Genomic DNA, 57671 nt, shown 5'->3' on the forward strand with positions numbered 1-57671 from the left:
CAACAGGTATTTTTTAGCGATTTCTATTTTCTCTTCAATCGTATATCCGTTTACTTCGATAATCTCCATACGATCTAACAAAGCAGGTTGTATAGTGCTTAAAGAGTTAGCAGTTGCTATAAACAGGATGTTGGATAAATCGTAATCCATTTCTACATAATGATCGTAGAAGGCACTGTTTTGTTCAGGGTCTAATACTTCAAGCAAAGCTGATGACGGATCGCCACGGTGATCGGTTCCTACTTTATCTATCTCATCCAAAACAAAAACCGGATTATCTGCCCCTGCTTTTTTAATAGATGAAATAATACGGCCTGGCATTGCGCCTATGTATGTTTTACGGTGGCCGCGGATTTCTGCTTCATCGCGGATACCGCCTAAAGCCATACGTACATACTTACGGCCTAGCGCTTTCGCAATAGATTTTCCTAAAGATGTTTTACCCACTCCCGGAGGACCAACCAAACATAAAATAGGCGCTTTCATATTGCGCTTTAATTTTAAAACCGCTAAGTATTCGATAATACGTTGTTTCACTTTTTCTAAACCGAAGTGATCTTTATCCAAGATGCGTTGTGCTCTTTTTAGGTCGAAATTATCTTTAGTAAACTCGCTCCAGGGTAAATCTAAAAGAAGCTCTAAATAATTTAACTGAACAGAGTAATCTGGTGCAGCAGGGTTCATTCTACCCAATTTATCCAGCTCTTTATCAAAATGTTCGGCAACTGCTTTAGCCCACTTTTTCTTTTTAGCTTTTTCTTGTAAAGCATCAAATTCTAAATCGGCAGAGCTGCCTCCCAATTCTTCCTGAATGGTTTTTAGCTGTTGATTTAAAAAATAATCACGTTGTTGCTTATCTAAATCGGTACGGACTTTTGATTGGATCTGATTTCTCAGCTCCAGCATCTGTAATTCGACCATTAAAAGCTCCATTACCTTTTGTGCTCTTTCCTGCAATTTATCCATTTCAAGGATTTTTTGCTTATCGGCCATTTCGGCATTCATGTTTGATGAAATGAAATTGATCAAAAATGAATTGCTCTCGATGTTTTTAAGTGCAATACTCGCTTCACTTGGGATATTTGGTGAAAGCTGGATGATCTGAGCAGACATTTCGCGGATAGAAGCGATTAATGTTTTAAACTCTTTATCTGCTTTGTGCTTTTGTTCTTCGAATTTTTTAACAACTGCTTTAATGTAAGGTTCGTTCTGTACCTCTTCAATTAAGCTGAAACGTTGTTTACCCTGGATAATTACGGTGGTATTTCCATCAGGCATCTGCAACAGCTTAATGATGTTTGCAACCGTACCAACTGTATTAAGTTGCTCAAACGTAGGGTCTTCAATGGAAACGTCTTTTTGAGAAACAACCCCAATAATCTTATTTCCTTTGTAAGCTTCCTTAATTAATTTAATCGATTTATCTCTTCCAACTGTAATAGGAATAACTACTCCTGGAAATAAAACTGTGTTTCGCAAAGGCAATATGGCCAACGTTTCGGGCGTTTCCTCATTGTTCATTTCCTCTTCGTCTTGTTGAGACATTAAGGGGAAAAATTCGGTATCCTCATTTATAATTGGCATTGCTGTATGGAAATCAAATATATCTTGTTTACTCATTATCACATTTTCCGCTAACGACAAACTGGCAGTTCAATCGTATTCACTTTGTTTAATTTTGGTATTAAGTTAATAAATTCAACTCTTGTGCCAAAGTGAAAATAATATTAATCTTATGTTAAAAAGGCAGAGTAATATAAATATTTTCGCCAATATCATATAAACCATATTTTAGCGTTTAAGCTAATGTTTAGGGCATTTGGTTTTGAATGAAAGAAAATTAAAAACTTTTAAATTATCAGAATAGGATTATATTGCAAAAAATTTCTCCTATAAATTTGGTTAGGCGTTAGATTTGTTAAACTTATTACTCATACATGAACTATTTTAAAAAGGCGATTTTAGGATTAATTATTTTTACATCAACTAGTAGTTTCGCACAAAGCAATTACGAAAGAAGCATGCAGGCGATGATGAAAGGTGATTATAAAACCGCCGCTATACAATTAGAAAAAGCTGATGCCAAAACTAAAGATAACGCAAACGTGCTCCAGATGCTCGGATATTCTTATTTCCAAAATCGTGAATATGAGAAATGTATTGCCACGTATAGCCGGTTATTAACCATTAAACCTACTGAGGTTACGGCTTATTATTACCGGGGGATAGCAAGATTAAAAATCGCTAACGACCCTAAAGAATCGTTAAATTCCATGCGCGAGAACTTTTATTTGGCATCTCTCAAAGATTTTACAAAAGCCATTGAAATTAATGGTGATGAAGATGCCCAAATGTTTCAGAACCGTGGCTTAGCTTATAAGGATTATGCAATTTTCAGATCTTTTAAAGCGAAGAAAAAAGAAGAAAAAGCGGCTTGTGTAGCTTTGTTCAATAATTCTATTGCTGATTTTCAGAAGGTATTAACCTTGCAGCCGTTAAGAAAAGATATTATTGATTGGGTAACATACGATAAGGCTCAGATTGCTAGCCTAAAGTAAAATATAGTCTTTAAAGAAAAATGGGACTTGAATATTTTCGAGCCCCATTTTTTTATTTCAGCTTTCCGATAACTGAATACTTCTTTCCCTTTAACAACCTAATTTTCTGTTGCTTTTGGATTGCATAAAGGCTATCCGGGCAGTAGGTTAAAGTATCCTCAGATTGGTATAAGATATTTTTATTATCGATGATGATCTCTATTTTACCTGCTTTCTGACCGCTCCAGCTTATAGAAACCTTCTTAATAGGGATTTTTTTATTGTCGGAAGTATAAATATCAACGCCATCTTGTTCTTTTATTTTAAAACTCCCTTTCCACGAGGTTTTATTAATATCGGCATTAACGAAGATCGCTAATTCTTTTGCCCAGTCGGCAATTTTAGCTGTTTTGCTTTCGGTTGCCCCATTTACACTAACGGTTTTATTTACTATGGGGTTTAGTTTTTGTAAGCGAGAAATTTCCTTTCCAAAATATCCTTTTATATCAAAATACAATAAATCGGTATTTGCTTCAGCTTCTTTTCGCTGATTACAGGAAAATAATGCCAAAGCAAATACCAGGATATGAAGTTTCTTAACCATTATACTAAAACATTTCCTGTCATTTCTGCTGGAATAGCCACGCCTAATATTTTTAGAATGGTAGGGGCAATGTCGCCCAACTTACCGTCTGCAATGGTTTTATAATCCTTATCAATTAAAATACAGGGTACCAGGTTGGTAGTATGCGCAGTATTGGCAGATCCATCGCCATTAACCATAAATTCGGAGTTTCCATGGTCGGCCAAAAGAATAAACGAATAACCATGCTCCAAACCTTTATTTACCACCGTTTCTGCACATTTGTCTGCGGTTTCTACTGCTTTTACCACAGCCTCAAAAACACCTGTATGGCCAACCATATCCGGATTGGCAAAGTTTAAGCAAATAAAATCGGCCCATCCGGTTTCCATTTCTTTGGTAATGGCATCGGTAATTCCTGCGGCACTCATCTCTGGTTGAAGATCGTAGGTAGCTACTTTCGGTGAAGGAATTAAAAGGCGTTTTTCGTTTTTAAATTCAGCTTCCCTTCCGCCAGAGAAGAAGAAAGTTACGTGTGGGTATTTCTCAGTTTCTGCAATACGGATCTGATTTTTATTGTTGTTGGCCAGTACTTCGCCAATGGTTTGAGTTAAATCATCTTTGGTGAAAATTACATTTACCTTTTCAAAACTCTCATCGTAGGTGGTCATGGTAACATAATACAATGGCAGTTTATGCATCTGCTGTTCCGGGAAATCTTTTTGCGTTAATGCGGTAGTGATTTCACGACCTCTATCGGTACGGAAATTAAAACAGATTACTACATCATCATTTTGAATCGTAGCAACTGGTGCGCCATTATCCTGCGTTAAAACGATTGGTTTTAAAAATTCATCAGTTACGCCATCAGCGTATGATTTTTTGATCGCGGCCAGCGCATCCTGGGTTTTTTCGCCAATACCGTTTACCATCACATCGTAAGCTTGTTTAACGCGCTCCCAGCGGTTATCGCGGTCCATTGCATAATAACGGCCAACCATGGTAGCCAATTTAGCATTTGTGTTTTGGATGTGGTTTTCCAGATCAGTAATAAAGCCCAGACCAGAGTTTGGATCAGTATCACGGCCATCTAAAAAAGCGTGAACAAAAGTGTTTGGTACGTTTGCTTCATTTGCGGCATCGCATAAAGCTTTTAAGTGTTCGATATGTGCATGCACACCGCCGTTTGAAACGAGACCGATGAAATGGACTGCTTTGTTATTTTGCTTAGCATAATCGAATGCACTTACCAAAACCGGGTTACTGTGCAATTCTCTGTCGGTAATCGATTTGTTGATTCTTCCAAGCTCCTGGTAAACTACCCTGCCTGCACCTAAGTTCATGTGCCCAACTTCCGAGTTTCCCATCTGCCCGGCTGGTAAACCTACTGCTTCACCTGATGCTTCAAGCTTAGAATTTGGGTATTTCTGTAATAAAGAATCGAAAAAAGGAGTGTTGGCAGCATATGCAGCATCAGAATTATCTTGTTTTCCGTAGCCCCAACCATCTAGAATTATAAGCGCGAGTTTTTTATCGTTTACCATTTTTATTGTAAAATTTATTGATCCACATTAAAACATTTTCATGTATAACATGTTTTAGTGTTTTGTTTATATGGCAAATATAACTTTATTGAGGCTTATACAAATGAAGAAATCCTTTTTTTGATACGCTAATGGCATAATTTTAGCTATAGGGTTCTGTATAAAATACAGAAATGATCCGGAGCTTATTTTTACTCATTATTAGTTTGTCGTCATTATATCACCCTACAGCTCTTCAGGCAGATATTATTGATGATTTATCCTCGTATTTTAAAGCTGGCAACTCAAAAGAAATTGCTAAAAGTTTCGCCTCAACTATTGAACTTATTATAGTTGATGAAGAAGATGTATACTCAAAAGCACAGGGTGAACAGATTTTAAGAGATTTTTTTGTTAAACATCCGCCAATAAAAACAAGTATTTTTCATAAAATTAATACGAATCCAAATTATCGTTTTGGTGTAATTATTCTAAGTACCGCCAAAGAAACCTTCAGGGTTTCCATCACCATGAAAAAATTCAACACCAGCTTTTCAATTACTGAATTAAGGATCGAACCGGCAAAGGATTAATTGGCTGGGCAGGACTTACAAAGTTTTGCCACTGCTAGGCTTTGCCAGCTTTGTAAGTTGCGGAGGCTAGAAACTTCTGAAGTTAACAAATCACTTTAACGCTTCAGTAAATTGTCTGCTAACAAATATTTCTTATTTTTGCGGCATAAAATCTACATTTTGGATACTCAACTTATACATCAATTCATAAAAAATGCCCTTGCCGAAGATGTTGGTAATGGTGATCATACTTCACTTTCAACAATTCCGCCCGGAACACAGGGAAAAGCAAAACTGATTATCAAAGAAGATGGTGTTTTGGCTGGAATTGAACTGGCTCTTGAGATTTTTAAGGAGGTAGATGATACTTTAAAGGTTGATGTGTTATTAAAGGATGGTGTAGCGGTAAAAGTAGGCGATATTGCCTTAACCGTTTCTGGAAGTACACATGCTATTTTAATTGCAGAGCGTTTGGTTTTAAACTGTATGCAACGCATGAGTGGCATTGCTACTAAAACCCATCGGATTGTTTCTTTATTGAAAACAACCAAAACCAAAATTTTAGATACCCGCAAAACCACTCCAGGACTTCGCTATTTAGAAAAATGGGCAGTAAGGATCGGGGGAGGTGTAAATCACCGCATTGGTTTATATGATATGATCTTAATTAAGGATAATCATGTAGATTATGCAGGAGGAATTTCAAACGCCATTACAGCCGCTAAAAAATATCTAATAGATCAAAATAAATCACTTCAGATTGAAATCGAGGTGCGGAACCTTGAAGAGTTAGCTCAAGTTTTGTCTACTGGTGGTGTAGACCGCATTATGCTTGATAATTTCAGTTTCGAAAACTTAAGGGCTGCGGTTAAATTAATCGATGGTAAATTCATTACAGAGGCTTCGGGAGGGATTACTGAAGAGAATGTTGCTGAATATGCTGCTTGCGGCGTAGATTTTATTTCGATGGGCGCGCTTACACACTCTGTGAAAAGCCTGGATATGAGTTTAAAAGCATACTAAAGTGATTTGCTATAAAATTAAAAGCTTATTTTTTGTATCATTGTAGGCTATGGTTACGGTTTATTCTCTCAGCGCGTTATTGATTGCCTACCTTTTTGGATCTATACCAACAGCTGTATGGCTTGGTCAGGCCTTTTATGGGGTTGATGTAAGGGAGTATGGAAGTGGCAACGCTGGCGCAACCAATACTTTTAGGGTATTAGGCAAAAAAGCCGGAATTGCTGTAATGATTATCGATATCGCAAAAGGTTATACCGCAACTAATCTGGCCTATTTAATCGGCATGTCGGTAACTGGGCCACAAAACTCAGTTGTTTTTGTCAATTATCAGCTCGCACTCGGTGTAACCGCAGTAATGGGACATTTATTTCCAGTTTTTGCCGGTTTTAGAGGCGGAAAAGGTGTTGCTACACTTTTTGGAATGATTTTGGCAGTTAACTTCGAAGCATCTATGCTTTGTGTTCTGGTTTTTGTGGTTGTGCTGTTGTTAACTAAATACGTTTCATTAAGCTCCATTTGTGCAGGATTTACTTTTCCGCTCAGTGTGGTGTTCTTGTTTCAGGTTTCCATCAAATCGGAGGTGCTTTATGGCATGGTGGTTTGTATTTTAATCTTAGTTACACACCAGAAAAACCTCGAAAGATTGCTAAAAGGCAAAGAATCTAAAGTGTATTTGTTTAGGAAGAAAACTAATTAATTAACAAAACACATTTCATTAAAACTTATTTATAGGCTTACTGTTTAATCTACGGTTTTGCTTATCAGTATTTACTAATCATTTAAAATCGCATTATGAAAAAGTTATTTTTAACAGCAAGTGTTGCTGGGGTATTATTATTTAACTCCTGTTCTACCGTTCCTTTAACAGGCCGTAGTCGATTTGATTTAGTGAGTAACGACCAGGTTTTGCCAATGGCTTTCCAGGCTTATAGCACCTTTTTAACGGAGAATAAAACTACAGTTTTACCAGCCTCGAATGCGCAGGCTTTGAAAGTTAAAACCGTTGGTAGCAGATTAATTACGGCTGTAAAATCGTATATGAACAGCAATAATTATGGCAACCTAATTGCAGATTACCAGTGGGAGGTTAATGTGGTACAGAACAACGAGAAAAATGCCTGGTGTATGCCAGGAGGGAAGATTGTAGTTTATACAGGTATTTTGCCCATAACACAAGACGATGCAGGTTTGGCCACCGTAATGGGCCACGAGATTGCTCACGCTATTGCAGGTCACTCTGCAGAACGGATGTCGCAAGAAATGGTTGCTCAAGGTATTGGTGCTGCAGCAGGTGTTGCATTATCTAAAAACCCAAAAACTCAATCTATTTTTAATACCCTTTATGGTGTAGGCACGCCAGTGGCGATGTTAAAATTCAGTCGTAATCAAGAATTGGAAGCCGATCGTTTAGGCTTAATTTTTATGGCCATGGCCGGATACAACCCTCAAAATGCGACCAGTTTCTGGAACAGAATGTCTGCTGCATCTGCAGGTGCTCAAAAACCAGCCGAGTTTTTAAGTACCCACCCAAGCGATGCTACACGTATTGCACAGATCCAAAAATATTTACCTGAAGCACAGCAGTATTATAAGAAATAGGTTTAGGGCTTAAGGTTTAAGGTGGAAGGTTTTGCATGATGCAGAAAATTCCACCTTTTTTGTTTAGGGCCATTTTAAAGTACCGTCATTTCGAGCGGAGTGCAGCGCAGTCGAGAAATCTAACAAGCGGGATATACTGGATAGATCTCTCCATTCCACTGCATTCCAGTCGAGATGACGACGATTTATATAGTCGGATCGCTTATCTGGTCTTAGCGTCTCGCTAAGACCTTTTTTATTTAAATTAAGGTTTAAGATATTGTTTAAGTCTTAGCGAGACGCTACGACTACAGGTAGTCTTGCTAAGACCTTTTTATTTCAGCGTATTGATTAAGTCTTAGCGAGATGCTAAGACTAGAAAGTGTCGAGAAATCTGGGTAGATAGATATCTCCATTCCACTGCGTTCCAGTCAAGATGACGGATTGCTAAGGACAAATGAACTAATGACTAGTGAACCAATTAACTCCCCAAAACCTTCAAAATGGCACTGGCTTTCAGTAAACACTCTTCGTATTCTAAAACAGCATTGCTTTGGTAGGTAATGGCTCCTCCAACCTGAAACGATAAATAGCTAGATTCAGCATTGTATAAAATACTCCTGATCACTACATTAAAATCGAAATCACCATTTGGACTGATGCAACCAAATGAACCGGAATAAATCCCTCTTTTGCTCACTTCGTATTCTTCGATCAATTTCATAGCCCTAACCTTTGGCGCACCAGTCATAGAGCCCATTGGAAATGCATTTTTAATGGCGTCGACAAAATGAATCTCTGGGCTTAATTCACAGCTAATGGTAGAAATCATTTGATGGACCTGAGGGAAGCTGTAGATGCCGAATAACTCGTCGACTGTAACAGAACCCTTAACGGCCGATTTAGTGAGGTCGTGGCGTACCAGATCAACAATCATTACGTTTTCGGCCTGTTCTTTAATATCGTTCCTGAGTCGCGATTTTATAGCTTCATCTTCCGAATGATTTAAACTTCTTTTCGAGGTGCCCTTTATAGGTTGCGAGGTAAGTTTCGACCCACGTTTACATAAAAAACGTTCTGGAGTAGCAGATAAAATATATTTACCCTGAACTTTAAAATAACCAGCAAATGGAGTTGGAGAAACCTGATTTAGCGCCTCGAAAGTTTGAACAGGATCTATTTCTGCATTTTCGGCAAAAAACTCCTGGCAGAAATTAACTTCATAGATATCACCACGAATAATATGGTCTCTTAAGGCTTCTACTTTTTGAACATATTGATCTTTAGACAATCGTTGTGTTATCGTTACTTTTTTAGATTCAACTTCTATTTGATGTTCAAAAGAATCTATTTCAGCTAAAATTGATTCTGGACCAATCAGAACCTCGGCATTGCCATTTTTGAAGGCAATCAGGTATCTTGGAACAAAAAAGTATAAATCTGGAAAATTTAAATGATCCGAATTATTAGAGTGAAGGTCTTCTATTTCGTTTTTTAAATCGTAGCTGAAAAAGCCAAAAACCCACTGTTTATGTGCAGCATAAAAGTTTTTTAGTTGATCAAACGCATTGCCTGCCAGGCATTTTAATTCATGATGTGCATCAGCAGCGATAATGAAATCGTAAGCTGAATAGGCATCTTTATAGCTATTTGAATCTAAAAAACAACAAACGTCGAACTGGTTGGCCCAATGCAAAGCTTTTTGTTTAAAATGGGATATATTTTGTTGGGTTTTCAAGCTGCGGCAAAGGTAACTAAACCCTGCATAAGTGGAAAGGTACTTAGAATATTATCTTTAAATCGTTTGAAACGATTTGAAATTATACGCTTGTTAAAAATGAGCGTAAGTCAAATTAATGTTTTTTAGGATTCATTTTGGTGTGTCTAATCCTTAAAACCCTAATAATTTGCTTTTCGTTCCGGTAAGAAATTCTAAAATGATGTTTTTCAAAAGCACGATAGGTTCCATCATTATCTTTTTTATATTGATCAATTTTATGTTTTTCTGGATGCTCAACTATATTTTCAACAGCGTGTGTTAGGTCGTTGATGACATTTATGGCATTTTGAACAGACTCCTCGCTGATATATTTGTATATTTCCTTTAATTGGTTTTGGGCTGGTTTGGTCCAGACAATTTTGAAATTATTTTTTACCAACTTTTAATCTCATTTAATAGTTGATCGTGGGTTATATAATTGCCGTTTTTAAATTCTATTTCTGCAGCCAATAGTTCACTATTGTATTGTTCTATGCTAACGTTTGCACTCTTTCTTTTACCTTTTATAAATGCTTTAAGCATATTCACTACTGAACTTTTTTCGGCATCGTCTAGCTGTGTAAAATAATTAAGCATTTCGCTTTCTAATATAGTTGCCATAGTAAAATGTTTATACTCAAAAATAATTAAATCGATGATAATAAGCAAATTGTTAGATCGATTTGCTTTAATACAAAAAAGCAACCCAATTATGGATTGCTTTTTCTCAGTCGTTATGCTGAATTGTATATTTTAACGTAATTCCAAAGTTTGCGCTCTATCTGGTCCTACTGAAAGGAATTTGATCGGCACTTCTAATTCTTTTTCTAAAAACGCAATGTAATCAGTTAATTTGGCTGGGATTTCATCTACGGAAGTAATTTTAGTTACATCAGTAGCCCAACCGTCAATTGCTTTCAATACTGGTTTTGGTTCGATTGAAATGATGTCATACGGCATGTAATCAATTGTTTCGCCATTGTATTCGTAGTGGGTACAAGCATAAATGGTGTCGAAAGTATCCAGAACATCTGCTTTCATCATAATTAACTCGGTTACGCCGTTTAACATGATGGCATATTTTAATGCAGGAAGATCGATCCAGCCACAACGACGTGCGCGACCTGTAGTTGCGCCAAACTCGTGACCTAAAGCGCGTAAATTTTCGCCAACTTCATTATCTAATTCGGTAGGGAAAGGGCCACCACCAACACGGGTACAATATGCTTTGAAGATACCATAAACGGCTCCTACTTTATTAGGCGCAATACCTAAACCAGTGCAGGCACCTGCTGTTGTAGTGTTACTAGAAGTTACAAAAGGGTATGAACCAAAATCTACATCCAATAACGTTCCCTGGGCACCTTCTGCTAAAACCGCTTTTCCTTCTTTTAAGAAACCATTCACATAATGTTCGCTATCTACATGAGGAATCGTTTTTAAGAATTCGATTGCTTCGAAGAATGATGCTTCTTTCTCTGCTAATTCATATTCGAAACCTTCGTAATGCGAAAGGATTTCTGTGTGTTTTTCTACCAATTTAGCATAACGCTCTTTGAAATCAGGTAGGGTAGTATCGCCAACACGTAAACCATTACGGCCAGTTTTATCCATATAAGTTGGACCAATACCTTTTAAGGTTGATCCAATTTTATTTTTACCCATGCGTGCCTCGTTAGCAGCATCCAATAATTGGTGGGTTGGTAAAATTAAGTGTGCTTTACGGGCAATCACCAATTTGCCATCGGCAACAGGATCATGACCAGCTTTTTTTAAATTATCTAACTCTCTTTTTAGGATAATAGGGTCGATTACTACACCATTACCGATAAGATTCATGGTTTTTTCGTTAAAAATTCCTGAAGGGATTGTGTTTAAAACGAATTTTTTGCCATCGAACTCTAAAGTATGTCCGGCGTTTGGGCCACCCTGAAAACGGGCAATAAGATCATATTTTGGACTTAGTACATCAACGATTTTTCCCTTTCCTTCATCACCCCATTGCAGGCCGAGAAGTACATCTACTTGCGTCATTATTTAATAAATTAAGCTGGTTTTATTTGTATTTTGATTTAATTTTCGACAATTTTTGCAGCTGTTACTGCACTTTCGTTTACTTTTCTGGCCATACTACAATCAGAGCAGAAGCCATAAAGATTTAACGAGTGGTGTTTCACATCAAATTTTAAAAGATCACCAACCATGGTTTGGATCTGGTGGATTCGTGGATCGCAGAATTCTACTACTTTACCACATTCGATGCAGATGACGTGATCGTGCTGGCGGTAACCATAAGATTTTTCGAATTGTGCCATGTTTTTACCAAACTGGTGCTTGGTAACTAAATCGCATGAAACCAATAACTCCAATGTGTTGTAAACCGTAGCACGACTTACGCGGTACTTTTGGTTTTTCATGTGGATATAAAGGGTTTCTACATCAAAGTGGTCGTTTCTTGAATATATTTCTTCCAATATAGCGAAACGCTCTGGTGTTTTACGTAGATTTTTGTTTTCTAAATAAGCCTCAAAAATCTTGCGAACGAGCTCATTTGTTTTTTGTTCAGACATAGTTTTTAAACTCCATTCAAAGGTAGGTAAATTGTTTTGAAAAATGATTACACCGATTAAATGATTACACAGATTTGTAATTAGTCGGAGGTTTGGGGGCGGGAGTCAGAAGTTTAAATTGCAAATAACTTGCAACTTAGGCCTCAAAATCCTGACTTCCGACATCTGACTCCAGACTTTCCGACTCATTTATGCATCAAACCTCGTTACTCCGGTAACACCTCTAACTTTTAATAAATTTTTAATCAGGTTTTCCAGGTGTTCGGTATCGTTTACAAAAATCATAATCGAACCATCAAAAATCCCTTCATTGGTATCAACAGTAATCGAACGCATATTTACTTTAAAGTCTGTAGAAATTACCCTGGTGATGTTATTGATTAAGCCTACATCATCAATACCTACAATGCGTAAGCCGGTTAAGAAAGTTAATTCCTGCTGTTTGTTCCATTTGGCTTTCACCACGCGATAACCATAATTGGCCATTAGCTGTGCAGCGTTAGGGCAGTTGGTACGGTGTATTTTAATCCCTTCGCTCACGGTAATAAAACCAAAAACATCATCGCCGGGAATTGGGTTACAACAGGCAGCCAGGGTATAATCAATGCGCTGCATATCTTCGCCAATGAGTAAAATGTCAGATTCTCCACCTTTAATTTTACTCTTGATTCCATCAACAGAAAGATTTTCAGGGCGTTCCGGACCGCGGCTTTCAACTTCTTTCTCGCTCGATAGGTATTCTTTGATATCTTTCAGCTCGATTTTTCCAAGGGCAACATTAACAAAAAGCTCTTGTGTAGAAGGTAGTTTAAAGAAATAACTTAGCTTTTGAAGATTATCAGTATTGTAGGTGATTTTTAACGACTTCAGCTTCCTTTCTAAGATTTCTTTACCATTTTCGGCAATTTTCCGCTTTTCTTCTTTTAAAGATGACTTAATTTTAGATTTGGCTTTGGCTGTAACCACCACGTTTAACCAGTCTTCTTTAGGCGTTTGTTTGCTCGAGGTGATAATCTCTACCTGATCGCCATTTTGAAGTTTATACGAAATAGGGACCAGCTTGTGATTCACTTTAGCACCTATACAGGTTGCACCTACATCGGTATGGATCTCGAAAGCAAAATCTAATGCGGTAGCACCCAGTGGCAACTGGATCAAGGCCCCTTTTGGCGTGAAAATAAAAATCTCATCCGAGAAAAGGTTCATCTTGAAATCGTCCAGGAAATCTAAAGCGTTGGCTTCCGGATTGCTCAGCATTTCGCGTACTTTCTGGATCCACTGATCAAGACCATTATCGTTACTCGATTCTTTGTATTTCCAGTGCGCAGCAAAACCTTTCTCTGCAATTTCGTTCATGCGTTGTGTACGGATCTGTACCTCAACCCATTGTCCGCGTGGACCCATCACCGTAGTATGCAAACTTTCGTATCCATTTCCTTTTGGTGAGGAAACCCAATCGCGTAATCGATCCGGATTTGGACGGTATAAATCGGTAACAATTGAATAGGCTTTCCAGCAATCGGCCTTTTCATTTTCAGGGGCCGAGTCCAAAATAATCCGGATGGCAAAAAGATCGTAAACCTCTTCGAAGGGAATATTTTTCTTTTTCATCTTGTTCCAGATGGAGTGGATTGATTTCGGTCTGCCGTAAACATCGGCCACTAAACCTTGTTCATGAACTATTTCATCAATAGGTTCGACGAATTTTTTAATGAAAAGTGCACGTTCAGCTTTTTTCTCATTTAATTTTTTTGCAATGAATTTGTAAGTATCAGGGTCGAGATATTTCATCGAAAGATCTTCCAGCTCTGATTTTATAGCATATAAACCCAATCTATGGGCTAATGGTGCATATAAATAAATGGTTTCTGAAGCGATTTTAAGCTGCTTGTGGCGGGGCATAAAATCCATTGTACGCATGTTATGCAAACGATCGGCAAGTTTGATCAGGATTACCCTCACATCATCTGCCAGGGTAAGCAGCATTTTGCGGAAATTTTCGGCCTGTAAAGAGCTATTGGTATCGAAAACGCCAGATATTTTGGTTAAACCGTCGATAATTTTAGCGGTTTTCTTGCCAAATTCGCGTTCAATATCTTCTAAAGTGATATCGGTGTCTTCTACCACATCGTGCAATAAGGCACATACAATAGAGGTGGTTCCTAAGCCAATTTCTTCGGCAGCTATCTGCGCTACAGCAATAGGGTGATAGATGTAAGGTTCACCAGACTTTCGGCGCATATCTTTATGGCTCTCCAGCGCCATATCGAAAGCTTTTCTGATTTCTTTTTTATCGCCCTTTTGTAAAGTAGATTTGCTTGCCCGTAGTAATGCCCTATATCTTTTTAGAATCTCTTGCTTTTCCGCCTCTAAATCAATCACTAACTCTGTTTTCATTTGTATTTTTTGCGTAAAAATTGCGTCTTATTTATGAATAAAACTTATATTAGTTTTGTGAAACAACTAATATATGAAATAACACCTAACTTTGTAAAAGTATAAATTTATGAAAATTAAAGGGCTCTTTTTTCTTTGTATTGTAATGATTTGTAGCATTTCGCTATGGGCTCAGGATCCTGCTGCGCCAATATTCCCTAAATTGGGTAAAAGCGATACAATAAGAGTAGCCTCAACAAACGATAATGGTGTAATGATTCCGTGGATGCAGCTTAACGATGTATCTATTTATGCCGCAAGGATATGGAAATCGCCGGCAGAACAGGCCGCCTATAACCGATTAAGGTATAACGTATTAAAAGTAATGCCATACGCACTGTTTGCGAAACGTAGGTATGAGCAATTAGAGCAGGATATTGCCCGTACGCCGGAGAAAAAAGAACAGAAACAGCTGGTTAAACAATGTGATAAAGAAATTAAAGACATGTTTAACCGCGAAATAAAAGAATTAACGATTACTCAAGGTCAGATTTTAACGAAACTGATCGACCGCGAAGTGGGCAGAACAACTTATGATATTGTTAAGCAGACCAAGGGTGGTTTCGCTGCATTTTCTTATCAGATTGTAGCCCGCGTAGTAGGACATAATTTAAAAAGCACTTACGATCCGAATGAAGACAGGGATATAGAATCTATTATCCGTACTTCAGGATTTTATCAATAACATATAATGCAGGAACGCATTCCGAATATTTATTCGTTTAAGGTTAAAAAAATTAATGGCGAAGAACAGCCGTTATCAGCCTACCGCAATAAAGTTGTTTTAATTGTAAATACTGCATCAGAATGTGGTTTTACCCCACAATTAAAGGAATTACAGCAGCTAAAAGACGAGATTAATAGTCCTGATTTTGAAATTTTGGGCTTTCCTACCAACGATTTTGGAAAACAGGAACCGCTTAATGGATCTGATATTGCATCTTTCTGTGAGATTAACCATGGCGTAAAATTTCCCGTTTTTGATAAAATTATGGTTCGTGGGGCACATGCCCATCCACTTTATCAATTCTTGAGCGAGAAGAAACAAAACACAAAATTAAGTTCGAAACCCCGTTGGAACTTCCATAAGTACCTCCTGAACAAAAATGGCGAGCTGGAAGATTATTTTTTACCATTCACTAAGCCACTGAGTTCGAAAATTAAAAAGAAAATTCAGCAACTGCTGAACCAAAATGCCCAATAAATAATGAAATTAGATATTTTAGTGATAGCCGTGCATCCTGACGATGCAGAACTTTGTTGCTCAGGAACTATTTTAAAACATATTGCCCTTGGTAAAAAAGTTGGAATTGTAGATTTAACCAGAGGTGAGCTGGGTACGCGTGGTACCGCAGAAACAAGAGATGAAGAAGCTGCAGATTCTGCGAAAATTTTGGGTTTGCATGTTCGCGAAAATTTGAGAATGAGGGATGGCTTTTTTCAGAATGATGAATTTCATCGTTTAGAAGTCATTAAAGCCATCAGGAAATACCAGCCAGAAATTATTTTAAGCAATGCGCTGGAAGACCGTCACCCCGATCATGGGCGTGCAGGCGATCTGGTGCACGATTCGGTTTTTTTATCAGGTTTACCAAAAATAGAAACATTGATAGATGGTATTAAACAAGAGGCGCACCGGCCGAGGTTATTGTTGCAATTTATTCAGGACAGATATTTAAAACCTGATATCATTGTGGATATATCTAACCACATGGATAAGAAAATTGAATCGATCAAAGCCTTTAAAACCCAGTTTTATAATCCTGATGTGGATGGCTTACAAACTTATATTTCTTCTCCAGAGTTTTTCGAAACCGTAATTGGCCGCGCAAGAGAATTTGGTAAAAGCATTGGCGCTACTTTTGGCGAGGGCTTTACTTCGCGGAAGTTGCTGGGTGTTGATAGTTTGTTTGATTTAAGGTAGAAAAGTTACCTCCTTAGTTTTGACATTTTTATACGATCGTCACCCTGAACCTAGCCTTAGCGAGCTCACCGAAGGTAATTTAGTTCAGGGTCTTTCTTGTGATAAATTTTCTTTTTAAGACCCTGAACTAAATTCAGGGTGACGACTGGTGGTAAGAAAAACCTACCGCCAACAAAACCGCTCTTCGTTTGTTATTCTTAAAACGAATAATAATGGCGAATATATTCTCTTCTCTCAAAAACGCATACAATCTTTTCAAACATGTAGATTTTGATAAATTAGAAGCTTTATCAAAAAAAGTCGATTTACCCAAAATGGTCGAAACGATATCCAACCTTGATGATAAACAAATTCAGGGGATGATGAAAATGATGGGTGGGTCGGGTAAAAAACGAGAATTACCCCCAATTGAAGGTGATTTTTATCATTTGGGCGACGAAGCACTCAACGATGAGGATCGCGAACTCCAGCTAAAAGTGCGTGCTTTTTTAGAAAAAGAAGTAAAACCCATTGTAAACCATTACTGGAACAAAGCCGAATTTCCTTTCGAAATTATCCCAAAACTTGCTGAACTTAATATCTGTGGTTTAACCTACAAAGGTTATGGCTGCCCTGGAAAATCAAATTTGATGGAAGGGATTTTAGCGATGGAAATGGCGCGGATAGATACCTCAATTTCTACTTTTTTTGGTGTACAGAGCGGCTTGGCCATGGGGTCGATCTATTTATGTGGATCGGAGGAGCAAAAACAACAGTGGTTACCATTGATGCAGCAATTTAAAATTATCGGTGCATTTGGACTAACTGAACCCGAAGTGGGCTCTGCGGCTGCTGGAGGACTCACTACAACCTGCAAAAAAATAGATGGCAAATGGATTTTAAATGGTCAGAAAAAATGGATCGGTAATGCCACTTTCGCCGATATCTTAATTATTTGGGCCCGTGATGAGGAAAGTGGTGAGGTTAAAGGTTTTATCGTAAAAAAAGATAATCCAGGTTTTGCGGTGGAAAAAATGCAGGATAAAATGGCCCTCAGGATTGTACAGAATGGAATTATCACTTTAAGCAATTGTGAAGTAGAAGAGGCCGATCGCTTACAAAATGCAAACTCATTTAAAGACACCGCAAAGGTATTGCAAATGACAAGGGCAGGAGTAGCCTGGCAGGCTGTTGGTTGTGCACGTGGCGCTTACGAAAATGCATTGGATTATACCCGAACCAGAAAACAGTTTGGTAAACCCATTGCATCTTTTCAATTGATTCAAAACCATTTAGTTGAGATGTTGTCGAATTTAACGGCCATGCAAACATTATGTTTTAGGTTGTCACAATTGCAAGATCAGGGTCTGTTGAAAGACGAACACGCTTCGTTGGCAAAGGTATTCTGTTCGTTACGTACGCGTGATGTGGTGAGCAAGGCCCGTGAGGTAATGGGTGGAAACGGTATTTTACTCGAATATAATGTAGCACGTTTTGTGGCCGATGCCGAAGCTATATATTCATATGAGGGTACAAAAGAAATTAATACGCTGATTGTCGGTAGGGCCATAACAGGTTTCTCCGCATTTGTTTAGGGAAAACTCACGAAGTTTGAAGGGTAAGAGCAGTTTGGGAACTTCGTTAGCTTTGAGCTGGGTAATTAATTGCTTGCCAGTCTGAGCGTAGTCGAAGGCTGATGTAGTATGATAAATAGCAGGATTTTTAGGGTTAGGAAATGAATGTCAGCATTTCATAGGTGCTACGGTCCTGCCATTCGTTACAATCTTTTTGCGGGTTTTGAAGTGCCGAGGTGAGGAGCCTCTGTTCCATGGCTTGCAGATGCTTCGTGCCTCAGCATGATAGCATGTTAAAGGTGCTGCAAGCAAAAGGATTTTCGCTGCTGTCAGGTTTATTTAACAATGGCATATTGATTGGACTGGTAGTGTATATTTTGTGTATTCCGTTCTGTGAGGACACAGACCGGAGCAGATTAGAGGAGTTTGTTCTCCGTGGCACAAAACATTGTTCATAAACCCGATTGGAACGGATGCCAATTTCCTTCAAATTGGCAGGAGGGAAAGCGGGACTGAAAATGCCAAATGCACAAAACCCTTCATTTCCAAATCATAAGGATTAACGCAGTTGGCAAATTACTCCTAGAATTTTACATATTAGAATGCTGAGTATTTCATTCTGTTTAATTAAATCGCTTTTAATACCCAGGTTTCTCGGATTCTCCCAATTTTATTCGCCTGTTCTTTCATTTTTTTTAATAATTCAATATCAATATATTTTAGCGAGGAAAGTTGATGCCAAACTGAAGTTGCTTTAGTTACTAATTTGAAACCTTGTTTAAGAAAGAAGTGTTCAGCCTGTTCAAAGCTATCAAACTTATTATCTTCTACATGATGTGCTTCCAGAAACTGAGAAAAATGATCATTGGTTTCATTTTTAGGTGCCGGCCGTTTAACATATACATCAGCAGTGATCCAATAACCACCTCTTTGTTTTAATGATTTATGGATGGTTTTACATAGTGATATCTTTTCTTCATTATTTAAATACACCAATAAACCTTCATTTATAATACTAATCGGGCCGAGAGGTAGTTGATTTATAGCATTTGAAAAAGCGTCTCCATCCAAAGCATTTAAAGCTTCGGTTTTGAGTTTGCCCTTTAGTTGTAATTTCTCATCAACAATTAGCCGATCAACCAAATCTTTTTTGATATCGATTACGCCTTGTAAATCAGTGTCCAAATAATAAATAGTCGGATGCCTTAAAACCAGATCCAAGCCCCTAAAAGAATAACCAGAAGAAATTTCTATAATATTTAAAGAGCCCGATGCAAAAAGTAAGCTATCCAGAGATAAATATCTACTCTCAAAATGCACTAACCGTTTCAAAAATACCTCATCAAAATCTTTATGATATAATTTTTCAAGGGCATCGTTACCGTAAATTAACTTAACAGCATCAGCAACAAAGGGAATATTCGTTAAACTTTTGGCAAGTAAAAGCGATTTTGCTGATGGACTTATCGAACTATAATCACGATTCATTTGTAATTATAAAAAAAACTGCGTTTAAAACGGATACTTATTGAATGCCGATTGGCTCATTGCACTTTTTTCAAATAAGGCAATACAGGCTTTATTAAAAGATGGATCGAAGTTTATTGCACCAGGTTGTAATGTATTTGGAATCTTTCCGTTTTGCATAAAGAAATAAACTTTTGTATTACCGTATTTGGTATGGGGCATTAGATTGCCATAATCTTCCATTTCTTTCCATATAGAATCTTTAACTGAAACGATATAAATCCGTTGTACCGGGCCAGTATTGTTTGCATTTCTGTACTTGGCAACTTCTTTAAAACCGGCTTTCATATCCTCAATCCCAGGCTGGTCAAAAACAGCCTTAACCATGAAAAAGACCAATACTAAAATACCTGCAACTAAGAAATAAACTAACGATTTTCTATTCATGCCTACAATAAAGGCAATATTTTTTCCATAACCGTCAAGCCTTCGTCAATATGTTTTTGCTCAATACAAAGTGCCGGACGAAAGCGTATCGTTTTTTCACCACAGCCCAAAAACATCACATTGTTTTCCAATCCTTTGCCAATAAATGCATTGCGCATCTCTTTTGTCGGGAAATCAAAAGAACACAACAGACCTCTTCCACGAACATTTGTCATTTGATCAAATTTATGCGATAAATTTTCTAGTTGATCTCTTAAGTAAGTGCCCACTTTTTCAGCATTCTCACAAAGTTGATCTTCTTCTACAATTTGTAAGATCTGTGTTGAACGGACCATATCAACCAAATTGCCTCCCCATGTTGAGTTAATACGGCTTGGCACTTTAAATACATTGGTTTCAATTTCGTCTACCTTATTACCGACAAGAATACCGCAAACCTGCATTTTTTTTCCAAAAGCGATGATGTCTGGTCGAGCTTTTTCACTGAAATGTTGGTGGCACCAGAATTTACCTGTTAACCCAACACCGGTTTGTACTTCATCATAAATCAAGAAGGCATCATTTTCATCTGCCAAAGCCTTAAGTTGGATCAAAAATTCTTCACGCAGGTGGTTATCTCCTCCTTCAGATTGGATTGGCTCTACAATTATAGCACAGATATCGTCTTTATGATCTGCAAAGGCATTTTTGATCTGCGCTAAAGAGGTTTCTTCGGTTTGAATGGCATGACTTAAATTATTTCCCGAAATTGGGAATTTAACTTCAGGAACAGCCACTCTTGGCCAATCGAATTTAGCAAACCACTTGGTTTTATCGGGTAGGGTATTGGTTAGGCTTAAAGTATAACCCGTTCTGCCATGAAATGCCCTTTCGAAGTGCAAAATCTTAAAGCCTTTTTCTTCAGTATATCCCTTTGTAAAGTTTTTCTGAACTTTCCAGTCCATGGCTACCTTAATTGCATTTTCTACTGCTAAGCCTCCACCAGCAATAAAAAAAGCATGTGGCAGGTAAGCCGGAATACCAACTTTGGAAAATGTTTCAACAAACTGCGCATACTGCTGGGTGTAAACATCGGAGTTCGATGGATTGGCTAATGCAGCGAGGAGAAGGTTTTTTTTAAACGCTTCATCATTAATCATTTTAGGATGGTTATAACCTAAAGGAACGGAAGCAAAACAAGTGAAAAAATCGAGTAAAGTTCTGTTGTATTTAGCATCGTAAATGTAAGCGCCATGACTTTTTTCCATGTCATAAGTCAGGTCGAAACCATCGGCCAAAATGTGCTTACTTAACGATTCGTTAACGCGATCTGCAGGTACTGTTAATTGATACATAAACTTGGTTTTGGTATAATCCAAATTTAGTTAAATGTGCCTAAAATCAAAATTTAAGCACTTTTTGTATACTTTACATAAAAAATAGGTTTAAACAGTTTAAAGTATGATTATAGACAAAATTGGATTTTGGACTTCACAGGTGTGGAAAACTTTTTAGCTAAAAGCAGGTGAAATAATTTTAGCTTACCGATTTTTATTGGTCTTTGTAGGTTCGGTTGCCATTCTAATAACGTGTAATAGGACTTTTACTCCTTATTATTAATTTGATCCTTGTATAGTGCCTGGATTTATTTGTTGTTTGGGCTATTTGATAAGAAGTTTCTAAAGAATTAATGCTGGCAAAGAATGAGTCTGGGTATTGAGCATTAATACTCAGACTCATTCAATTTTACTGATCAAAAATTACCTTCAGTTTCTGACTTAAATCCTCACCAGTTAAATTTCTGGCAATTATCTTTCCTTCTGGTGAAAGCAAGAAATTATTTGGAATAGCCTTAACAGCATAAAGTCGAGCTACTTCATTATACCAGCCTTTCAGATCGGATAGCTGTGGCCATTTTTCGAGGTTATCCTGATGTATAGCTTTTAGCCAATATTTATAGTTAAGCTGAATAAGGCAATATGGTTTCCTAAAGCAAGTTGCGATAGTAATGCTTATCAGACATTTTATTCTCATTATTGAACTTGTTAGGCATTTTTTTATATAATCATTTACTCAGAAAATATACGGCAGCTCTTAGTATTTCAGATGAGCGGTTTCTGTAGGCTATTTTTGTATAGCAAAGTTATCACAGAAGGCCTTTATGGAACATCTGGGCTAACCAGGAAAGTTTGTTCTCATAATTGGGGAAGCGGCCAAAAATTAAGATTTCCTGCTCAAAACTTTTAAAGGCTGCATGGAGGGTTTCGGATAAAAACTGGCTGTCTTCATCCGGAAGCTCTGCGATATCCTTATTTAGGATCCCCCAGGTAATGATTTTTTTGACCACCACAATTTCCTCCTCGGCAAATGCCCGGAGTTTGATCAAAAAAGAAGCAGGGTCCTGTCTCAGATCATCTATGGCCAGCTTGTATTCCTTTACCATGGCCAGTAAATGTTTCAGCTTCGCTGCATTGAAAGACTCTATGTTGGCAGAAAAAGACTTCCGCTTGCTAATCGCTTCCTCACTTGCGCGAAGACAATCGGAAAATAACCTGAAGCAGACGGCATCCAGTACCTCTTCCTTATTCTTAAAGTAATGGTACAAGGTGCTGCGGCCTTTTTTGCATTCGTTTGATATGTCCTGCATGGATACCCTGGTGTATCCATAACGTTGGAATACCGCCTGTGATGCTTTGATAATCTCTTCCTTAACCGAATCGTTCTCCAACTTTCTCATATTCGACAAAAATACAATTATTGTTTATTAATAAGTGCATCAGTATTGTCATTTATTGATTATGTACGGTTTAACTGTTTTATGACAAATAAATTAGTGTTGCTATGAAAACAAAAAATGTATATTTGTCGAACATTGCTGTGCTGAAACAATTTTAGTAAAATTGGTAGAATAGCTCTATAAATGCTTTTTGCATTCGGACAGTAGTGAATATAAATCGACAAAAAAACAATAAATGTTTAAATTCTGATGAAGACAACAATCACCCTTTCCGGATTAGCTGTAATGATGCTCTGCTTATTCGGTTGCTCTAATCAAGCAAAGCATAACCCAGGCCTGGATACATTATCTGTTAATGTAATCAATCTGAAAAGCGGATCCGCTGGTAACAACGACCAGATCCTTTACGATGGAACCCTGGAAGCAGATAAGACTATTGAGCTGAGTTTTCAGGTTTCAGGAACCATCTTAAGCTTTCCGGCTCGCACTGGAGATTATATCAGTAAGGGACAGTTGGTTGGCACGATAGACGAAACGATTTACCGCAACCAGTATAATGCCCAGCTTGCACAGGTTAAACTGGCCAAAGAGAACTTCAGCCGGATCAACGAAGTTTTCAAAAAAGGAAGTGTAGCTGAAATCAAGATGCTGGAGGCGAAATCCAATTATGAACAGCTCAATTCTGCGGCAAACGCCACCTATCAAAACATCGCCCACGCCAGGCTGTATTCTCCTTCTAGCGGTTATGTTGGGGAAAAGAAAGCGGAGGCTGGGGCCGTAGCAATTCCAGGCCAGCCTGTATTGCAGCTTCTGGATACCAGAACGCTCAAAGTATTGGTTGCAGTACCCGAAAATGAAGTGAACCACTATAAGGTGGGATCGCCCGCAGATGTGCAAATCGAAGCATTGGGTAGTCAAACCGTATCTGGCAAGGTAACTGAAATTGGTGTATTGGCACTAAATGGAAGCGCTAATTACAATATCACCATCACCATTGCCAATACCGAAAAGAAACTCAAACCGGGGATGCTCTGTAAAGTGCGTTTTGAAAAATCTGGACGTAATGAAGTCTCCGCCACCGATTCACTTCAGGTTATCGTTCCAGTGCAGTCTGTTCAGGTAGATGAAAAGGGAAATAAATTTGTTTATATCCTCGGCAATCAGAATAAGGCTATACGAAAAACTGTAAAGGTGGGCCAGCTTTACGCCAATGGAATTTCCATCAGTTCGGGCCTTATCGGTGATGAACGCATTATTACATCCGGTTATCAGAAACTCGCAGATCAAAGCCCTGTCACTGTAAGCAACTAAGCGTAGATATGAAAAAGAAATCAAATTTGATAGAATGGGCTATGGAACACCATGTGCTCCCGCTTTCACTATCCGCCATCCTAGTTATTCTCGGAATTGTTGCGCTTTTCAACATGCCCAGAAACGAATTTCCTGACTTTACCATCAGGCAGGGGCTTATTGCAGGTCAGTATCCGGGTGCCTCTTCAAAGCAGGTTGAAGAGCAGCTGACCAAGAAAGTTGAAGAATACCTGTTTAGTAATAACGAAGTTAATAAGAAGAAAACCTATTCTTTTTCAAGGGACGGGCAGATGTTCATCTTCGTTGAGGTAGCCGATAATCTGAACGCCATCCAGACTAAAGCTTTCTGGAATAAGATCAAAAATGGGATGCTCGTGCTTCAAAGCCAGTTGCCCAAAGAAGTTAAGGGGTTCTACATCGATAGCGACTTTGGCAATACCTCGGCGTTACTGATGTCGGTAGAGTCAAAGACACGTCCTTATAAGGAACTTTTAAAGAATGTAGAGGATATTGAGGCAGAATTGAGGCAGGTGCAGGATGTGGCCAAAATTTCTCATACAGGGAATCTCAATGAACAGATTACTGTTTATGTAGATAATAATAAACTCTTGCAGAAGGGGGTAACAGCTGGCAATATTATGCAGGTATTGCAGAATGAAGGTGCGATAAATGCAACAGGTAAGCAGGAAGGTGCCGTGGTTGATCAACCCATTCATATTAATACCTATTATAAATCTGAGGCTGAGCTTTCTGAACAGATTACCAGGCATGATGCAAATGGAAACACGATACGCCTGCGTGATGTGGCCACGCTGAAACGGGAGTATGATGAACCTGAGAGTTATGTTACCTCAAACGGAACCAAATCCATTATCATTTCGCTTGAAATGATAACTGGAAAGAATATTGTAAGTTTTGGAAAGGAACTCGAGTCGCATATCGAAAAAGTGCAGCGTCATTTGCCTGCTGATGTTAAGCTGGTTAAACTCGCAGACCAACCCGAAGTTGTTGATGATTCTATTAGTCACTTCATGAAGGAGTTTGCCTTTGCGCTCATTGGGGTTATAGCTGTAGCCGTATTGTTACTGCCTCTTAGGGTAGCAGCAGTTGCCGCCGCAACTATTCCCATTACCATAGCAGCCACGCTTGCCATTATGTACATGTTCGGAATTGAGCTCGATACGGTTACCCTTGCAGCCTTGATAGTTGTACTGGGAATTGTAGTGGATGACCCGATCGTGGTCATTGATAATCATTTAGAGAAACTCGATCAAGGTTTCTCGGTGTGGGATGCGGCCAGGGAAAGTGCAAAGGAATTATTTCCTTCGGTGTTCACTGCAACGCTGGCCATATCCGCAACATTTATTCCGCTTGCTTTCTTTATGGTTGGTGTCTCGAAAGATTTTATCCAGCTTTTTCCGGTAACTATTGTGATCGCATTGACGCTTTCTCTATTAATATCGATGTTACTAGTGCCTTTTTTTAATACGCTATTTATCAAAAAAGGGCTTTTGCATAATAAAATCAAGTCAAAAAGGTCGTTTTTGGATAGATTGCAGGATTTTTTCAATAACCATATTGGAAATTCCATGAAGCACTACAAAATCACTGTTTTTTTGGGAGCTCTTGCTATAGTAGCAGGTATCGCCATTATGGGTGTCCTGCCTCAGCAATTGTTTCCAAAGGTAGAAAGGAACCAGTTTGCTATGGAAATATACCTGCCTTCCGGCTATAGCCTTGGCCAGACCGATAGCGTAGTGAAAGGGATGGAAAAAATATTGAAAAAGGATAAGCGCATCATCAATTACACTAGCTTTATAGGTAGTAGCTCACCACGTTTCCATTCTGTATATGCACCGAATCTCCCAGCTAAAAACTATGCACAGATTTTGATCAAAACAGAATCTGAAGACGCAACACAGGAAGTGATTGTAGAATATCAGCGCAAGTACGGCAACCTGTTCCCATCAGCTTTCGTGCGAATGAAACAATTGAACATGATCAATGCACTTGCGCCAATTGAGGTTCGTATTAGCGGGAATAATATTGCCGATTTAAAGAAGGTTGCACAACAGGTCACCGCTATTGGGAAAAGACACCCATTGGTAAACTGGGTGAGAACAGATTTTAATGAGCCCCAGCCAACCCTTGCTCTGGATATAAAGACTGCTGATGCGGCAAGGTTAGGTCTGAGCAAAAATGATATTGCAAACACAGTTCTCATGCATGCTGAAGGTATAAGGGCAACCCAAATTTGGGAGGGTAATTATGCTGTAGATGTGAAGATTAGATCGCCTAAGACTTCAAGAAGCGATCTTGCTGATCTGAGGAATCTGAATGTGGTGTCTCCCCAAACACAGTCCGTTATTCCCCTAAGGCAAGTAGCTAATGTAAATTTTGACTGGAACGATGGTCAGATTGCCCGCCGAAACAGCATGAGGACGTTAACTGTAAGAATGGACGTTACCCAGGATGCGGTAGCCAACGCAGTGCTGATGGACTTCATGCCTGAAATTGAAAAAATCAACTTGCCAAAAGAGGTAGTCATTGCTTACGGAGGGGAACTTGAACTGCAGGGTGAAAATCAGGGTCCTATGGGGGTAGCCCTGGGAGTAAGTATCATCCTTATTTTCTTAATCTTACTTTGGCATTTCAAACACCTTAAACATGCCATCTTGAGTATCACAACAATGCCTTTGAGTATATTGGGTGCTTCGTTTGGATTACTGGTAGCCGGATATCCTTTTGGTTTTACCTCATTCCTTGGGCTGCTGGCTCTATGTGGTATTGTGGTAAGGAATGGAATTATACTGATTGATCATGCTGAAGAATTAAGACTGCATGAAGGTAAATCAGTATTTGAGGCAGCCAAGCTTTCCGCCGAGCGGCGGATGCGTCCGATCTTTTTGACTTCTTCTGCAGCAGCAGTGGGTGTGATCCCAATGGTGATCAGCAGATCATCACTTTGGGGGCCTTTAGGAACAGTTATTTGCTTCGGACTGATTGTTTCCATGCTTTTAACATTATTTATTCTACCAACACTCTATTGGCTATTCTTCCGTAAAGAAGATCAAAACCAGCCAGAAAATGAAATGTCTGAACCAGTACATGTTTAAAGATAACACCATGAAATTTCTATTATATTATATAACATTTGTCGGATTTCTGGGCGCTAATGCCCAGATCCACACGATTTCACTCGAACAGAGTAAGCAGGCTGCAATAGCTTATAGTTATTCACTCAAAAACAGTGAACTGAGAATAAATTCTTCGAAATCAGACCTTGCAGCAGCAAAGTCTGATTACCTTCCTGCTGTTAGCGGCACAGGTGTAGGTTTATATGGCTTTAAGGATTTAGTAGCGGCCTTACCACCGCTATTGAATGAAGGGATTAACAACCTATACCTGGTTGGGGTAACTGGGACGGAAACGTTGTATGCGGGAGGAAAGATAAAAACAGGAAACGAACTTGCCGCTTTGCAGCTTGAAGTTAGTCAGATCAGGAAAAAACAATCACTCGATTCTGTAATCCTCTTGACCGAGCAAAAATACTGGAACCTGGTCAATATTCAGGAACAACAAAAAACACTTTCAGTCAACGAAACCTTACTAATGGCTGTGCTAAAGGTGCAGAAAGATATGCTCGCATCTGGTCTAATCGCCCGCAATGACTTGCTTAAGGTTAAAGTACAGTTGAGTGAGTTATTGGTCAATAAGAGCAAACTGAAAAATGGCCGAAGGGTTGCCCTGCTAGATTTTTCCATGTATACCGGTCTTGCATTTGACTCATTACTCGTTATGCAGGATACCTTAGATAAGAAAACCATGCCAACCCTATTGGCACTTCGTCCGGATACCAATATCTCTGAAAATCCCAATTATATTCTACTTGATAAGCGGGTAAAGGGTGAAGTGTTGCAAACCCGTCTTGCCAGGGGGGATAACCGGCCTACTTTAGCGCTTGGAGTAAGTGCCTCACAAGTTGGTTCCATAAATAGTGGCATTGGTGGTAGCTTTGCTCCCGCAGGATTGATTACCCTTAGTTTGCCAATATCTAGCGGGCTCTGGGGGAGGGGAAAGCAAAAAGTCGCACAGCGTAAAATCAGTGAGCAGATTGCAAAGAACGATTTTCTTGATGGTCAAAATCAGATAAAAGTTGGAATTACACGCTATTGGTATGATTTGAAGGATCAGCTTGTTCAAATTTCTTTTGCTAAAGATAACCTTGAACTTGCTACGGAAAACCTAAAGGTAAATCAGGATAATTATAAATCTGGGCTGGCCACAGTTTCTGATGTGCTAGATGCGCAGGCGGCCTATCAGCAGGCATCCAGTACTGTAGCTACTGCCTTTTCTGACTTCTATGTCAAAGCAGCTATTTACAACTACGTTACTTCAAAAGTGGCTCCCTGATCGAAAGCGATATCATCAATATTGTTGTGTTTGATTAAAGATCGGAAACTTTACAGACTGAAAGCACAAACCGTAAAAATTAAAACTGATTCCGGAAAAATAGCGTAACAGACAAATGCTGAAAGATAAAAGGCAAGCAATAGTTAACGCAGCAATCAGGCGCTTTATCTACTATGGGATTTCAAAGACGACAATGGATGATATTGCGAAAGATTTAGCCCTTACCAAACCATCATTATATTATTATTTTACTAATAAGAGCCATTTGGTAAGGGCAGTTTTTGACCATGTTTTAGATGAGTATCTTTATCTTTTAGAAAAGGTAAACTTAGATCAGTCATTAGAACAGATCTTGGATGACGTAATAAAAATGCATAGAACATTATTTAAGCAGTACGCCCTGCTTGGTTGCTCAAAAGACCATTTTTTAAATCCTAAAGATAAAATTCTGCATCATAAATTCATCAAGGCTAAGCTTATTTATACAAACTTCTTAAGAAATGTGTTTCATGCTGCGAGTAGAAAGATGGAAGTCCGATCGGAAAATATTGACAAAACAGTACATCTCTATTTTAATTGTATGCAGGGAATGTTTATGAATCATTTTGTTGATAAGCAAACCAAAATTCATGTCCATCATCGTCATCATCTTCTTGTTTATAAAAATGCAAGGGAATTCTCATCTGTATTTATAAAAGGGCTCAGATTTTAGTGTAATTATAGGTTGATTTAAATGCCGATTTTTATCAAATCATATTTAAGCTAAATATTAGTGGTATATGCAATAAAAGGTGCTTATAAGGGATACAAGGCTTGATGGAAACCAATTTATTTTTATGTTTGGTGCTACCCTAAATATTTTCGAAATCCACCCATGGTACGATAAGCATGATAGCTAAAAAACTAGAAGAAAGTATGCAGTTTTCATTGAACATGGGAAGAAGTTCTAGTTTTGAGCAGGTTTACATGACTTATTACCACCCCTCTAAGGTTTTTTATCAGTCGCACTATCGCCCAGGATGATGCTGAAGATATCCTGGAGGATCTCTTTGCGAGATTATGGAACAATAAAGCCAATTTTGAAAATGAAATTCACTTGAAGGGCTTTCTTTATCGGTCGGCAGATAATGCAAGAAAGGATTGGGCATCATGGTGCCATCCCTGTCGTGAAGAAAATCCCAGGGTGCTGAAAGCTTATAGTAAGTCTTCAGGATTTTTATTGCCATGAGCCTTTGGTTCGTGGCAATAATTGTTTTGATCTGTATGACCAAAATGAGCAGATACTCTAAGGAAAATTACTTTAATGCTAATCTTGATTTTCATTCGCCGGTTGCAAGGGAAAAGATTACGCCCATCAATCAGTCAGGTAAGCGTAAATTAAGTATAGATAGCCTGATTTATAGAGAAAATATTTTCTAATAATAAACCTTTTGGTATATTTGCTTATCGAAATTTATCACTATGTTATCGAAAGCAGAGAAAACAAAACAATTTATTTTGGAAACAGCCATGCCGCTATATAATGAAAAGGGAGTTGCAGGTGTGACCATTGATGAGATTCTCGCTGCTACCAGATTGACCAAAGGTGCGCTTTATGGGCATTTTGATGGAAAAGATGATCTCTCATCTCAGGTAATAGATTACGCTTTGGATAAGCTTTCCCAGCGTCTTAGATCTGCTATTTCAACAAAAAAAAGTGTTAAAGCTAAGGTTTGGGCATTTATTGATTTTTATAAGGATCCGATCAATACGCCGATTCCAGGCGGTTGTCCCATATTTAATACCGCTGTTGAAACTGACGATAACTATCCATTGCTAAAGAAAAAAGTCGCAAAGGTTCTTCGTGTGGGCCAGGAGGAGCTTACAGCCCTTCTTCAAAGTGGAATCGATAATGGAGAGTTTACTCCGGAGCTAGATCCGGCTGGTTTTGCTTTTAAGCTGATGGCATCTGTTGAAGGGGCTACAGTGATGTGCAGGGCTATGGAAGTTACCAAGCCAATGCTTGTCTTGGTAAAAAGCCTCAAAGCCGAATTGGCTCAGTATGAGAAATGATATTTTTTTTGTTTTAAAATATACTAAAAAGTATAAAATATAGATTTGAAATTATGAATATTACAAAATTGTTTGATCCGTTTGCCATCGGAAAAACGCAACTTAAAAATCGCATGGTTCTGGCACCTATGACGCGTTCAAGATCCGATAATGATCTGCATGCAGCTACCGCTTTAACGGCTGAATATTATGTCCAGCGGGCAAGTGCAGGGCTGATTATTTCCGAAGGTACGGTGATAAGCCCTGAGGCAGTGGGTGTAGTAAATGTTCCGGGAATATATAGTCAGGAGCAGATAGAAGGATGGAAAATGACTACATCAGCCGTTCACGAAAAAGAGGGTAAAATCTTTGCGCAATTGTGGCACACAGGTGCCTATTCTCACCCGGATTTCCATCATGGTGAAGCTCCTCTTGCACCATCCAGTTATAATCCAAACCTGCAAATATTTACACCGACAGGCTTTAAAAACAGCGAGATGTCTAGGGCAATGACTTTGGGCAATATTAAACAAACTGTATCCGATTTCAAACAGGCCGCCCTTAATGCTATTGAAGCTGGTTTTGATGGGGTAGAACTACATGGGGCAAATGGCTACCTGCTCCAGCAGTTTTTTAGTAAAAATACTAATCAACGCCAGGATGAATATGGCGGCTCAATAGAAAACCGTGCCCGTATCCTATTTGATATTCTGGATGCCCTGAAAGAGGTAGTGGATAGCGATCGTGTTGGCCTACGTCTAAACCCATCATTAAACGGGATTATGGGAATATTGGTTGATGATGAAACGATCGGATTATATGAGTATATTGTAGGTAGATTGAATGATTACGGTTTGGCATATCTTCATCTTATTGAGCCATTTACCGATGTTACAGGTAATCCACAAGCCATACAGGAGGTTGCTAAACATTTCCGTAAGATTTACAATGGTACTATCATTATCAACAGGGCATTCAATAAAGAGACAGCAACAAAAGTACTAAACGATGGAGATGCAGACCTGGTTTCATTTGGCGTTCCGTTTATCGCTAATCCGGATTTGGTGGAGCGTTATAAAACCGATGCCCCATTGAATACTCCTGATCCGGCAACGTTCTATACACCAGGAGAAAAAGGTTATACCGATTATGCTTTTTTATCACAATCTGAAATTAAATAAAATGAAAACGACAGGAAATACCATATTTATAAGCGGTGGAAGTGCAGGCATTGGTTTGGCTATTGCTAAAAAGCTCGATGCAGCTGGAAATAAAATTATCATTAACGGACGTAGTGAAGAACGCCTTAAAAATGCTTTGAAGGAGCTAGGTAGTTCTGCAGTTGGCATATCAGGAGACCTTTCAATAGAAGCAGATAGATTTCGAATTGCCGAAGAGCTTAAAACAAATTATCCAAACGTGAATATCATTGTGAATAATGCCGGTGCCTCATTTATGAATGATTTAAGTGATGGTAATAATAACGCTGCAGAAAAAGCATATCAGGAAATTAATACCAATTACATCAGCGTTATTCATTTTACCTCATTGTTATTGCCTCAGCTCTTGATACAAGAGGATGCGGCTGTTATTAATATTTCTTCCATTACAGTATTCAGATCAAATAAATACCTGCCAACATACGCTGCCAGCAAAGCTGCGCTCCACAGCTACACACAAGGCCTGAGGGACACCTTTGCAGGCAATGAGAAATTGAATGTTTATGAAGTATATCCGCCGTTGGTTAACACTGAATTTTCAGCAGAAATTGGCGGTGCAAACGGCATTCCACCTTCGGAGGTAGCAGACGAGCTTTTCACTGCTTTAGAGAAAAATCAATTTGAAGTTCCGGTTGGCGACACGATAAAAATTCACGCATTGATAAATCCAGTCACAGAGCAAGTGGCTCATTAATTCTTTTTTAAGATAAAACTCAAAAGATATGGACTTAAAAGGAAAGACAATCCTGATCACAGGCGGCGCTTCAGGGATAGGGCTTGAGGCTGCAAAACAATTTTTAAAAATTGGTGCGAAAGTTATTATTACAGGTAGAAACCAGGCAAAACTGGATGCAGCTAAACAAGCGTATCCAGCACTAACGGCTTTACAGAGTGATGTGGCCATAGAAGCAGATGCTAAAGCTCTTTTTAAAACAGTAAAAGAATTGGGGGGTATTGATATCCTGTATAATAATGCCGGCGTTTTAGCTGCTCCTTCAAATCTGGGTATTGCTAATGATAAACATCTTGAGGATGCCGCCTACGAAATGGAAGTTAATTATTTCGGTGTAATCAGGCTTAATAATCTTTTCCTGGATATGCTTAAATCAAGAAGTGAAGCGGCAATCATTAATACTACATCCATATTGAGTATGTCTCCTTCGTTAATTGAGGCTACCTATTCTTCATCTAAAACTGCATTGGCATTTTACACCATATCTCTTCGGGAGCATTTAAAAATCATTGGAAGTAAGCTGAAAATATTTGAGCTGGTTCCACCGCTTGTGGCCACTGAAATGACTGCAGAAAGAAATGATAAAAAAATAACTTCAGAAGAGATGATTAAAGGATTGGTAAATGGTTTATTAAAAGACCATTACACCATCCGTGTGGGCGATGCAAAAATATTTAGTGTGATTAACAGGCTTTTCCCAAAAACTGCGTTTAACATAATCAATCCAAAGACAACCCATCAACTTTTACAAAAATAAACATGAAAGCATACGTCATAAACAAATATACCAAAGATGGTCTTCAGCTAGCAGATGTTTCGATACCAAAAGTTGCGGATAGCGAAGTTCTGGTAGAGATTCATTCAGCTAGCTTAAACATTTTGGATTCAAAAATCAAAAAAGGGGAATTCAAATTATTATTGCCCTACAAGTTTCCTTTAATTTTAGGCCATGATGTTGCAGGGATCATTACTCAGGTTGGAAAGAAAGTAAAGAAGTTTAAAGCTGGCGATGAGATTTATTCACGCCCCTCAGATTTTCATATCGGCACATTTGCGCAGTACATTGCCATAAACGAAAATGATGTGGCCTTGAAGCCCAGTAATTTAACAATGGAGGAAGCTGCCTCAATTCCGCTGGTTGCACTCACAGCCTGGCAGGCTTTGGTTGAAAGTGCCCGGTTAAAAAAAGGAGATAAAGTGTTTATTCAAGCGGGGTCTGGAGGTGTAGGTACGATAGCCATCCAGTTGGCCAAACATTTGGGCGCAACCGTTGCAACCACAGCTGGTACAAGAAGTTTCGCATTGGTGAAAGCGCTGGGAGCAGACATCTCGATTGACTACAAAACGCAGGATTTTGAAACGCTGCTTAAAGATTACGATGTAGTTCTCAATAGCCAGGACAATAAAACCCTGGAAAAATCACTTAATATCTTAAAACCTGAGGGCAAGGTCATTTCCATTTCAGGCCCCCCAACACCAGAGCTTGCTAAAGAAATAGGACTTCCGTGGTATTTAAAGGCTATACTGTCACTGATTAGTTTTAGCATCCGGAGCAAAGCAAAAAAGCGTCATGTCGATTATAAGTTTCTATTAATGAAAGCCAGCGGAAGCCAGCTTGATCAGATCACAAAGTTAATTGAAGCTGATATCATTAAGCCTGTAGTGGATAAGATATATGCTTTCGAGCAGACAAATGAGGCCTTAGAATATGTGGAGAGCGGACGCGCAAAAGGTAAAGTGGTGATTAAAATAAAATAGGTTAGTAAGCATTTCACAAGTATTTTGGATTGTCCTGCTTCAATCACCGCCTTAATGAAGAAATTCTCTTTTGCCCGAAGATGAAAACCCAAGGGTTAACCACCAGGCTGGTAAGGGCTTTTACAGTACTTTTCGTTCAAAACCTTTGAAAACGCAGTTATTAAAAATATCAAAAAATAAGTGATGAGAAAAATCTATTTGGCATTAATGCTATCAGTTTTGGCAATTTATAACATTGCAGCTCAAAATATGCCTTCAGACAAAATATTGGGGGTTTGGATGAGTCAGGAAAAGGATGGGAAGATTGAAATCTACAAAACCGGAAATAAATATTTTGGCAAACTGATCTGGGGCAAAACCATGTATGAATCAGATGGATCTACTTCTAAAAAGGATGTAAAAAACAAAGATGAAAAATTGAGGGGACGCAATCTTAAAGATCTTTTAATGCTTAAAAATTTTATTTACAATGATGAGGTTTGGGAGGGGGGCGAAATTTATGATCCTTATAGCGGCAAAACCTACAGTTGCACCATGAAAATATCAGATGGGAAGCTGAATATCAGAGGATATATCGGTATTTCCCTACTTGGAAGAACTGCTATATGGGAAAGGATCAAATAATGGATCGCGCGTAAAATTCATAGATGAAAGCGATTAATCCAAGGAGTATAATAAACCAAATTGCTTTAGAAAGCCTAAGTAAAGTAAATATCTATAAACAGATGAATAAGATATTTACTAAAGCTGAGGATTGTAAAAGTACAAACCTCGCCTCTTCATTTGATTGCATGATCAAATTACTCATCGCTGATTGCAGAATATAAACAAAGAGTAATTATTTCTGCATCAGGATCAAAAGGATTCCTGAATATTTAAGGCAGTGCCTCAGGTGTTTTAATGCAGCAGTGAGCTGGTTCTCAACGGTCCGTTTTGAGATGTTAAGTTTTAATGAAATTTCAGTGATACTGAGGTTTTCCTTACGGCTCAAGAGGTAGATCTCACGGCATCTTTTTGGGAGTTCAGCGAGCATTTGCATAACCTTTGTATCAAATTCTTCTGCTGTGATCTTTTCTTCTCCAGTGTTGGTAGCTGAAAACTCATTCTGTAAAAAGGAATGCCCGCCCTGACTGTAATCCTCTACATAGTTTATTGGTACTGCATTCAGCTGCTGTTTCCTTCTGATCCCCCGATAACTTGCGCTGGTGAGTACATAATTCTTAAAAGAGCCTATGTTCAACTGGTGCCGTTTGTTCCAGATGTTCAGGAATATATCGTGGGTGATTTCAAGCGCAGCTTCCTCATCTTTAACATACCTATAGCATACGGCATAAACTTTAGACCAATGGCGGTCAAACAGGGAGTTGAACGCTTTTTCATCATCTAAAAGTATAAGCTGTAATAATTCGGGATCGGTATAATTGCTCGCTGGCATAGTTTGTTTGAAATAAAGCTATGATTTAAAAATCGAAATAAAAAATGCATACACCTGGTATCTATCAATGTATAGGAACTGTTTTTTGAAAGTTTATTTTTTTTTTAAATTTTTTATGTGTGTGCGGATTAAAATCCGTGTCTATATAATAAAGGACCAAATTTAAACCCAAGTCGCCCTGTAATGACCGAAAATGAATATCTTTCTCTCTGCGAGAAATACCTTAGGGGAGCGTGTACGCTCCAGGAAGAACATATGCTTTTCGCTTATCAGGATGCCCAAGGGCTGCCGGGCCTTTCACTGTCAGAAGAAGATGAGAAACGCTTGGGAAAAACATTAAAAGAAAGGATTCATAACAGCATCAACGGACAATTGCCTGTAAAAAAACCGATCTGGATCAAACGCCTGAAATGGCAGGCAGCCGCTGCAATCGCAGCATCGGTTTTACTTTTTATCTATTTTGGAACGGATCTTTTTAGCTCAGCAAAAATCAAAGAAAATACTATCCTTGCCAAAAAGCAGGAGATCAGCAAAAAAGACATATTGCCAGGCTCAACAAATGCGGTACTTACCTTGTCAAATGGAGCGCGCATCAAGCTTGACGGTATTGGTAATGGGATCATCAGTAGGCACGGAAATGCCGATATTTCTAAATCTGGTAATGGTCTGGTTGTATCTGCCACAGGTAAAAACCTGAATAATGTACTGAATAAGATTACAATCCCAAGAGGGGGGAAATACAACATAACACTGCCTGATGGAACGCGGGTATGGTTGAATTCTTCTTCCTCATTAAGTTTTCCTACAGCGTTTACAGGAAAGGAACGCAAGGTAATACTTACAGGTGAAGCCTATTTTGAAGTAACCAAGAACAAAGAAATGCCTTTTAAAGTGGATGTTGAGGGGAAACAGGAGGTGGAAGTATTGGGGACACATTTCAATATTACCGCTTTTGCCGAGGACAGGAACATCATGACCACCCTATTGGAGGGATCCGTGAAAATCAACTACAAAAAATCATCCACACTGATTAAACCTGGCCAAATGGCGGTCAATAACCTGCAGAACAACTTGAAGGTTGTACCTGCAGATGTAGAAGAGGTGATGGCCTGGAAAAATGATATGTTTATCTTCAATAATGAAAATATCAGCTCGATTATGAAAAAGATATCGAGGTGGTACGATGTAGATGTTGAATATAAAGGCGATGTATCCGGAATTAATTTCGATGGGAATTACTCTCGGTCGAAAGGGCTTAAAAGCCTGCTGAAAAATATTGAGTTAACAGATAAAGTCCGGTTTGTAACCGAAGAAAGGAGGATCACTGTTATAGTTAAATAAATACCTGAAAAAATCCAAAAACCGGAAGTGCTTGAGACCACTCCCGGAATTGATTAGCCTATAGCTAATTGTGGATCAGAATAATCATCCAAACAACAACTATTTAATCCTAACCAAATGTATAAAATTTTTACTGCACTTCAGTGCGGGGATATCTCTTGCAATGCGCAAAAAATCCTTCGAGTTATGAGACTTACTGTCATTTTAATAATGGTCGCCTTTTTACAGGTAAGTGCCGGGAGTTTTGCCCAGCAGGTAAGCATAAATGTTAAGGATACCCCTTTGAGGGAAGTCCTGAGCCAATTAACCAAGCAGACCGGATACAACTTTATCTGCGATGCAAATATTGTCAGTGGTTCTACTCCGGTCACCATTAAGTTTAAAAATACACCGCTTCAGAAAGTTTTAGAAGCCTGTTTTTCCGGCGAGGCCGTTGAAATGGTATTTGGCGATAATTCGACCATTGTAATCAAGAAAAGGGTTCTGGTCATAAAAACTCCCGTGCAGGTTATTGTGGTAACAGGTATGATTACTGATGCAAAAGGGATTGGTTTGCCCGGTGTTAGCGTGCTGGTGAAGGGCACCAAGACCGGAGTAGTTTCTGATAATAATGGGGCCTATTCCATTAAAGTGGCTGATCAAAAAGCCATATTGGTATTTTCTTTTATCGGCATGGTGAGCCAGGAAATAAGGGTAGGGGAAAGAACGGTGATTAATGTGACTATGGCCGATACGCCACAATCACTTGGCGATGTAGTAGTGGTGGGTTATGGCTCGCAGTCGCGTACAACTGTTACCTCTTCTATTACTAAAGTAGACGGGAAAAATATAGGTAACCAGCCTGTAAGTACACCGGGAGAGGCGCTTGCAGGATTGGCTGCAGGTGTACAGGTGCAATCTGATCAGGGCGGTAAACCAGGTGCAGCCCCAACCATCAGGGTACGTGGGGTGAGTTCACTAAGTTCATCGAATGATCCTTTGTATGTTGTAGACGGTTATCCACTGGAGACTGCTGCAAATTTTAACCTGATCAATCCCAGTGATATCGAATCGATCGAGGTACTGAAAGATGCAGCTTCGGCAGCTATTTATGGCTCAAGGGCGGCCAATGGTGTTGTTCTGGTTACCACAAAGCGGGGTAAATCGGGAAAAACCGTATTTTCTGTTTCAGCCTATACCGGCATACAGGAGGTAGATAGATACATCAGTGTGTTATCAAAAGATCAGTATGTGCAGCAGGTTAAGTCGCTTAGCCGCATTAAAAATTTACAGTATCCCAGTATACTGGACGGCGATATTTCAAACCTTCCGGATGTGGACTGGCAAAAAGAAATTTTCAGGACGGCACCGATCAGAAGTTTTGAGTTTAATGCCTCTGGTGGTAGCGACAAGGTACGTTTTAGTGCTTCGGCGGGTATATTTAAACAAAAAGGAGTGTTGATCGGTACTGAATATACGCGCTATAACACCCGTTTAAATCTGGATGCAGATATTGTTAAGAACGTAAAATTTGGGTTTTCCATTTCTCCATCATATTCAGAGCAGTACAGGCAGCCTTCTTCAGGCCAGGCCAGTGGCGCAGGAGCCAACCCCAATGATTACATTATCGGTGTACCAGGCTTGCTGGCAGATCTGAACCTGCCGAGCCCACTTAACCAGGCTTTAACTTTTCAGCCGATAGTTCCTGTGTACCGTGCCAATGGCGATTTTGCCCAGCCTTATGACCGTGAACTAAACTATAACCTATCGCCTACAGCAGTTTTTTCTGCTTCAAATTTTTACAATCCGGTAGGTATCCTTAGCCTGTCTATAAACCGGTCAAGAGCATTCCGTACCTTAAGTAATACTTTCCTTGAATATACTCCTATTCCAGGCCTAAAGTTAAAAACCTATATTGGTGCCACTTTAGAGAATGAGCAGGTACATGGTTATGTGCCCGGTTCGATGGCCTATAGCTCTGCGCCAACCGCTTCTGCTTCAAATCCTCAATTGGCAGGTATCTTTGCTTCTGACAATGTGCGCAACAGTTTTGACTGGGTATGGGAAAATACAGCTACTTATGATAAGCAATTGGGAAAACATCATATTAATGTTCTAGGACTGTTTTCTGCCCAAAAATATGAGTCGCAGATCAATTACACTGCAGGTCTGCCAGGTACTTTTATCACTACCTCGGTTCAAAGTCCTTTGGCCTCACCAAATACTGTTGGTACAGAACGTTTTGATGCCAATACTTTCGTTTCTTACGCTGGTAGGTTTACCTACGATTACAATAAGAAATACCTGTTTACCGCCGCTGTACGTCAGGATGGTTCATCACGTTTTGGTCCGAACAACAAATTTGCAGTTTTTCCATCATTTTCACTAGGTTGGAGGCTCGCTGAAGAACCGTTTTTAAAAGAACCACTATTAAAAATAGGTATCAACGAATTTAAACTAAGAGGAGGTTATGGCCGTACAGGTAACGCCAATATCGGAAGTTTTGCCTATGTAAATCAAATTGCATTAAACAGAAATTATGCATCGGGCAATGCACGGATTTTTGGTACACAGCAAATGGATTTTGCAAATCCTGATTTAACCTGGGAAAAGAACGATCAGACCAGTATCGGTACTGATATTGGTTTATTACAGAATAAAATCGTGTTAACTTTCGATTATTTTATCCGTAATTCAAATGGAATGTTGCTGAGAAAAGATTTACCGCTTGATGTGGGTTATACTACATTTTATCAAGCTAACCTGGGTAAACTTCAAAATAAGGGTTTCGAATTTACAGCCAACACTAATTTTAAGCTTGGAAGCGTAACCTGGAACACCAATGCCAATTTCTCAACCTATAAAACCAAAGTGCTCGATCTGGGCGGACCAAGTGCATTGCCTGCAGTGAGGGCAATCAATGGCTGGAATAATGTTTATCAGGTAAAAGTTGGTGATCCTTTGGGTATTATGTACGGCTACGAAATTGTTGGTGTATTTAGGAGCGCCAGCGATCTCGCCAATAATCCAAAAGTTACTTCGGGCAATAATATCGGCGACTCTATGATCAAAGATCAGAATGGTGACGGTAAAATTGATGTGAACGATATGACCAAACTGGGCCATGGCCTGCCAGACTTTACCTATGGTTTAACCAATACCTTTCAGTACAAAAATTTTGATCTGAGTATATTGGTGCAGGGAGTGCGGGGAGTGAATATCATTAATGGGAATAACAGGCAAACCCTTACGGGTAACCATAACCAGAACTCGCTCAGTAAATATTTTAACAATTATTTTGATCCTGCTAACCCTACAAGGGATGTTTTATATCCAAGTCCGGTTTCTACCGGTGCTCTTCCTGGCCCGGCATTATCGAGTTTATCGGTCGAAAACGGGTCTTACCTTCGCGTAAGGAACATTACATTGGGGTATAGGCTGGGAGAAAATTTACTTCGCAAGCTTTCCATTCAATCGGCCAGGTTTTATGTAACTGCTCAGAACCCTTTCCTGATAACCAAATACACCGGTTATAATCCCGAAGCAAATATCATGGGAGGTGATCCTACAACACCGGGTGTAGACCAGGGAACATATCCTACAGCACGCACAATTATCGTAGGAATCAATTTTGGATTTTAACAGCTTTAACAAAAAGATCATGAAAATTAAAAAAATAATTATATCTGGTATATTCATGCTTATCTTAAGTGTGGCAATTACTTCCTGTAAAAAAACCTTTGTTGATCTCACGCCAAAGGGCATCATTCCTGTAAACACGTTTTATACGACGGAGATTGATATTAAATCTGCATTGACAGGTGCTTATAGTAGTCTCCGTCCGATCTATAACGAGCAATATGGCTTTGGTGAACTTCCTTCGGATAATGCCCAGACTTATGGGGAAAGCGAAGTGCTGTATGGTGAACAGGATAAGCTCACCTGGACTCCTGCATCTACAAACCTGCAGGGTGCATGGGCGCGGTTTTATGCAACAATTGCCTATGCCAATATTGTATTGGATCATGTAAGCACACCTCCAATGAGTGATGCAAACCGTAACAGTTATATCGGGCAGGCAAAATTTATCAGGGCATTAATGTATTTTAACCTGGTTAGGATGTTCGGCGGTGTGCCCTTGGTACTTAACGAAATCGTTTCAGAGCAGCAGGCTTATACTTATAACAGAACACCCGCCACTGCTGTTTATGCGCAGATAGAGAAAGATTTAACTGAGGCGGCTGCTGTGCTGCCTGCAGGTTATACCGGAACGGATATCGGTCGGGCAACCAGCATAGCAGCAAATGCCCTTTTGGGTAAAGTATACATGTTTCAAAATAAGTTTCCACAGGCCGAAAGTATATTGGCTACGGTTACGGCTACAGCGGGCACCCTGTTGCCTTATGATCAGATCTTCGGACTGGGCAAGGACAATAACAGGGATATTATATTTTCGGTACAATATCTTGGTGGAGGTTTTGGCGAGGGTAATACTTTCGCAAGGAGCTTTGTTCCACAGCCATCGGGAACCACTATTACCGCAGTTACCGGGAACAGTAACAATAGTGGTACGCTAGATCTTTATAATTCTTTTGAGCCAGGCGATAACCGCTTTAATACAGCTATTGGTGTATATAGTGCCGGTACGCTTGTATATTACTATGCGAAGAAATTTATTTATCAGAGCGTAGGTGCTAATAGTGAAGGCGATAACGACTGGCCTGTATTACGTTATGGCGATATCGTTCTATTGTATGCAGAGGCATTGAATGAAAATAACAAAACGCCGCAGGCCCTTACGCAATTGAACCTGATCCGTACCCGCTCCAACCTTCCCATTAAAACTGGCCTGTCACAGGATGATGCAAGAACGGTGATCCGTCACGAAAGGCGTATAGAACTCTGTTTTGAAGGGGAAAGATGGTTTGACCTGATCAGATGGGGGACTTTTGTTCAGGTGATGCAGGCGCACAAGACCAATTATATCCCTGCAAACGGTACTATCGGTAATGTGGTGTCAACATTAAGCTTATACCCAATACCTACCAGGGAAATCCAGTTAAACCCAAAATTAACCCAAAACCCAGGATATTAATCCAGGAGAATCTTCCTGAGCCATCATCAGTGTGCTCAGGAAAGTTCTTTATCCAAGCAGATCAATATTGATGTCCGATAAGGCCAATTGCCTGGGGTCAAATAATCTGTATGGTGCAGATCAAGAAATCAGATGTGGCTTTTTGATCTACGTTTTCTGATTTAAATAAATTCGATATGAAAAATATAGTAATGGGCGTGGATATAGGGGGATCTCATATTACCGCCCTTTTGATTGATATAGACAAAAAAGAAGAAATCCAGGGCACATGGTCCAGAGAGAAACTGGACTCAAACGCGTCTGCTGGAGAAATTATAGAGATCTGGGCCGGGACTATTGAAAGATCCATAAACAGTTGCCGCATTGCTCCCCAAAAGATAAATATTGCTATGCCAGGGCCAATGGACTATCGAGAAGGCGTATGCAAGATCAGAGGGCAGAAGAAGTATGAAGCACTTTATGGCCTGAATATTAAACAGATGCTTGCTGGCCGGCTTGGCATATTGTCGTCTGATGTTAATTTCGTAAATGATGCAGCGTGTTTTCTAAAAGGAGAGCTTTTCAACGGAAGCCTGAATGATGTCGGAGATGCCATCGGCCTCACCCTGGGTACTGGGCTTGGGACATCGCATACCGAAAAAGGGCGTGTTAAAGATGCTAATTTATGGAAAATGCCTTTTTTGAAAGGAAAGGCTGAGGACTATATTTCTACGCGATGGTTTATAAAAAGGTTTCATGAGCTGACTGGGATCACAGTTATGGATGTGAAAGATCTGGTGGATAATCATCAGGGATCTCCATATTTTAATGCGGTCTTTCTGGAATTTAGTATCAACCTGGCAAAGTTTCTTTATAAGTTTATCAGGATCAAGATGCCCTTGGCCGCTGTAATTGGTGGCAATATTGTAAATGCAGAAGAGTTCTTTTTGGAAGATACCAGGCGTTTTTTAGCGGATAAGATGGGCTACAGTTTTCCTGTAAAGAAATCTATACTTGGTGAGCGGGCAACATTGATAGGGGCGGGGGCGAGTACATCATAACAGGATCTTGATTATTAGTACAGACTGTATCCGTTTAAAGGATTATATTTTTGATAATTTTAGCAAGGATGTTGGACAAAAGGCGAGCAAGCACTTTCCGAACTCGAACATAAACCGGGTGAATGTATCTGGTGGTTGATTGTACTGGCCAACCGCTTGGATTTGGATATCAATGAAGCAACAGCGAAATTTTTAACAAAAAGAAAAATCTCGTGAAATAACAGAAAATGGATAAATGGTAATTTGTTAATTATTTAAAAGATATGGGTAATTGTCAATCTCAAAAATAACTCGAGACACCTGCGGTTTAGTGCTATTTTTGTAAGTTTATTATAAATAGACATAATGCTAGACATATCTTGTTTTTTAGACTGTTTTAGAAAAATTAAATAGATTTGTTTTCGACCAACTAAAATCCGTTTCCTTGATGAGTGCCACTTTGAGACAACATATAGAAAAGATTACCCCATTAACTGATGCGGAGTTTGATTATGTCTACTCTATGTTTACAACTAAGAAAATTAAGAAACATCAATTCCTGATCCAGGAAGACAATGAAGTTTTTAATGACTACTGGGTGGTGAAAGGATTGCTTAAAGCCTATCATACTGATCGGGAAGGGCGGATGCAGATTCTGCAGTTTGCGATGGAAGATTGGTGGATTTCCGACTATCAGGCCCTGAATAACCACACCCGTGCAACTATTGCTATTGATTGTATTGAAGATTGTGAATTGCTGGCATTGTCATGGAATAATAAGGAAAAGCTATGTGATGAGCTGCACAGCATTTCCAATTTCTTTCGTAAAAAATCTAGTCTTGGTTATGTTGCCCTGCAACAGCGCATCCTGCTTTTACTCAATAAAAACCCGCAGGAAAGATATAACCGGCTTTATAAGCTGAATCCAACGTTACTTCAACGCCTGCCGAAAACTTTACTTGCGTCTTATCTGGGAGTATCAAGAGAAACCCTAAGCCGTTTAACCCACCCTTAGGGGGTATTGCTGTTGCCAAAATAATAGAAAAGCAGGAGGACTAAACTGTCCCTCTGCCTTCATTTTGTATGTTAAAGTTTTTTAAGCTCGGTTAAAACAGCCTCGCCAACAGCTTTCGCGGACTGCGGATTTTGACCTGTAACCAAACGTGAATCAGTAACCACATGAACTTGCCATAAGCCTGATTTTTCGAAAATAGCACCACGTTCTTTCAGTTTATCTTCCAATAAGAACGGAACAACTTTTTCCAGCTTAACGGCTACTTCTTCCTCATCTGTAAAACCGTTTACTTTCTTCCCGTCTACCAGATATTTGCCATTGCTTAGCTTGATATTTACCAAACCAGCTGTCCCATGACATACGGCACTAACAATGCCTCCTTTTTCGTATATCTTACTTGCAATTTTTGCTATTGCGGTATTGTCTGCAAAATCCCACATCGCACCATGCCCGCCAGCAAAGTGTATGGCTTGATAATCGTCTGGATTAATCTGGGATGGTGTTTTTGTATGCTCTACTTTATTGCGGTATACCTTGTCATTCCAGAATTTAGCATTCACCTTGTCTTTTAGGTCAAATCCGTCAACGGGTGCTTTGCCACCTTTTGGGCTTACGAAATCTATTTCGTAACCTGCATTTTTCAATACTTCCCAGGGATGGGAAACTTCACCAAGGTAATAGCCTGTAGGCTGACCCGTACTGCCTTTTTTGTCGTGACTGGTTACCACAAAAAGAATTTTCTTTTTTGTTTGTGCTGTCGAAATAGTAGCGGAGAATAGAATGGTAAAACCCGCAAGGGCCATCATTCCTGTTTTAATGATTTTCATATTATGTTAAATAAATTATAGTACAAAACTGTCCCAAAAAAGGTGGTCAAGGAAGGAAACAGATCACAAAATACATGTGATTAAAATCACACTTGGTGCTCTTCTTTTATAATTTCTTAGGTAATGTGGTAGATTCATGAAAAAGGGCAGATGAACCTTTCGTTTTCTTAACCCCTAATTGGGGCATTGAATAAGAAAAAGGCATCTAAATATTAAGCGGATGATCGATTGATGTCGGCTTTTGAAATTATGTCATTTTATGAGATTTATCAGAGTTTGTTTCGAAGACAAACCGCTGGCTTTCTGAGTAATATCAATAGAAACAGTGTTCGGAAGAGCAACGAATCCTCTCACCTGTTTTTCGTTTGCAAAGGATGAACTGTCTTGGGTAAGTTGGTCGATAAAAGATTTTTTTATCCGTTTTAAGCGCATTTTATATGTTAATTAGGTTCCTAAAAGTAATATCTCTTTTAAATCGGAATGCTAAATTTCCTTTACTGTAATACATTTTGATGTTTTTGAGCAGAAAATACTGCGACCATATCCTGATTAAGTGTAATACTGGAATCTGTTTAATTCGTTTTCGGACGAGAACTGTTTTATTAAGGCCCCTTATTTAGAATTAGTATAAATAATATTGTTATATTTGTATATCTATGATTAACATTAATTAACCCGGAAAATGATTGTAAAGGCGAGAATAGAGCATCAGAAAGATTTTCTGTTTATGGAAGAAATTCCAGATCAATATGTTCCCGATCATCGATTGTCGGAAAAATTAATAACCATTAAAGATGCGCCAGTAGGCATTAAAAACTATCAGCTTTCTACTAATGGTCTTTTCCTGGTGCATTCTGAAATGAAGTTTGATGGTCCGGCCCGTATCCTTACAGAAGTAGAAGGAGAGGCTATAACCTGTCAATTTATTTTTAGCAATAAAAGTAGTTCGGCTACAGCGGGTAAGCAGTCGGCTAAATATGGACGGAGCAGGCATAATATCAGGTATATCCCGTCGGCAAAAGAAGCTTATGATGTTAAACCTGATGTAGAATTTGTATATTTTTTAATTGTACTCTCTAAAGATTATTATCTCCGATTGGTTGACCTCTATTCACCATTGCACGAGCAGTTTGTGCAGGAAATGGAAAAAGGAATATCGACTTCCTTTGCTGAGCACGATCTTTTTATGACGCCCGAAATGCGCAGATCAATCGATGCCATTATTACCTGTAGGCAGGATGGGGAGCTGAAACGTTTGTTTACTGATGCACGTATTACCGAACTGATCATGTACCAGCTAGAGCAATTTAGTCAGCACATACATGGAGGCAGAGAATCGCTGCTCGATCGCGATATTCCAAAGCTCGAAGAAGCGAGGGAAATTCTGGAGCGTGATTATATCGATCCCCCAACCCATAAGCAGTTATCGAAGATGATACTGCTTAATGAGTTTAAGTTGAGAACGGGCTTTAAAAAATATTTTGGCAGTACCATTTACGACTTTGTAACCCGTTTAAGAATGGAAGAGGCTAAAAGATTAATATTAGAAGAAGGTAAAAACATGTACGAAGTTGGCGTTAACGTAGGTTTTAAGCACCAGGCTAGTTTTACCAATGCTTTTAAGAAATACTACGGCATACTGCCTAGTGATGTGCGGCTCTGATCTTATAGAGGATTAACCTCGATCCTACACTCTGTGCTTCGGCTACACCGGCCGCTTCCATCAGTTTGAGGTTGCTGTACACGCAGCCAATGCTGATGGGCATTTTATCTTCTTTAAGCATCAACCAAAGTGATTCGGGGTGGGTAAAATCGCTTACTTCCAGTAATTTAAAGGCGATCCATAGTCTTTTTTCTGAAAATAATAAGCGCTTTAGCCTGCAGTAATCGTTTATGCTTTTTAAAATGGTTTCTTTAAAGATATCAGTATAAACCGATTGAGGTAGTTGGCTGATAATTTGCGCGGTATTGAATAGTTTTTGAATGTTTTCCATAGGTAGCGGAGATTTAAATCTTTACTGATTGTAGGTTGATTAATTCATCAGTTTCCGTAGGTTTTAATTTATAAACGGGTTGATGCGAAATTTGCAGATTGGAATTGAATTTTGCGGCATCCAGTTTAATTTCTTTTGGAACGATAACGGTTTTTAGGCTGCTTTGGTCGGTATAGGCCAGCGCATGGATGCCAAATGCCGTATACATGTGTTGCGGAGTAAGTACCTGTACAGGTGTGCCATCCCACCATTTCCGTCCGTCTTTTAAAATGATGATCCGGCTGGCATATTGTGCGGCAAGGTTAACCTCGTGCAGTACCACAATAATCATGTAACCTTTTTTTGCCATTGCAGTAGCTATTGCCAGGGTTTGGTGCTGAAACTGAAGGTCCATGTTGTTGGTTGGTTCGTCTAAAAGCAATACCGCATCTTTGTTATCCCACAGCTGTGCCAAAACCCTCGCCAGATGTACCCGTTGTTGTTCGCCACCCGAAAGGCTTAGCATCGACCGGTCGGCAAGATCGGTTAAACCGCATAGTTCCATCGTCTCGAGCAGCGCAGTTTGGTCGTTTTTTGCTGACGAGAGGCTTTTAAAGCCATACCTGCCCATCATTACCACTTCTTTTACAGTAAAAGCCATCGAAATGGGATTCTGTTGTTGGAGGTAAGCCCTTTTGCAGGCCAAAATTTTCCGGTTATAATCTTTTAGGTCTTCCCCATACAGCATAATACGTCCTGTATCAGGTTTTAGCTCGCCAGAGAGTAAACGCATCAGGGTAGATTTCCCGGCGCCGTTCGAACCTAAAAGTGCAACCATTTCACCTGGTCTGATACTAAACGAGATATCTTTTAAAAGCGGCCTGTTATTTAATTTATAGCTGATGGATTCTACTCTAAGCATAACCGTTATTTAATTAACTAATTTCTTTTTGTCTTTAATGAGGATATATAAAAATATGGGTGTACCCATTAAAGCAGTAACCACGCCGATAGGCAATTCGATGGGCTGAACAACCAATCTCGAAACCATATCGGCCAGGGTAAGCACCAAAGCCCCCATTAATGCAGAAACCGGAAGCACAAAACGGTGATCTACACCGCCCAGCAAGCGGGTGAGGTGGGGGATAAGCAGTCCGATAAAACCGATAATGCCCGAAACGGCTACTGAAGCTCCAACGGCCATAGTAGCCAATACCACCACCAATATTTTGATGCGTTTAGGGTTTAGGCCAATCAGTTCTACCTGACTTTCGCCGATGGCAAATAAATTCAATCCCCTGGATAGAAAAGGGAGTCCGATTACAGGGACAATTACAAAAGGGAACAAACAGCTTACATTTTGCCAGGTAGCACCACCCAAACTGCCCATCATCCAAAAGGTAATGCTGCGGAGTTTCTGTTCATCGGCTAAATAGGTTACCAATCCAGTTAAAGCTCCTGCCATAGCGTTAATAGCAATACCTGCAAGCAACATGGTAGAAACATTGGCCTGTCCGTTTACTTTCGAAAGGTTGTACACCAGCATAGCAGTAATGCCTGCACCGGCAAAAGCACCAAAAGCCAATAAATAATAACCCAATACCTGGCTTAGGCTCGAAAATAACAAAGTTTCGAAAGCAATAATCAATACCGCCATTAAAGATGCCCCGGCCGATATGCCGACCAAACTGGGTTCGGCCAAAGGATTTCTGAATATACCCTGTATTGCAGCACCTGATATGCCCAATGCGGCGCCAACCAGTATGCCCATTAAGGTACGCGGCAGCCTGATCATCATGATTACGCCTTCATTTATTCCATGATCTGTACCACCAAAAACAGTAAAGCCCAAGGTATGGCTTAAGGTATCGATTACTTCTTTTAAAGGGATGCGCATGGCACCCAGGGCAAGGGAAAAGCAGATGGAAACCAATAATCCTGCACCAAGGCAGGTATAAATAACCGTTCTTTTCATTATAAAATACGGTTATTTAGTGCTTTAATGGCTTCGGGTAAACGGTTGCTGAAGTTGATGAGCAATGGTCCGTTCATTTCTACTATTCTTTTGTTTTTTCCGGCATTGGTATAAGCTACGCCCGGAAGATCTAAAAAGGCTTCCCTGCCACCTAAACTGCTTAGCCCAAAATCGAACATCAGGATTATATCCGGATTACTTTTAATCAGCGCTTCTGTAGTGTAGGGTTTAAAATCGCTGAATTCCTGTATGGCATTTTTACCCCCAGCCAGTTTAATAATCGCATCCATACTGCTGCCTTTTCCGGCCACGTTCATGGTACCTACACCCCGGGCATAAATAAATAATACTTTCGGACTCTTATTCCCCTTTTTTAATTGACTTAAAGTGATGTTAACGCTGTTTTCTGTTTTTTGCGCAAGCTGTTCGCCGCGGGCTTTATCGCCAATGGCAGCAGCAATTTGCCTGATAAATTTTGTTGCGCCCTGAACAGAAAATTCCTGACGGATAGTAACCACCCGAATACCTAGAGATTTAAACTGATAAAGGTTTTCTTTAGAAAAATCGCCTTCAGGAACTAAAATAAGATCTGGACGGAAGCCAGTAATCGCTTCAACCGAAAATGATCTGTTCCGGCTCACCTTAGGTAGCCTGTTGATTTCCTCAGGCGATACGCTGGTTACATCAGTTGCCAAAATTCTTTTGCCATAGCCCAAAGCATTCACCGTTTCGCTTATGGCGCTGCTCAAGGTAATGATGCGCTTTGCTTGTGCTGCTGATTGTTCTGCGGCAAGTGAAAAAGACAGAACAATTATTATAATATAATATTTTTTTAAACTCATGAAGGCTATGATATGGAGACAAAAAAAGTGTTTAATTAATCTAAATACAAGTGTTTGAGCGGGTGTAGAAATTGGCCTAAGGGGTATTTTTTTGAATAAAGTGCTCTAATGAATGTTGTTTATGTAATTGATAATCAGTTAGTTGTTTTGTTTTTAGAAGAATTTAATCAGCTCATTTGTGCAAAATGGAGAAGAAAAAAATACGCTTTGAACAAAAGAAAATACGGATTGCACAAATTAAAATACGGATTGCACAAACCATTTATGGCACTTAATATGGATGTTTGCATTATTCTTATTTAGAATGATTAAAAATAATCTAAAATGAAGTACATAAATTATACAGGTCAGTTTAATACCAAAACAATCATAATTGGCTTGTTGCTCTTTACGGTTGCTTTTGCTTCGTGCAAAAAAGATGGACCAGATCCGAATGAAGTTTTACAGGATGGCAAAAGTGTAGTGATTAACGATCTAGCCGGCGATACACAAGCTGCGATGGGAAGTGGAACTCCGGGCAAGGAAGTACGTGCATTTTATACTTTTCTGTTCCGTTTTAAGGATCAGAAACAGATCTGGATCCGCAATGCTGCTGATTCTGCACAATGGTTGAAAACCAAAGATTGGGATCTGGCTTTCACCGGACCTTACAATAGTGAGGTTTACGTTAACGACAAAGACTATCAATATAACCCTGGCTTCGGTGGGGTTGCAAAAAGTGCAGTAGTAATGCTCGAACAAAGTTACGATACAGTTAATCAGGCGCCTTCCGATCAGCTATTTAATGCCAGCGAAGCAACCAAAATTGGCTGGGCATCGTCGGCTACTTCGAATGGATGGTTTTTTTATAGCCTCAATACACACATTATGCAGGCTATACCCAATCGTACCTACGCTATCAGGTTGCCCGATGGTAAATATGCCAAATTGCAGTTAATCAATGCCTACAAAGGCAATCCACCGAGTGTTACCGATTTAAACTGGCCCGCACCCTATTACACTTTTAGATATTATGTACAACAGGACGGAAGCAAAAACTTACAAACAAAATAAAGAAGATGAACGGAATAACTACAAAAAAGAATAATGTATTATTTAAATGGGCTTCAATCTGTTTAATGGTAATGGTTCTTTTTACTGCATGCAAAAAGGATGAGGTCATAACGCCAGAACCTGCAAAAGAAATACCTGCCCAAACAGAAGGAGGTACACCATATTTTAAGTTGCAACGGATCGAGAATTTAGCCGTAGAAACAGATGATGCCAACCCTACCGTACCACCAACAGCTGTGTTGTTCAGCTTGGAAACAAAAACAATTATTCCCTTGCTTTACGCGAAAACCAATCGTTGGGATGTCTGCTTTAATGGACTTTACAATAGTTTCTTAAGTGGCAACAATGGTCAGTCAAGTACCAGCCTTGGCGCCGGAAGTACAGGCACGGGTGCGATTGCCATATTACAAAAGCCTTTTGACCAGGTTACTGAGGTGCCTGCTGATGGTACTTTAAGCATCAGTAAAACTATCGGTACCGACGATGAGGGAGATTTTGGCGAAGGGATAGGGTGGTACCTATATGATTTTGGCGGAACCAAAAGAGGGGATGGAAGTTACGATAAACAGCACGTGGCCTATGCTATGCCTGAAAAACGTACTGTTATTATTCGCACCGCTAAAGGAGATTATGCGAAGATCAAAATGATCAGTTGTTATAAGGATGCCTTTACGGCTGATAAATGGTTCAGGACCACCCCACATATGTATTTCACCTTTGAATATGTAATTGTACCAAAAGGGAGTACAAAATTCGAAATCAAATAATCACTATTAAATCAATACAATCAATTAAAATGAAGAATAAATTAACGCAACTGTTTTGCTTTTTATTAGCAGTTGCTATGCTTACCGCCTGTAAAAAAACAATTGGCCTGGATCCACTCCCTGCAAATAAAATCACAGAATTTAAGGTTGCCGTATCCGATGGGAATATTTTTGGTGCCATTGATGAGACTGATAAAACCATTACACTTTACCTGCCATATTATTATGAACTGGATGTAATCGAACCGGTGATTAAACTTTCGGCAGGCGCTAAGTTGAGTGAAACCCTTGCCCCGGTAGAAGTATTGGATACCAAAAAAACTTATACCGTTATAGCTGCCGACCAAAGCACTTCGACCTACAAACTGATTATTAAACTAAATCAAATTTCGCCCCTGGTATTAACCGAGCTATCAACAGCTACTACTACATCAACAATGGCAGTTGGTGCTTATGATGTGCGGGTTCAGGGTAATTTTAATGTTTCTGATCTTAAAAAGATCAAGGCCTACCTGGTAGATAAAGCTGATAAGGAATATGAGTTAACGCCAAGTCTTTCGCTTGGAACACCAGGTATATCGGTAGCCATAATAGGTGGTATTAAGACTTATACTTATGGTTACCTGCAGGTTCCCCAAACGTTGGATACCGGAACTTATAAGGTAAGGGTAAAAGTACAGGCCTTAACTGCCGAAACGAAGTATCCGGTAAAGGTAGTTTATGGCAGGCCGGGGATAAACTACGGTCCGGTGACCGTTAAACAGGGTGAAACCTTTAAAATCAATTCCTCGCAAATTATATTCCACGATTTTAAGGAATTCTATATTATGGTAAACGGACAAAAAACGCTTTTGCCTATTGTTTCCTATACCCGTACCGAGGCTGTAATCCGCGTTCCTGATACCGTTCCGCCAGGGGTATATACGCCAACAGCATCTTTTGGTACATGGCCTTTATCAGCCCTAAACTGGTCTGTTACCGTAACTGCAAAATAATACTCATTTACTATTCAATCATGAAAAACGATTCGGGAAGATTATTCCCATTTATATAACAAAAATCATAAATCTAAAAAAAATGAAAATGAAATTTTTAAAACTTACGTTCGCAATTGCAACTTTAGCCATATTAGGAACCGCTTGTAAAAAAGAAGCCGTTCAACCAGACAATAAACTTGCCTTACAAAATGCTACAGCCGTTATTGCTGTAGATTCTACAGAGGCGGGAGTGGTAACCAATTCTTCAACTTCGCCTACTTCCTGGACTGCGGTTGGTTACGACTTATTGAACAATGTTGTTGCAAGTTCTGGAAACCAGGTTAATTTTGACAGCAACTTTAACGGAAACATTACCATTGCAGGAACAAATAGCCTTGGTTATTATGATTCTCCTTCAGTAACGAACGTTACTGGCATTACTTTACCCGATGTTTCTTCGGTTACATTGGGTGCAATTAGCACTTTGGGTAGCAATACCACAACGGTAGTGGGATGGTATAATTATGACCGTGTTAACCGTACCATTACTCCTGTGGCTCAAAGATATGCTGTTGTAGGTAACGGCTCAACAATTGCTGGTTCAACCAGACTTTATGTGGTTCAGCTTGATGGCGTAACTACATCTGGTACTTACAATACTACTGTAAACTTCCATATCAAGAGATTAAAATAAGGATTAGCTCAATCAAGGGAAGTCCTTAATTAAAAAGATTAAAAAAGGGACGAAAACACGACTTATCGTCCCTAAAAATCATAAATAAACCCAAATAAGGGAATAATCCCGAATCGTTTTAAAAATATCAGCCTTGGCTAAGGCCATATTTGCGGGCTCTAAAAATGCAAATCTAACAATTATTGATTATGAATACAATATATAAGCGCTTCTCTATCAGCTCGTATTATCTTTTACTTTTTTGCTTTATTAGCATATTCAGTGCCTGCAAAAAAGAATATGAAGATTTCCCTTATGCCGACATTGTAAGTTTTACGGTAAAAGATGCTAATGGTGAATCAATTAAAGCTGTAATTGATGAAAAGAACCTCACTATATACTGGCCATCAGGGCAGGCTGTGCCAGATAATATTATACCCACCATTGTGGTATCAGAAAGGGCAAATGTTAGTCCTGCTTCAGGCCAAAGTGTGGCTTTTAAAGAAACAACCAGGTTTGTGGTAACTGCACAGAATGGTACAACCAAAGAGTACCTGATTAAAAAGGTAATCAATCAACCGCTACTCAAAATAAATATTTCATCGGGTGTTTTGGTTTATAACACTAAAAACTTTGTAAACAGGGGTAGCAATATTAATGTTACCGGCGATAATATTATTGCCAATAAAGAACAAACTAAAGCTTTTTTGGTAAATACCGCTAACAATACGGAAAAAGAAGTTGCGATTGCAACAATAACACCAATTGCACTCAGCGTAACAGTTGATAATACTGTACCAGATGGCATTTATCAATTGAAGATCGTATCGGGGCAGAGAAGTGTAGTTTTAGAACGTTCATTCGGTGTAGCTAATGGCCGTCCGACTATTAGTCCTGTAGAATTGAGTGCCATAAAACTCACATTAAAACTCGGAGAAGAGTTTGTACTTACTGGTGCAAGCAGGATTGAACTGGTCAATAAATTTTCTATCCGCAATGCTGCTAATAAACAAATTTATGACTTGATTATCAAGGAAACCAAAACAGGTCATTTAACATTAAAAGTGCCCGATAATTTACCGATTGGCAAATATGATCTATATAGCTATAACTATCCTGCCGGAGAATATTATGCCGGCGGCCCGGTTAGCGGTATTTTCGATGATGTGATAACAATTGTTAATTAGGCTGTAAAGTGCAATACAACACAAAGATATATACCACGCTTCTTATGCTCATTCTAATAGGAACCTCTGCCTGTAAAAAGGTACAGGTTTCTATTGATGATGCGGACGAGATTGTTTCGCCAACAACAGGTACGCGCAGTCAGTTTACGCTCGATTCTATCTTTTTGTACGCCAAACAGGTGTATCTATGGAGCGATGCATTGCCAGGTTATGAAACGTTTAACCCACGACAAAAATACGGAGGAATCAGTTCTGATATCATTGCTTTTAAAAAAGAACTGTTCGATATTTCGCAGCTTAAAATAAATGTGACTACAGGAAACCCTTACGAATTACCTGTTTACTTCGAAAACCCAAAATACTCATATCTTCAACAAGGAAGAAGTTTACCAGGTACTAGTGCCGGAGTCGTAAATTCAGGCACTGCTGTATTAATTAGTAAGGTAATTACCACTGGAAATACGCCTATTGCTTATCTAGCGTTAGCTTCTTTTCCGTCATTAAGCAGCAGCAAAGCAACCTTAGATCAAGCTTTTGCAGATCTGGCTACTGCCAATCCAAAAGCTATTGTAATCGACCTGCGGAGCAATGGTGGTGGTTATCTCGAAACTGCAGAATATGTAGCCAATTTAATTGCTCCTAATGGTTTGAACGGAAAGGTGATGTACAGTGAGGTATTTAACCCATCCATGCAAAATGGCACCGTACCAATATTAAAACACCAGCCATATTTAGATGCTAATGGGAAAACTGCCATCTACAATGGACGTAATGCGACCATGGCCGATGTAGACTATACTATTGCTGGCAATACCTATGCATTCAGCAAAAAAGGAAATTTACAAACTATCCAATCGGCATATTTTATTGTTTCGGGCAATACCGCCTCGGCCAGCGAAATGTTGATCAGTTGCCTGAAACCTTATTTGGATGTTAAACTGATCGGAGAGAAAACCTATGGCAAACCGGTAGGTTTTTTCGGGATCAATATTGATCAGTACAGTGTTTATCTGAGCAGTTTCCTGATTAAAAATGCCAATGGCTGGTCGGATTATTTTATCGGTATGCAGCCTGATGTTGCCGTAAAAGGAGTAGATAATCCGGTATTGGGCGATCCGAGCGAAGGTTGTCTAAGCGCGGCTTTGGAACTCATCAACGGAACAAAAAAACTGGCCGTAAGCAAACTCGCTACAGTAGATCAAATTAAGACCAATAGAACCAATCTTTCACAGCAAACCGTTGTAGAAAGTATCATGTTCGAAAACAGGTTAAGATTAAGAAAATAATATGATAAGACTAAAACCTGATTCCACAATAATAAAAATAAGACATGTTTAAACTTTCCTCCATCATGCTTTTTCTTGCGTTTTTCCATCTGAAGGTTGCTGCGCAGGATTATGGAAGTTTAAAAGGCACGGTTAGCGACGAACAGGGCAAACCTTTAGGAGGTGCAACAGTACGTTTAGAACCTGATGGACATAGCACCGAAACCGATGCCAAAGGAAATTTTAGCTTCAACAAGATATTTACCGGTAATTATAGCATAACAGTAACAATGATTGGGAAGGCCAGTTACCAGAATAATATTAAAATCTGTACAGTTGCAAGTCTGATCATTAAACTATCGGGTGATGAACGCGAACTTAATGAGGTAGCGGTATCCGAAAACCGTGCTGCTCCCGATAACCTGATCAAGCTAGAACGTAGCGCAATGCCTGTTACGGTAATCAGCAGGCGTACCATCGAATTAATGGGCAGCCGCAGGTTGGATGAAGTATTAAAAGAACAAACTGGGATTGCCATTGTAAATAATATTGGTGGCGGTGCCCGATCGGTTGGGGTGCAGATGCAGGGTTTTAGCAGTGAATATATCATGATATTGATCGATGGTCAGCCAATGGTTGGGCGTAATAGCGGAAATTTTGATTTATCCAGAATCAGTGTTTCCAATATTGAACGGATCGAAATTATTAAAGGTGCATCTTCCTGTCTCTTTGGAAGCGAGGCGCTCGGCGGGGCGATTAACATCGTTACCCGCTATGGCGCTGTACAGCCGCAGGCATTGGTTGCAGCTAATTACGGAAGTTTGAATATTGCAGATATTACACTCGAGGGGGAAACACCTTTCGCTTCGCAAAGGGGATCGGCCAGTATCTCTGCAAATTATTACCGCACCGATGGTTTTAATACCAATCCAAAATACATCCAGCAGGGAACTACAGCGCCACCTTACGATAATTATGCCTTGCAGGGGAGGTTGAGGTACCGCTTAACGCCAGCGAGTACCATTGGTTTTAGCGGCAGATATGGGTTGAGAAAATCGTTTATGTCGAAAGATTTTGGTTTGGGCATTATTTCTGGCGACAGTCAGGATGAGCAGGATTTAAACCTTTCGGCCACTTTTGATCATCATTTCAATTCAGGGCTACGCAGCATGAGCCGTTATTATTTTACTAATTTCCGTTCAGACCAAAGTGTAGACTGGCAGCAGACCAATAGCAGCATTACCAAAGATATTTTTGTGCAAAACCTGCACCGTTTTGAACAGCAGTTTGCTTATGGTGTAAGTGATGAACTCAAATTTACGGGCGGTTTAGGTGCTGGTATCGAAACCATGAAGGATGTATCGCTCACCAATCCTGGTTCAGTAGGTACAGGTTTTGCTTTTTTGCAGGGCGATTGGCAGTTGAATAAACAACTGGGCTTGGTTGCTGGTCTTCGTTACGATTTAACCAACGCCTACGGCAGCAAACTTAATCCAAGTTTAGGTTTACAATATAAAATTGTGCCCGGTTTAACCTTTAAAGCAGGAGCAGGGACAGGCTTTAAAGCGCCTGATTTTAAATCGAGATACCTTGTTTTTTATAACCCGGCGGCGAATTACCTGGTTATCGGAAATGAAGTATTAAGGGAAACGCTAAACCAGTTAGATAAGCAGGGACAGATCAGCGAGATTAGGCAATTTCTGTTAAATCAATTGAACCAGAATTTGCAGGCAGAAAGGAGCACCTCGCTCAATTTAAGTTTTGAGTGGAAACCTAAAGATAATATAAAGCTAGAGGCCGGTATATTTCACCATAGCTTACGCAACCAGATCAACAGTATCCAGGTGGCTACAGGTAATGGAAACCGGAATATTTATACCTATCAAAACTTGCCCGAAGCTGTAAATAAGGGTATAGATGTTTCTTTTGCCATTAGCCCAATTAAAAACTTAGAACTGAGTGCCGGTTATCAATACCTGATTGCGAAAGATCTGAGCGTAACCGATAGCATTAAAGCAGGTCATTATCCCTATAACCAGAATATCCACGATCCCGCTACCGGAAATTCTTATGCACCAAAACCTGCTGATTATT

The 57671-nt window shown here is 39.4% G+C and carries 53 protein-coding genes (2 of these 53 cut by a window edge); 33 read left to right on the plus strand and 20 right to left on the minus strand.

The features are described from left to right. Positions 1-1620, minus strand: partial view of an endopeptidase La gene (lon, locus tag AC1RJ8_RS21970; RefSeq protein WP_492955672.1) — the 5' portion only. Its footprint begins 852 nt before the window's first position; the window shows 1620 of its 2472 coding nt (coding positions 1-1620); it begins with the start codon at positions 1618-1620; its stop codon lies off the left edge, out of view. 317 nt (positions 1621-1937) lie between these two features. On the opposite strand from lon, the gene AC1RJ8_RS21975 reads away from it, so the two are divergent. After that, positions 1938-2558, plus strand: a complete 621-nt coding sequence (locus AC1RJ8_RS21975; protein ID WP_492955673.1) for a tetratricopeptide repeat protein — start codon at positions 1938-1940, stop codon at positions 2556-2558. A 52-nt stretch (positions 2559-2610) separates the two neighbouring features. Here AC1RJ8_RS21975 and AC1RJ8_RS21980 read toward each other — a convergent pair whose 3' ends face one another. Together AC1RJ8_RS21980 and gpmI are read right to left on the minus strand one after the other, a co-directional pair. Beyond that, complete coding sequence (locus AC1RJ8_RS21980) at positions 2611-3141, minus strand: hypothetical protein (protein ID WP_492955674.1); 531 nt, start codon at positions 3139-3141, stop codon at positions 2611-2613. Then, positions 3141-4664: a 2,3-bisphosphoglycerate-independent phosphoglycerate mutase gene (gene gpmI / locus AC1RJ8_RS21985; protein ID WP_492955675.1), complete on the minus strand. Its 1524-nt coding sequence runs from the start codon at positions 4662-4664 to the stop codon at positions 3141-3143. Before gpmI ends, AC1RJ8_RS21980 begins: the two co-directional genes overlap by 1 nt. Positions 4665-4837: 173 nt before the next feature. On the opposite strand from gpmI, the gene AC1RJ8_RS21990 reads away from it, so the two are divergent. The 4 genes from AC1RJ8_RS21990 (at position 4838) to AC1RJ8_RS22005 (ending at position 7837) form a co-directional block, all read left to right on the plus strand. Then, positions 4838-5236 carry a DUF4783 domain-containing protein gene (locus AC1RJ8_RS21990; protein ID WP_477625596.1) on the plus strand — a complete coding sequence of 133 codons (399 nt, stop codon included), beginning with the start codon at positions 4838-4840 and terminating at the stop codon, positions 5234-5236. Between the two features lie 159 nt (positions 5237-5395). Then, positions 5396-6238 carry a carboxylating nicotinate-nucleotide diphosphorylase gene (gene nadC / locus AC1RJ8_RS21995; protein ID WP_492955676.1) on the plus strand — a complete coding sequence of 281 codons (843 nt, stop codon included), beginning with the start codon at positions 5396-5398 and terminating at the stop codon, positions 6236-6238. 49 nt (positions 6239-6287) lie between these two features. Then, positions 6288-6935, plus strand: a complete 648-nt coding sequence (gene plsY, locus AC1RJ8_RS22000) for a glycerol-3-phosphate 1-O-acyltransferase PlsY (protein ID WP_029279402.1) — start codon at positions 6288-6290, stop codon at positions 6933-6935. A 95-nt stretch (positions 6936-7030) separates the two neighbouring features. Continuing rightward, positions 7031-7837 carry a M48 family metallopeptidase gene (locus tag AC1RJ8_RS22005; RefSeq protein ID WP_057933644.1) on the plus strand — a complete coding sequence of 269 codons (807 nt, stop codon included), beginning with the start codon at positions 7031-7033 and terminating at the stop codon, positions 7835-7837. Between the two features lie 460 nt (positions 7838-8297). Here AC1RJ8_RS22005 and AC1RJ8_RS22010 read toward each other — a convergent pair whose 3' ends face one another. From AC1RJ8_RS22010 to AC1RJ8_RS22035, 6 genes are all read right to left on the minus strand, one after another. Continuing rightward, a complete protein-coding gene (locus AC1RJ8_RS22010) occupies positions 8298-9512 on the minus strand; it encodes an anthranilate synthase component I family protein (RefSeq protein ID WP_493008061.1) in 1215 nt (404 codons plus the stop codon). Positions 9513-9669: 157 nt separating this feature from the next. Further along, positions 9670-9975 carry a type II toxin-antitoxin system RelE/ParE family toxin gene (locus AC1RJ8_RS22015; RefSeq protein ID WP_492955678.1) on the minus strand — a complete coding sequence of 102 codons (306 nt, stop codon included), beginning with the start codon at positions 9973-9975 and terminating at the stop codon, positions 9670-9672. Further along, a complete protein-coding gene (locus tag AC1RJ8_RS22020; protein ID WP_492955679.1) occupies positions 9969-10196 on the minus strand; it encodes a hypothetical protein in 228 nt (75 codons plus the stop codon). Before AC1RJ8_RS22020 ends, AC1RJ8_RS22015 begins: the two co-directional genes overlap by 7 nt. Before the next feature lie 132 nt (positions 10197-10328). Further along, positions 10329-11609: an adenylosuccinate synthase gene (locus AC1RJ8_RS22025; protein WP_057933642.1), complete on the minus strand. Its 1281-nt coding sequence runs from the start codon at positions 11607-11609 to the stop codon at positions 10329-10331. Between the two features lie 38 nt (positions 11610-11647). Continuing rightward, the gene (locus AC1RJ8_RS22030) at positions 11648-12145 is read right to left on the minus strand and encodes a Fur family transcriptional regulator (RefSeq protein WP_492955680.1); all 498 of its coding nucleotides are present in this window, start codon (positions 12143-12145) and stop codon (positions 11648-11650) included. 189 nt (positions 12146-12334) lie between these two features. Continuing rightward, positions 12335-14542 (minus strand): RelA/SpoT family protein, encoded by a 2208-nt coding sequence (locus AC1RJ8_RS22035; RefSeq protein ID WP_492955681.1) that lies wholly within the window; start codon positions 14540-14542, stop codon positions 12335-12337. Positions 14543-14651: 109 nt separating this feature from the next. Here AC1RJ8_RS22035 and AC1RJ8_RS22040 point away from each other — a divergent pair, with 109 nt between their 5' ends. From AC1RJ8_RS22040 to AC1RJ8_RS22055, 4 genes are all read left to right on the plus strand, one after another. Then, complete coding sequence (locus AC1RJ8_RS22040; RefSeq protein WP_492955682.1) at positions 14652-15266, plus strand: DUF4294 domain-containing protein; 615 nt, start codon at positions 14652-14654, stop codon at positions 15264-15266. Between the two features lie 6 nt (positions 15267-15272). Beyond that, entirely contained in the window at positions 15273-15785 is a 513-nt protein-coding gene (locus tag AC1RJ8_RS22045; protein ID WP_492955683.1) for a glutathione peroxidase, read from the plus strand. Between the two features lie 3 nt (positions 15786-15788). Then, positions 15789-16505: a bacillithiol biosynthesis deacetylase BshB1 gene (bshB1, locus tag AC1RJ8_RS22050; protein WP_492955684.1), complete on the plus strand. Its 717-nt coding sequence runs from the start codon at positions 15789-15791 to the stop codon at positions 16503-16505. A gap of 212 nt (positions 16506-16717) precedes the next feature. Next, positions 16718-18079 carry an acyl-CoA dehydrogenase family protein gene (locus AC1RJ8_RS22055; RefSeq protein WP_492955685.1) on the plus strand — a complete coding sequence of 454 codons (1362 nt, stop codon included), beginning with the start codon at positions 16718-16720 and terminating at the stop codon, positions 18077-18079. A 606-nt stretch (positions 18080-18685) separates the two neighbouring features. Here AC1RJ8_RS22055 and AC1RJ8_RS22060 read toward each other — a convergent pair. The 5 genes from AC1RJ8_RS22060 to AC1RJ8_RS22080 all read right to left on the minus strand — a co-directional run bounded on the left by AC1RJ8_RS22060 (position 18686) and on the right by AC1RJ8_RS22080 (position 22688). Then, entirely contained in the window at positions 18686-19546 is an 861-nt protein-coding gene (locus AC1RJ8_RS22060; protein ID WP_492955686.1) for a hypothetical protein, read from the minus strand. Positions 19547-19570: 24 nt separating this feature from the next. Next, a complete protein-coding gene (locus AC1RJ8_RS22065) occupies positions 19571-19972 on the minus strand; it encodes a hypothetical protein (protein WP_492955687.1) in 402 nt (133 codons plus the stop codon). Positions 19973-19974: 2 nt separating this feature from the next. After that, positions 19975-21306 carry an L-lysine 6-transaminase gene (gene lat / locus AC1RJ8_RS22070; protein WP_492955688.1) on the minus strand — a complete coding sequence of 444 codons (1332 nt, stop codon included), beginning with the start codon at positions 21304-21306 and terminating at the stop codon, positions 19975-19977. Positions 21307-21697: 391 nt separating this feature from the next. Next, complete coding sequence (locus AC1RJ8_RS22075) at positions 21698-21985, minus strand: peroxiredoxin family protein (RefSeq protein WP_492955689.1); 288 nt, start codon at positions 21983-21985, stop codon at positions 21698-21700. Between the two features lie 112 nt (positions 21986-22097). After that, positions 22098-22688, minus strand: coding sequence for a TetR/AcrR family transcriptional regulator (locus tag AC1RJ8_RS22080; protein ID WP_492955690.1), 591 nt, complete (start codon positions 22686-22688; stop codon positions 22098-22100). Between the two features lie 249 nt (positions 22689-22937). Between AC1RJ8_RS22080 and AC1RJ8_RS22085 the strand changes: the two genes are divergently transcribed. The 11 genes from AC1RJ8_RS22085 (at position 22938) to AC1RJ8_RS22135 (ending at position 34778) form a co-directional block, all read left to right on the plus strand. Then, positions 22938-23999 (plus strand): efflux RND transporter periplasmic adaptor subunit, encoded by a 1062-nt coding sequence (locus AC1RJ8_RS22085; protein WP_492955691.1) that lies wholly within the window; start codon positions 22938-22940, stop codon positions 23997-23999. Positions 24000-24007: 8 nt separating this feature from the next. Then, the gene (locus tag AC1RJ8_RS22090) at positions 24008-27115 is read left to right on the plus strand and encodes an efflux RND transporter permease subunit (RefSeq protein ID WP_492955692.1); all 3108 of its coding nucleotides are present in this window, start codon (positions 24008-24010) and stop codon (positions 27113-27115) included. Positions 27116-27125: 10 nt separating this feature from the next. After that, positions 27126-28412 (plus strand): TolC family protein, encoded by a 1287-nt coding sequence (locus AC1RJ8_RS22095; protein ID WP_492955693.1) that lies wholly within the window; start codon positions 27126-27128, stop codon positions 28410-28412. 115 nt (positions 28413-28527) lie between these two features. Beyond that, positions 28528-29124 (plus strand): TetR/AcrR family transcriptional regulator, encoded by a 597-nt coding sequence (locus tag AC1RJ8_RS22100; protein WP_492955694.1) that lies wholly within the window; start codon positions 28528-28530, stop codon positions 29122-29124. A 297-nt stretch (positions 29125-29421) separates the two neighbouring features. Next, positions 29422-29640, plus strand: a complete 219-nt coding sequence (locus tag AC1RJ8_RS22105) for a hypothetical protein (protein WP_492955771.1) — start codon at positions 29422-29424, stop codon at positions 29638-29640. 233 nt (positions 29641-29873) lie between these two features. Further along, positions 29874-30464, plus strand: a complete 591-nt coding sequence (locus tag AC1RJ8_RS22110) for a TetR/AcrR family transcriptional regulator (protein WP_492955695.1) — start codon at positions 29874-29876, stop codon at positions 30462-30464. 53 nt (positions 30465-30517) lie between these two features. Next, positions 30518-31624 carry an alkene reductase gene (locus tag AC1RJ8_RS22115; protein WP_492955696.1) on the plus strand — a complete coding sequence of 369 codons (1107 nt, stop codon included), beginning with the start codon at positions 30518-30520 and terminating at the stop codon, positions 31622-31624. A 1-nt stretch (position 31625) separates the two neighbouring features. Further along, the gene (locus tag AC1RJ8_RS22120; protein WP_492955697.1) at positions 31626-32357 is read left to right on the plus strand and encodes an SDR family oxidoreductase; all 732 of its coding nucleotides are present in this window, start codon (positions 31626-31628) and stop codon (positions 32355-32357) included. A 28-nt stretch (positions 32358-32385) separates the two neighbouring features. Then, positions 32386-33153: an SDR family oxidoreductase gene (locus AC1RJ8_RS22125; RefSeq protein ID WP_492955698.1), complete on the plus strand. Its 768-nt coding sequence runs from the start codon at positions 32386-32388 to the stop codon at positions 33151-33153. A 2-nt stretch (positions 33154-33155) separates the two neighbouring features. Further along, positions 33156-34154 carry an NADP-dependent oxidoreductase gene (locus tag AC1RJ8_RS22130; protein WP_492955699.1) on the plus strand — a complete coding sequence of 333 codons (999 nt, stop codon included), beginning with the start codon at positions 33156-33158 and terminating at the stop codon, positions 34152-34154. 183 nt (positions 34155-34337) lie between these two features. Further along, positions 34338-34778 (plus strand): DUF2147 domain-containing protein, encoded by a 441-nt coding sequence (locus tag AC1RJ8_RS22135; RefSeq protein ID WP_492955700.1) that lies wholly within the window; start codon positions 34338-34340, stop codon positions 34776-34778. 214 nt (positions 34779-34992) lie between these two features. Here AC1RJ8_RS22135 and AC1RJ8_RS22140 read toward each other — a convergent pair whose 3' ends face one another. Further along, on the minus strand, positions 34993-35589 hold the full coding sequence (locus tag AC1RJ8_RS22140) for an RNA polymerase sigma factor (RefSeq protein WP_492955701.1): 597 nt from the start codon (positions 35587-35589) through the stop codon (positions 34993-34995). 183 nt (positions 35590-35772) lie between these two features. Between AC1RJ8_RS22140 and AC1RJ8_RS22145 the strand changes: the two genes are divergently transcribed. From AC1RJ8_RS22145 to AC1RJ8_RS22165, 5 genes are all read left to right on the plus strand, one after another. After that, a complete protein-coding gene (locus AC1RJ8_RS22145; RefSeq protein ID WP_492955702.1) occupies positions 35773-36930 on the plus strand; it encodes a FecR family protein in 1158 nt (385 codons plus the stop codon). 525 nt (positions 36931-37455) lie between these two features. Then, positions 37456-40551, plus strand: coding sequence for a SusC/RagA family TonB-linked outer membrane protein (locus AC1RJ8_RS22150; protein ID WP_492955772.1), 3096 nt, complete (start codon positions 37456-37458; stop codon positions 40549-40551). 19 nt (positions 40552-40570) lie between these two features. Next, the gene (locus AC1RJ8_RS22155) at positions 40571-42004 is read left to right on the plus strand and encodes a RagB/SusD family nutrient uptake outer membrane protein (RefSeq protein WP_492955703.1); all 1434 of its coding nucleotides are present in this window, start codon (positions 40571-40573) and stop codon (positions 42002-42004) included. A 176-nt stretch (positions 42005-42180) separates the two neighbouring features. Further along, complete coding sequence (locus tag AC1RJ8_RS22160) at positions 42181-43044, plus strand: ROK family protein (protein ID WP_492955704.1); 864 nt, start codon at positions 42181-42183, stop codon at positions 43042-43044. 427 nt (positions 43045-43471) lie between these two features. Further along, positions 43472-44038, plus strand: coding sequence for a Crp/Fnr family transcriptional regulator (locus tag AC1RJ8_RS22165; protein ID WP_492955773.1), 567 nt, complete (start codon positions 43472-43474; stop codon positions 44036-44038). Between the two features lie 71 nt (positions 44039-44109). On the opposite strand, the gene AC1RJ8_RS22170 is transcribed toward AC1RJ8_RS22165, so the two are convergent. Continuing rightward, positions 44110-44865 (minus strand): type 1 glutamine amidotransferase domain-containing protein, encoded by a 756-nt coding sequence (locus AC1RJ8_RS22170; protein WP_492955705.1) that lies wholly within the window; start codon positions 44863-44865, stop codon positions 44110-44112. Positions 44866-45547: 682 nt separating this feature from the next. Here AC1RJ8_RS22170 and AC1RJ8_RS22175 point away from each other — a divergent pair. After that, the gene (locus tag AC1RJ8_RS22175) at positions 45548-46528 is read left to right on the plus strand and encodes a helix-turn-helix transcriptional regulator (RefSeq protein ID WP_492955706.1); all 981 of its coding nucleotides are present in this window, start codon (positions 45548-45550) and stop codon (positions 46526-46528) included. On the opposite strand, the gene AC1RJ8_RS22180 is transcribed toward AC1RJ8_RS22175, so the two are convergent. Genes AC1RJ8_RS22180 through AC1RJ8_RS22195 form a run of 4 tightly spaced genes read right to left on the minus strand, consistent with a single transcriptional unit; the run spans position 46509 to position 49655 of the window. Further along, complete coding sequence (locus AC1RJ8_RS22180) at positions 46509-46859, minus strand: transcriptional repressor (RefSeq protein ID WP_492955707.1); 351 nt, start codon at positions 46857-46859, stop codon at positions 46509-46511. The two genes, AC1RJ8_RS22175 and AC1RJ8_RS22180, sit on opposite strands and share 20 nt — an antisense overlap. A 13-nt stretch (positions 46860-46872) precedes the next feature. After that, complete coding sequence (locus AC1RJ8_RS22185) at positions 46873-47769, minus strand: heme ABC transporter ATP-binding protein (RefSeq protein WP_492955774.1); 897 nt, start codon at positions 47767-47769, stop codon at positions 46873-46875. After that, positions 47770-48813 carry a FecCD family ABC transporter permease gene (locus AC1RJ8_RS22190; protein WP_492955708.1) on the minus strand — a complete coding sequence of 348 codons (1044 nt, stop codon included), beginning with the start codon at positions 48811-48813 and terminating at the stop codon, positions 47770-47772. Further along, positions 48813-49655 (minus strand): heme/hemin ABC transporter substrate-binding protein, encoded by an 843-nt coding sequence (locus tag AC1RJ8_RS22195; protein WP_492955709.1) that lies wholly within the window; start codon positions 49653-49655, stop codon positions 48813-48815. The genes AC1RJ8_RS22190 and AC1RJ8_RS22195 overlap by 1 nt, the downstream gene beginning before the upstream one ends. A gap of 324 nt (positions 49656-49979) precedes the next feature. Between AC1RJ8_RS22195 and AC1RJ8_RS22200 the strand changes: the two genes are divergently transcribed. The 7 genes from AC1RJ8_RS22200 to AC1RJ8_RS22230 form a co-directional block, all read left to right on the plus strand. After that, positions 49980-50708: an HmuY family protein gene (locus AC1RJ8_RS22200; RefSeq protein WP_492955710.1), complete on the plus strand. Its 729-nt coding sequence runs from the start codon at positions 49980-49982 to the stop codon at positions 50706-50708. 5 nt (positions 50709-50713) lie between these two features. Next, positions 50714-51475: an HmuY family protein gene (locus tag AC1RJ8_RS22205; protein WP_492955711.1), complete on the plus strand. Its 762-nt coding sequence runs from the start codon at positions 50714-50716 to the stop codon at positions 51473-51475. Positions 51476-51504: 29 nt separating this feature from the next. Further along, positions 51505-52470, plus strand: coding sequence for an SGBP N-terminal domain-containing protein (locus AC1RJ8_RS22210; RefSeq protein WP_492955712.1), 966 nt, complete (start codon positions 51505-51507; stop codon positions 52468-52470). A gap of 88 nt (positions 52471-52558) precedes the next feature. Further along, entirely contained in the window at positions 52559-53146 is a 588-nt protein-coding gene (locus AC1RJ8_RS22215; protein ID WP_492955713.1) for a hypothetical protein, read from the plus strand. A gap of 188 nt (positions 53147-53334) precedes the next feature. Then, positions 53335-54312, plus strand: a complete 978-nt coding sequence (locus AC1RJ8_RS22220) for an SGBP N-terminal domain-containing protein (RefSeq protein ID WP_492955714.1) — start codon at positions 53335-53337, stop codon at positions 54310-54312. A gap of 44 nt (positions 54313-54356) precedes the next feature. After that, positions 54357-55598, plus strand: coding sequence for a S41 family peptidase (locus AC1RJ8_RS22225; RefSeq protein ID WP_492955715.1), 1242 nt, complete (start codon positions 54357-54359; stop codon positions 55596-55598). 44 nt (positions 55599-55642) lie between these two features. After that, a protein-coding gene (locus AC1RJ8_RS22230; RefSeq protein ID WP_493008062.1) for a TonB-dependent receptor crosses the window boundary here: on the plus strand, positions 55643-57671 show its 5' portion. The gene runs 329 nt beyond the window's last position; 2029 of the gene's 2358 nt are visible here — the first part of the coding sequence; its start codon is at positions 55643-55645; its stop codon lies off the right edge, out of view.

The organism is Pedobacter sp. GW822-FHT03F06 (genome assembly GCF_058801365.1).

Bases quoted from the DNA above. Each gene is read 5' to 3' on its own strand.
- AC1RJ8_RS21975 (WP_492955673.1), top strand. From the start codon at position 1,938: ATGAACTATTTTAAAAAGGCGATTTTAGGATTAATTATTTTTACATCA.
- AC1RJ8_RS21980 (WP_492955674.1), bottom strand. From the start codon at position 3,141: ATGGTTAAGAAACTTCATATCCTGGTATTTGCTTTGGCATTATTTTCC.
- gpmI (WP_492955675.1), bottom strand. From the start codon at position 4,664: ATGGTAAACGATAAAAAACTCGCGCTTATAATTCTAGATGGTTGGGGC.
- AC1RJ8_RS21990 (WP_477625596.1), top strand. From the start codon at position 4,838: ATGATCCGGAGCTTATTTTTACTCATTATTAGTTTGTCGTCATTATAT.
- plsY (WP_029279402.1), top strand. From the start codon at position 6,288: ATGGTTACGGTTTATTCTCTCAGCGCGTTATTGATTGCCTACCTTTTT.
- AC1RJ8_RS22005 (WP_057933644.1), top strand. From the start codon at position 7,031: ATGAAAAAGTTATTTTTAACAGCAAGTGTTGCTGGGGTATTATTATTT.
- AC1RJ8_RS22020 (WP_492955679.1), bottom strand. From the start codon at position 10,196: ATGGCAACTATATTAGAAAGCGAAATGCTTAATTATTTTACACAGCTA.
- AC1RJ8_RS22025 (WP_057933642.1), bottom strand. From the start codon at position 11,609: ATGACGCAAGTAGATGTACTTCTCGGCCTGCAATGGGGTGATGAAGGA.
- AC1RJ8_RS22030 (WP_492955680.1), bottom strand. From the start codon at position 12,145: ATGTCTGAACAAAAAACAAATGAGCTCGTTCGCAAGATTTTTGAGGCT.
- AC1RJ8_RS22035 (WP_492955681.1), bottom strand. From the start codon at position 14,542: ATGAAAACAGAGTTAGTGATTGATTTAGAGGCGGAAAAGCAAGAGATT.
- AC1RJ8_RS22040 (WP_492955682.1), top strand. From the start codon at position 14,652: ATGAAAATTAAAGGGCTCTTTTTTCTTTGTATTGTAATGATTTGTAGC.
- AC1RJ8_RS22045 (WP_492955683.1), top strand. From the start codon at position 15,273: ATGCAGGAACGCATTCCGAATATTTATTCGTTTAAGGTTAAAAAAATT.
- bshB1 (WP_492955684.1), top strand. From the start codon at position 15,789: ATGAAATTAGATATTTTAGTGATAGCCGTGCATCCTGACGATGCAGAA.
- AC1RJ8_RS22055 (WP_492955685.1), top strand. From the start codon at position 16,718: ATGGCGAATATATTCTCTTCTCTCAAAAACGCATACAATCTTTTCAAA.
- AC1RJ8_RS22060 (WP_492955686.1), bottom strand. From the start codon at position 19,546: ATGAATCGTGATTATAGTTCGATAAGTCCATCAGCAAAATCGCTTTTA.
- AC1RJ8_RS22065 (WP_492955687.1), bottom strand. From the start codon at position 19,972: ATGAATAGAAAATCGTTAGTTTATTTCTTAGTTGCAGGTATTTTAGTA.
- lat (WP_492955688.1), bottom strand. From the start codon at position 21,306: ATGTATCAATTAACAGTACCTGCAGATCGCGTTAACGAATCGTTAAGT.
- AC1RJ8_RS22075 (WP_492955689.1), bottom strand. From the start codon at position 21,985: ATGAGAATAAAATGTCTGATAAGCATTACTATCGCAACTTGCTTTAGG.
- AC1RJ8_RS22080 (WP_492955690.1), bottom strand. From the start codon at position 22,688: ATGAGAAAGTTGGAGAACGATTCGGTTAAGGAAGAGATTATCAAAGCA.
- AC1RJ8_RS22085 (WP_492955691.1), top strand. From the start codon at position 22,938: ATGAAGACAACAATCACCCTTTCCGGATTAGCTGTAATGATGCTCTGC.
- AC1RJ8_RS22090 (WP_492955692.1), top strand. From the start codon at position 24,008: ATGAAAAAGAAATCAAATTTGATAGAATGGGCTATGGAACACCATGTG.
- AC1RJ8_RS22095 (WP_492955693.1), top strand. From the start codon at position 27,126: ATGAAATTTCTATTATATTATATAACATTTGTCGGATTTCTGGGCGCT.
- AC1RJ8_RS22100 (WP_492955694.1), top strand. From the start codon at position 28,528: ATGCTGAAAGATAAAAGGCAAGCAATAGTTAACGCAGCAATCAGGCGC.
- AC1RJ8_RS22110 (WP_492955695.1), top strand. From the start codon at position 29,874: ATGTTATCGAAAGCAGAGAAAACAAAACAATTTATTTTGGAAACAGCC.
- AC1RJ8_RS22115 (WP_492955696.1), top strand. From the start codon at position 30,518: ATGAATATTACAAAATTGTTTGATCCGTTTGCCATCGGAAAAACGCAA.
- AC1RJ8_RS22120 (WP_492955697.1), top strand. From the start codon at position 31,626: ATGAAAACGACAGGAAATACCATATTTATAAGCGGTGGAAGTGCAGGC.
- AC1RJ8_RS22125 (WP_492955698.1), top strand. From the start codon at position 32,386: ATGGACTTAAAAGGAAAGACAATCCTGATCACAGGCGGCGCTTCAGGG.
- AC1RJ8_RS22130 (WP_492955699.1), top strand. From the start codon at position 33,156: ATGAAAGCATACGTCATAAACAAATATACCAAAGATGGTCTTCAGCTA.
- AC1RJ8_RS22135 (WP_492955700.1), top strand. From the start codon at position 34,338: ATGAGAAAAATCTATTTGGCATTAATGCTATCAGTTTTGGCAATTTAT.
- AC1RJ8_RS22140 (WP_492955701.1), bottom strand. From the start codon at position 35,589: ATGCCAGCGAGCAATTATACCGATCCCGAATTATTACAGCTTATACTT.
- AC1RJ8_RS22145 (WP_492955702.1), top strand. From the start codon at position 35,773: ATGACCGAAAATGAATATCTTTCTCTCTGCGAGAAATACCTTAGGGGA.
- AC1RJ8_RS22150 (WP_492955772.1), top strand. From the start codon at position 37,456: ATGATTACTGATGCAAAAGGGATTGGTTTGCCCGGTGTTAGCGTGCTG.
- AC1RJ8_RS22155 (WP_492955703.1), top strand. From the start codon at position 40,571: ATGAAAATTAAAAAAATAATTATATCTGGTATATTCATGCTTATCTTA.
- AC1RJ8_RS22160 (WP_492955704.1), top strand. From the start codon at position 42,181: ATGAAAAATATAGTAATGGGCGTGGATATAGGGGGATCTCATATTACC.
- AC1RJ8_RS22165 (WP_492955773.1), top strand. From the start codon at position 43,472: ATGAGTGCCACTTTGAGACAACATATAGAAAAGATTACCCCATTAACT.
- AC1RJ8_RS22170 (WP_492955705.1), bottom strand. From the start codon at position 44,865: ATGAAAATCATTAAAACAGGAATGATGGCCCTTGCGGGTTTTACCATT.
- AC1RJ8_RS22175 (WP_492955706.1), top strand. From the start codon at position 45,548: ATGATTGTAAAGGCGAGAATAGAGCATCAGAAAGATTTTCTGTTTATG.
- AC1RJ8_RS22180 (WP_492955707.1), bottom strand. From the start codon at position 46,859: ATGGAAAACATTCAAAAACTATTCAATACCGCGCAAATTATCAGCCAA.
- AC1RJ8_RS22190 (WP_492955708.1), bottom strand. From the start codon at position 48,813: ATGAAAAGAACGGTTATTTATACCTGCCTTGGTGCAGGATTATTGGTT.
- AC1RJ8_RS22195 (WP_492955709.1), bottom strand. From the start codon at position 49,655: ATGAGTTTAAAAAAATATTATATTATAATAATTGTTCTGTCTTTTTCA.
- AC1RJ8_RS22200 (WP_492955710.1), top strand. From the start codon at position 49,980: ATGAAGTACATAAATTATACAGGTCAGTTTAATACCAAAACAATCATA.
- AC1RJ8_RS22205 (WP_492955711.1), top strand. From the start codon at position 50,714: ATGAACGGAATAACTACAAAAAAGAATAATGTATTATTTAAATGGGCT.
- AC1RJ8_RS22210 (WP_492955712.1), top strand. From the start codon at position 51,505: ATGAAGAATAAATTAACGCAACTGTTTTGCTTTTTATTAGCAGTTGCT.
- AC1RJ8_RS22215 (WP_492955713.1), top strand. From the start codon at position 52,559: ATGAAATTTTTAAAACTTACGTTCGCAATTGCAACTTTAGCCATATTA.
- AC1RJ8_RS22220 (WP_492955714.1), top strand. From the start codon at position 53,335: ATGAATACAATATATAAGCGCTTCTCTATCAGCTCGTATTATCTTTTA.
- AC1RJ8_RS22225 (WP_492955715.1), top strand. From the start codon at position 54,357: ATGCTCATTCTAATAGGAACCTCTGCCTGTAAAAAGGTACAGGTTTCT.